Source organism: Bacillus sp. 7884-1 (genome assembly GCF_002272245.1).
Lineage (GTDB): Bacteria > Bacillota > Bacilli > Bacillales > Cytobacillaceae > Neobacillus.
The window spans coordinates 1-57,026 of record NZ_NPDD01000193.1 but is presented as its reverse complement, the minus strand read 5'-3'; the positions used below and the strand labels follow the sequence as shown (position 1 = coordinate 57,026).

Sequence of the window (57,026 nt, the reverse complement as noted above, 5' to 3'; positions counted from 1 at the left end):
CGCCAACTTATAATTTTGCGGTAACGGTTGATGATTACTTAATGAAAATTTCGCATGTCCTTCGCGGAGATGACCATATATCCAATACGCCTAAGCAGTTAATGGTATATCAAGCCTTAGGCTGGGAGCCGCCGATTTTTGGTCACATGACACTAATCGTGAATGAAAGCAGAAAGAAGTTAAGCAAACGGGATGAATCTATTATTCAATTTATCGAACAATATGAAGAATTAGGCTATCTGCCAGAGGCTTTGTTTAACTTTATTACATTACTAGGCTGGTCACCAACAGGTGAAGAGGAGCTATACTCTAAAGAGGAATTTATTGAAATTTTCGATGCCAATCGCTTATCAAAATCCCCGGCTTTATTTGATACAAATAAGCTGACATGGATGAACAATCAATATATGAAGAAGATAGAGGTTGATCGAGTATTGGAGCTATCCATGCCACATCTAGTAAAAGCTGGAGTGTTAAGTGAGAGCTTGACGGATGAAGATCATGAGTGGGCAAGAGGTTTAGTTAGTTTGTTACAGGAAAAAATGAGCTTCGGTGCAGAGATTGTTGAGCTTTCGGATATGTTTTTTAAAGAAGAGGCAGAATACGAAGAGGATGCTAAGGAAGTATTAACAGGAGAAACAGTTCCTGAAGTACTTAAGGCTTTTGCTGAGGAGCTAGAGAAACTAGACAACTTTAAAGCCGGTGAAATTAAAGCGGCGATGAAGGCAGTTCAAAAATCCACCGGTCAAAAGGGAAAAAATTTGTTTATGCCGATTCGTGCAGCTGTTTCTGGTCAAACACATGGTCCAGATTTACCTCAGGCTATTGAACTTTTAGGAAAAGGAAAAGTTCTAAATAGAATTCAAAAAATTATTGGTTAACATTTGAACAAATATGTAATATAGTAATGGATATATACTCTTGATAAGAAAAAGTGTTGAAGAGGAAAAGTAGAATATGACGCTTTAAAGAGAAAACCATCATCGGCTGAAAGTGGTTTAAGCCTCTCATGTTTGAAAATGCACCTCTGAGTCCCATTTCGAAAGATGTTACATCTGTGTAGATATGGGCGGAACCTTTCCGTTAACAGGTAGAGTGAGACCAATGTAAGCTGTATGTAAAGCAGCTTAGGTCTAATCAGAGTGGAACCGCGCCAAAGCGTCTCTGTCGTTATGACAGGGGCGTTTTTTATTTTTCAAAAAAGACAAAGGGGAACAACGTAGAGGAGACTATCTTGGGCTAAAGCTAATGTTTTATAAACAATAAGGGGGAAATGAAAAAATGTTCAAAAGGATGAGGGAGGATATTGAGGTTGTTTTTGAACAAGATCCTGCAGCGAGAACCTACCTAGAGGTTATCCTAACGTACTCAGGCTTACACGCGATTTGGGCACACCGTATTGCCCATGCATTTTTTAAACGGAAATTATATTTTCTTGCAAGGGTAATTTCTCAGATTAGTCGCTTTTTCACAGGTATTGAAATCCATCCGGGTGCAAAAATAGGCAGGAGATTTTTTATAGATCACGGAATGGGCGTTGTTATCGGAGAAACTTGTGAAATTGGTGATAATGTAACAGTGTTTCAAGGTGTGACATTAGGTGGAACTGGAAAAGAAAAAGGTAAACGTCATCCAACGATAAAGGATAATGCGTTAATTGCAACAGGTGCTAAGGTGCTAGGCTCAATCACCATTGGGGAAAATTCGAAGATTGGTGCAGGCTCTGTCGTCTTAAAGGAAGTACCGCCTAATTCAACGGTTGTAGGTGTTCCAGGAAGGGTAGTAATTCAGGACGGCAAGAGAATAACGAGAGACTTAGACCATTGTAACCTTCCTGACCCAATTGCAGATCGACTAAGGGAAATGCAAATAGAATTGAGTGATTTAAGAGAAGAGTTAATTGAATTGAAAAAAGAAAGGACTAAAGTAAATGGCCATTCAGCTTTATAATACATTAACCCGAAGAAAAGAAGAGTTCATCCCCCTTGAGGAAGGGAAAGTTAAAATGTATGTTTGCGGACCGACTGTCTATAATTATATTCATATCGGTAATGCACGACCGGCTATTGTTTTTGATACGGTTCGTCGTTATTTTGAATACCGTGGCTATGATATACAATATGTTTCCAATTTTACAGATGTGGATGATAAATTAATCCGTGCTGCAAATCAACTTGGGGTGGATGTCCCTGCTATCGCGGATCGTTTCATTCAAGCGTATTTTGAAGATGTGTCAGCATTAGGCTGCAAACAAGCGGATGTTCACCCACGGGTAATGGAAAATATGGATATTATCATTGATTTTATTGCACAGCTTATTGAAAAAGGTTTTGCCTATGAATCAGAAGGTGATGTTTATTTCAGAACAAGAAGCTTTAATGACTACGGTAAACTCTCCCATCAATCTATTGATGACCTGCAAATTGGAGCAAGAATTGAAATTGGTGAGAAGAAGCAGGATGATCTGGACTTTGCATTATGGAAAGCTGCAAAAGAAGGGGAAATCTTTTGGGAAAGCCCTTGGGGAATAGGGCGTCCAGGCTGGCATATTGAGTGCTCGGCAATGGCGAAAAAATACCTGGGTGACACGATTGATATCCATGCTGGCGGTCAAGATTTAACCTTCCCGCACCATGAAAATGAAATTGCTCAATCGGAGGCACTATCTGGAAAGACCTTTTCCCGCTACTGGATGCATAACGGATATATCAATATTGACAATGAAAAGATGTCAAAATCGCTTGGGAACTTTGTTCTTGTCCATGACATAATAAAGGCACACAATCCACAAGTGTTGAGATTTTTTATGCTTTCGGTTCATTACCGCAATCCTATCAACTATAGTGAGGAGTTACTTGAAAGCACAAAGGCTGCCTTTGAACGCTTAACAACCTCTTATCAAAATTTAAAACATCGTAAGGAATCTAGTACAGATTTAACAAATAATAATCAGGAGTGGCTAGATAAAATAGCAGCCATTCAGGATGAGTTTACAAAAGCAATGGATGATGATTTCAATACGGCAAAAGCTATTTCTGTTTTGTTTGACCTTTCGAAGTTGGCTAACTACTATCTATTGGAAAAGAACACTGCGGTAGAAGTAATTGATACATTTACCAAACAATTTGATAAGTTATTTAATGTCTTAGGTCTGACACTTGAACAAACGACAGAAATGTTAGAGGAAGAAATAGATGCCTTAATAGAAAAAAGAATTCAGGCTCGCAAAGACCGTAATTTTCAATTGTCTGACCAAATTAGAGATCAACTAAAGGAAATGAATATTATTTTAGAAGATACTCCGCAGGGTACAAGATGGAAAAGAGGCTAATTCATGCTTGATTATCAAGAAAAAGTAAATGCTAATCAATTGAACAGTCTTGCACTAGCTTACTTGGGTGATGCTGTCTATGAGATTTATGTCAGACGTCACCTCCTGCAAAGCGGGAAGGTAAAGCCTAACAGTCTTCACCGTGAAGGGACAACCTATGTTTCCGCAAAGGCGCAATGCCAAGTGTTATTTCGAATGATGGATGAAAACCTCCTTACAGAGGAGGAGTTGGCGGTAGTTAAGCGCGGACGTAATGCTAAATCAGGTACGGTGCCAAAAAACACAGACGTCCAAACCTACCATTACAGCACCGCATTTGAAGCGTTATTAGGATTTTTATATTTAACAGAGAGAACGGAACGACTTGAAGAACTTATCGTAAAGTCCTTTGAACATGTGGAAGAAAAGAAAGGAGGAAAAAGCGAGTGAACGAAAACCAGGATTATATCATTGGTAAAAACCCAGTTATGGAAGCACTAAGGTCGGAAAGAGATATCAACAAAATATTGATTGCAGAATCCTCCCAGCGTGGTCAAATGCAGCAATTAATTCAATTAGCAAAAGAAGCAAATGTTATCGTTCAATTTGTCCCAAAGAAAAAAATTGACCAGATATCTGATGAAAATCATCAGGGAGTTCTTGCTTACGTTGCAGCCTACCAATATGCAGAGATGGATGATTTATTTGCAGCAGCAGAAAAGAAGAACGAGTCTCCATTCTTTTTATTATTGGATGAAATTGAGGATCCTCATAATCTAGGGTCAATCATGCGTACGGCAGACGCAGTAGGCGCACATGGAATTATTATTCCAAAAAGAAGAGCAGTTGGTTTAACGGCTACGGTCGCAAAAGCCTCAACAGGTGCAATAGAACATATCCCGGTAGTCCGTGTTACCAATATGGCGAGAACCATCGATGAATTAAAGGAGCGCGGTGTTTGGATTGCCGGTACTGATGCAAGTGGAAAACAAGATTATCGTCAATTAGATGGTACGATGCCGTTAGGTCTGGTAATTGGGAGCGAAGGAAAAGGGATGGGACGTCTTGTTAGAGATAAATGTGATTTCCTCATCAACCTGCCGATGGCTGGAAAGGTAACATCATTAAATGCTTCTGTTGCAGCAGCGTTATTAATGTATGAGGTATACCGCAGGCGGCATCCTCTTGAGGGATAGCAATGGACATTTTGCTCGTCGATGGATATAACATAATTGGGGCTTGGCCTGAGTTAAGGGCATTAAAGGACCATGACTTACCAGCAGCAAGGGACCGTTTAGTAGAACGGATGGCAGAATACCAAGCATATTCAGGTTATCGGGTCATTGTTGTTTTTGACGCCTACTATGTGCAAGGAACCGAAAAGAAGTATAGAAACCATAAAGTAGAGGTTATTTTTACAAAAGAAAACGAAACAGCGGATGAGCGAATTGAGAAATTAGCCATTGCTTTAAATAACCGGAGGACTCAAATTCATGTTGCTACCTCGGATTATACAGAGCAATGGGCTATTTTCGGCCAAGGAGCACTAAGGAAATCTGCACGGGAGTTACTTATAGAAATGTCCTCAGTCGAAAAGGGAATCGAGAAAAAGGTGAAAAAAATTCAAGAAAAAAGGCCAGTCTCAAAAATACCAATTAGCAGTGAAGTGGCAGAAATTTTTGAAAAATGGCGCAGAGGTCAAAAGTAAGCGTTGACGTTCAAAAGTTTTCGACAGTATAATAATACTATCTATGCTTGTTTGGTGGAGGGGGATCTTAATTGAGTACAGACTTCGGGGAAAAAAGCAACCTGCTATTTTTATCAATGGAAGACGAGGGAATTGTAGATCTAGTGCACCAAGGTAATAGTGAGGCTTTGGATTATTTAATCCACAAATATCGAAATTTTGTACGTGCAAAGGCAAGGTCCTACTTCCTAATCGGTGCAGATAAAGAAGATATTGTTCAAGAGGGAATGATTGGGTTATATAAGGCAATACGTGACTTTCGCGAGGACAAGCTTACCTCCTTTAAGGCGTTTGCTGAACTATGTATCACTCGGCAAATTATCACTGCAATTAAGACAGCAACAAGACAAAAGCACATACCATTAAATTCCTATGTATCATTGGATAAACCTATCTATGATGAAGAATCTGACCGCACATTAATGGATGTCCTTTCTGGTGCGAAGGTTCTTGACCCAGAGGAACTGATTATTAATCAAGAAGAATTCGATCACATAGAAGTGAAAATGACTGAATTATTGAGCGATTTAGAACGTAAGGTTTTGGCGTTATATCTAGATGGGCAATCCTATCAGGAGATTTCAGAAGAACTGAATCGTCATGTTAAATCAATTGATAATGCTTTGCAGCGTGTAAAAAGAAAATTAGAACGGTATTTAGAAATTAGGGAATTTAGTCTCTGATTTTTGAAAATGGTGACATTTGGATGAACACGCACGCGAATCCTGTTGACAATAATTAGGGGTCATGTTACATTTTTAAAGATATAAAAGATGGATATTGAAGGTGTCGAATTATGAGTAAAAAGATTATTCTGGCATGTGCTGACTGTGGGTCACGTAATTACACTACGAATGCAAATCAGTTACAATCAGAACGATTGGAATTAAAAAAATATTGCAAAACATGCGCCACCCATACAATCCACCGAGAAACAAAATAATTTTTATTCATAACAAGCAATGTTATTCCAATAGTTGGAGGGTTACAGATATGCAACGCTTAAAGAAATTCTTCAGTGATGTTTTACTTGAAATGAGAAAAGTTAGTTGGCCGAAACGCAAGGAACTAACTCGCTATACCATTACTGTTCTTACAACAGTTGCTTTTTTTGCAATATTTTTTGGAGTAGTCGATTTAGGAATTTCGGAATTGATTCGGGTTATCCTTGAATAATAAAAGGTATTTCATGGTATAATGGTGAATAATAAAGCAGTTATTTATGTAAAGCCCGTCTAACGGGTTTTTTCATTTGTCTAGAAAGTTTTATTTTTTTATAAAAGTACGGGGAGGGATGGACGTTTAGTCCTCTTGAATGGAAAAAAATTGGTATGTTTTACATACTTACTCAGGTTATGAAAATAAGGTAAAAGCGAATCTAGAAAAACGTGTTGAATCAATGGGTATGACGGATAGAATCTTCCGTGTAGTAGTGCCTGAAGAAGAAGAGACAGAAATAAAAAATGGAAAAACGAAAGTAGTGAAAAGAAAAGTATTTCCAGGCTATGTACTTGTTGAAATCGTCATGACAGATGATTCGTGGTATGTTGTACGGAATACTCCAGGTGTAACTGGATTTGTCGGTTCTGCTGGAGCAGGATCTAAACCAACTCCACTACTGCCTGAAGAAGTAGTTGTCATCCTAAAACGCATGGGCGTTGATGAGAAACGCATCGATGTAAACTATGAAATTGGCGAAACGGTTCGGGTAAAAGAAGGTCCATTCATGAACTTTACAGGAACAGTAGAAGAAATGGATAAAGACAAGGCAAAACTTAAAGTTCTCGTTAATATGTTTGGCCGGGATACCCCGGTAGAACTAGAATTTACACAGATTGAGAAGTTGTAAATTAAAGAATTATTAATAGTAATTTGAAAAAAACTTGAAATCATTTTTAAAAAGTGGTAATATTTCATAGGTCAGTATGTCTCTTGTGAGACTAGACTTTTGATAAGATCTTTATCTTTATATAAAGACAGATACCTGAGTGGGAGGGCAAAAACCCTATTACCACATCACGGACTTTAAGGAGGTGTGTCTCGTGGCTAAAAAAGTAATTAAAGTTGTTAAATTACAAATCCCTGCTGGGAAAGCGAATCCTGCACCACCAGTTGGACCTGCATTAGGTCAAGCCGGTGTTAATATCATGGGATTCTGTAAAGAATTTAACGCTCGTACAGCAGATCAAGCTGGATTAATCATTCCTGTTGAAATCACGGTTTTTGAAGACCGTTCATTTACATTTATTACGAAAACTCCTCCTGCTGCAGTTCTTTTGAAAGTAGCAGCTGGAATCCAGTCTGGTTCTGGTGAACCAAACCGTAATAAGGTAGCAACAGTTAAGCGTAATACAGTACGCGAGATTGCGGAACAGAAAATGCCTGACCTAAACGCTGCAAGCGTTGAAGCAGCAATGCGCATGGTTGAAGGTACTGCTCGCAGCATGGGAATCGTTATCGAAGACTAATCCATGCAAACTGTTTTTTGTAATGAAGGGGGTTGCGTTACTTACGCAACCTTTATTCGTGGCAAGCTGCGGCGCCTAGCCCCTCGGGGTCATAAGCCAATCCGTCCAGAAGGTAAATAACAACCTTCTAGCCGGCTCGTCTTATGCCTGTCGGGGCTGGACAAGGCGCCTCCGCTTTTATAAGTGGGAGTTATTAAACGTTAAAACCACAATCTAGGAGGAAATAAAAATGGCTAAAAAAGGTAAGAAGTATTTAGAAGCTGCTAAGCTTGTTGATAATACAAAAGCTTATCCAGTTGCTGAAGCAATCGAACTTGCAAAGCAAACTAATTATGCTAAATTTGATGCGACACTTGAAGTTGCATTCCGTTTAGGTGTAGACCCTAAGAAAGCTGACCAGCAAATCCGTGGTGCGGTAGTACTTCCAAACGGAACTGGTAAAACTCAACGTGTTTTAGTATTCGCGAAGGGTGAAAAAGTAAAAGAAGCAGAAGCTGCTGGTGCAGATTATGTTGGCGATGCAGAATACATCACTAAAATCCAACAAGGTTGGTTTGACTTTGATGTAATCGTAGCAACTCCTGACATGATGGGTGAAGTGGGTAAACTTGGTCGTACTTTAGGGCCAAAAGGTTTAATGCCAAACCCTAAAACAGGTACAGTAACATTTGATGTAACTAGAGCTATTAACGAAATTAAAGCAGGTAAAGTTGAGTACCGTGTAGATAAAGCTGGAAATATCCACGTGCCTATCGGTAAATCATCTTTCGAAAACGAAAAGCTTGTTGAGAACTTCAAAACTGTGTTCGAAACAATGGTTAAAGTTAAACCTGCAGCTGCAAAGGGAACATACATGAAGAACGTAACAGTTACTTCAACTATGGGACCTGGCGTGAAGGTTGATCCTTCATCTGTAACAGTTAAGTAATTTTTTACCAATTGACAAATATAGATACATTTTATATAATCTATTTTGTTGTTTAAATAAAACATTTGTACTGAAGACAGCAGGTGCGAGCATTCGCTTAATTCCCTGCCGAGGTAATGCGATAGAATTGGCTGAAATCTTCGGCTATTGTATGCACCTCCATGTCTGACTATTGATATGGAGGTTTTACTTTGCCTGGTATAAATGTAGAGAATCTACAGGAGGTGTAAAGATGAGCAGCGCAATCCAACAAAAAGTTCAAATCGTTGATGAAATTACAGCTAAGTTAAAAGCTAGTGTTTCAACAATCGTAGTTGACTACCGTGGTCTGACTGTTGCTGAAGTAACTGAACTTCGTAAGCAACTTCGTGAAGCGGGTATCGACTTCAAAGTTTACAAAAACTCTATGACTCGTCGTGCGGCTGATGCAGCTGAACTTTCAGAGTTAAATGCAGCATTAACTGGTCCGAACGCAATCGCGTTCAGCACGGAAGATGTAGTAGCACCTGCAAAAATTCTTAATGACTTTGCTAAAAAGCACGATGCACTTGAAATTAAAGCTGGTGTAATCGAAGGCAATGTAGCAACAGTTGATGAGGTTAAAGCACTTGCAGAACTACCTTCACGCGAAGGTTTGCTTTCTATGCTACTCAGCGTACTACAAGCTCCAATCCGCAACCTTGCTCTTGTTACAAAAGCAGTTGCAGAACAAAAAGAAGAACAAGGCGCGTAAGTTAACACTTATCGCTTAACAAATAACGGAATGAAAACTAAGGAGGAACATTAAAATGACTAAAGAACAAATCATTGAAGCAGTTAAATCTATGACTGTTTTAGAACTTAACGACCTAGTAAAAGCAATCGAAGAAGAATTCGGCGTAACTGCTGCTGCACCAGTAGCAATGGGCGGAGCGGCTGTAGCAGCTGTTGAAGAGCAAACTGAATTTGATGTAATCCTAGCTAGCGCTGGCGATCAAAAAATCAAGGTTATCAAAGCTGTACGTGAAATCACTGGTCTTGGTCTTAAAGAAGCAAAAGACCTTGTTGACAACACTCCAAAAGCTGTTAAAGAAGGCGTTTCTAAAGAAGAAGCTGAAGAACTTAAAGCTAAACTTGCTGAAGTTGGAGCAAACGTTGAAGTTAAGTAATAACCTTATAGAAAAGCTCGCTGTATAAGCGGGCTTTTTTTCGATACTTAAAAGCAGAAGCGCCTAGGTGGCTTCCGCTAGATATTGGTTTTTTTCCTCAGGTAACCTCATTAATGAACACTCCTCAGGAGGTGAGCTTATTGTCTGAACATTACTATTCTCGTACACAAAAGGTTGAAAGTGAACCGAAATTTTGGGACTTTACTTTAAGGAGTCAGTTATTTCGTTTTAAAACTGATAATGGAGTCTTTTCAAAGAAGGAAGTAGATTTTGGCTCTCGCTTATTAATAGAAGCTTTTGAATTGCCAAATGTGGAAGGATCTGTCCTAGATGTAGGCTGCGGATACGGTCCAATTGGCCTTTCGATTGCGAAAAATTATCCAGAGCGCATTGTACATATGATTGATGTAAATGAACGGGCGATTGAATTGTCAAAAGCTAACGCTGTGCAAAATGCCGTACACAATGTTGAAATTTATGAAAGTGACACTTTGATAAGCGTAAAGGAATTTAATTTTGCGGCTATTTTAACAAACCCGCCTATTAGAGCAGGTAAAAAGACGGTCCATGATATTTTTGAACAAAGTTATGAGCATTTAGTCACCAGTGGGGAGCTTTGGATTGTCATTCAAAAGAAGCAAGGTGCACCCTCTGCTCTCGAAAAATTAAAAGAACGATTTACTACTGTTGAAACGATTGACAAGTCTAAAGGTTATTTTATTATTAAGGCAGTAAAATAGTTGACTTGAATTTGTCAAGTGTGTTAGCATTATAAAATGCCATCATAATATTTTCCGAATTATTCCTGAAAATACTTATTTTATAAGTATAAAACATGTTTAAGTCGGAAAAGATGACAAAATAATAGTCAAAATGTGAAAATGTGGTTTTTAAGAAATAAAAACCCTTTTTCTTTTTTTGTCTAATGGAGGAACTCCTTTTGTTCCTTTCATAAGACCAAAATATATGTTTTATAAAAACGCTTGATTTGAGGGGTGAATCAGTTGACAGGTCAACTAGTTCAGTATGGACGACACCGCCAACGAAGAAGTTACGCACGAATCAGTGAAGTTTTAGAATTACCAAATCTTATTGAAATCCAAACCTCTTCCTATCAATGGTTTCTTGATGAGGGTTTGCGTGAAATGTTCCAGGATATTTCACCGATTGAAGACTTTACTGGTAACCTATCACTTGAATTTATTGATTACAGCCTTGGCGAACCGAAGTATTCTGTTGCGGAATCGAAAGAGCGAGACGTTACATATTCTGCACCATTGCGTGTTAAAGTACGTCTTGTAAACAAAGAAACAGGCGAAGTAAAAGACCAAGATGTTTTTATGGGCGATTTTCCACTTATGACTGAAACGGGAACGTTTGTCATTAATGGGGCGGAACGAGTTATCGTTTCCCAGTTAGTACGTTCACCGAGCGTATATTTTAGTGGAAAACTTGATAAAAACGGAAAAAAGGGATTTACAGCTACTGTAATTCCGAACCGCGGCGCTTGGCTTGAATATGAAACAGACGCCAAAGATGTCGTATATGTCAGAATAGATCGTACTCGGAAACTGCCCGTTACGGTTCTTTTGCGTGCACTTGGCTTCGGATCTGATCAAGAAATCATTGAACTGATCGGAGATAATGAGTACATTCGAAATACTCTAGAAAAGGACAACACTGAGGGAGTAGAAAAAGCGCTTTTAGAAATTTATGAGCGCCTGCGTCCAGGTGAACCTCCTACCGTTGAAAACGCAAAGAGTTTATTGGTTTCAAGATTCTTTGATCCAAAGAGATATGACCTTGCCAATGTAGGTCGATATAAAATAAATAAAAAGCTTCATATAAAAAATCGTTTGTTTAATCAGCGTCTTGCTGAATCACTTGTCGATCCTGAAACAGGTGAAATTATTGCAGAAAAAGGGACACTTTTAGATCGAAGAAATCTAGATCGAATTATCCCTGCTTTGGAAAAGGATATTAATTTTAAAGGCTTTAATCCAGCTGGTGGTGTAGTACAGGAAGAAATCATTCTTCAAGGAATAAAAATCTATGCGCCAAATGACGATGGTGAAAAGGTTATTAATGTGCTAGGTAATGCTTATGTTGCAGAGCCGATTAAAAACATTACACCTGCTGATATCATTTCATCTATCAGTTATTTCTTTAATTTACTACACGGTGTCGGCGATACAGATGATATTGACCATTTAGGAAACAGACGTCTTCGTTCTGTTGGCGAATTGCTTCAAAATCAATTCCGAATTGGTTTGTCACGTATGGAACGTGTGGTTCGTGAAAGAATGTCAATTCAAGATACTGCTACGATTACACCACAGCAGTTAATCAATATTCGTCCTGTAATTGCTTCAATTAAAGAGTTCTTTGGAAGCTCTCAATTATCGCAATTTATGGATCAAACAAATCCGCTTGCAGAATTGACGCATAAGCGTCGTTTATCTGCACTAGGACCTGGTGGATTAACTCGTGAACGTGCTGGATTTGAAGTGCGTGACGTTCACTATTCCCACTATGGCCGTATGTGTCCGATTGAAACGCCAGAGGGACCAAACATTGGTTTGATTAACTCACTTTCATCATTTGCAAAAGTAAACCGTTTTGGCTTTATTGAAACTCCATATCGCCGGATTGATCCAGATACTGGAAAGGTTACAAGCCGAATCGATTACTTAACTGCAGATGAAGAGGATAACTATGTTGTAGCGCAGGCGAATTCACGCCTAAGCGATGACGGTACATTTATAGATGATGATGTTGTTGCTCGTTTCCGTGGTGAAAACACGGTAGTAAAACGCGACCGTATTGACTATATGGATGTATCTCCTAAACAGGTAGTTTCTGCGGCGACAGCTTGTATTCCGTTCTTAGAAAATGATGACTCTAACCGTGCATTGATGGGAGCGAACATGCAGCGTCAAGCTGTACCACTTTTACAGCCAGAAGCACCGAGAGTTGGAACAGGAATGGAATATGTTTCTGGTAAAGACTCGGGAGCAGCGGTTATTTGTAAGCACGAAGGAATCGTTGAGCATGTTGAGGCACGTGAGGTATGGGTGCGTCGAATTAATACAGTCGATGGTCAAGAAGTTAAAGGTAACCTAGATAAATATAAAATGTTGAAATTCATTCGTTCTAATCAAGGAACCTGTTATAATCAACGCCCGATTGTTGCGGTGGGTAACCACGTAACAAAAGGGGAGATTCTAGCGGATGGTCCTTCTATGGAACTGGGTGAACTAGCTCTAGGTCGTAACGTTTTAGTTGGCTTTGTTAACTGGGATGGCTACAACTATGAAGATGCGATTATTATGAGTGAACGTCTTGTAAAAGATGATGTATATACTTCTATTCATATTGAAGAATATGAGTCGGAATCACGTGATACAAAACTTGGACCAGAAGAGATTACCCGTGATATTCCAAATGTAGGGGAAGATGCCCTTCGAAATTTGGATGAGCGTGGAATTATTCGTACTGGCGCTGAGGTAAAAGATGGCGACTTGCTTGTTGGTAAGGTAACTCCTAAGGGTGTTACAGAACTTACTGCTGAAGAACGTCTATTGCATGCAATCTTCGGAGAAAAAGCGCGTGAAGTTCGTGATACGTCACTAAGAGTTCCGCATGGCGGAGGCGGTATTGTCCTTGACGTTAAGGTCTTTAATCGTGAAGATGGCGATGAATTGCCACCAGGCGTAAATCAACTTGTTCGTGTATATATTGTACAGAAGCGTAAGATTCATGAAGGGGATAAAATGGCAGGTCGCCATGGTAATAAAGGGGTTATTTCTCGGATATTACCAGAAGAGGATATGCCGTATTTACCAGATGGTACCCCTATTGATATTATGTTAAATCCTTTGGGCGTTCCTTCACGTATGAACATCGGTCAGGTGCTTGAGCTTCATTTAGGAATGGCAGCTAGAGCTCTTGGAATCCACGTTGCATCACCGGTATTTGACGGTGCACGTGAGGAAGATGTTTGGGGAACGATTGAAGAAGCTGGAATGGCTAATGATGCAAAAACTGTACTATATGATGGACGTACGGGTGAACCGTTCGATAATCGTGTGTCTGTGGGTGTCATGTATATGATTAAACTTGCTCACATGGTTGATGATAAGCTCCATGCACGTTCAACTGGACCATACTCACTTGTAACGCAGCAGCCACTTGGTGGTAAAGCACAATTTGGCGGACAGCGTTTCGGTGAGATGGAGGTTTGGGCACTTGAAGCATACGGTGCCGCATATACACTACAAGAGATTCTGACAGTAAAATCAGATGACGTGGTGGGTCGTGTGAAAACGTATGAAGCGATTGTAAAAGGTGAAAACGTACCGGAACCAGGAGTTCCTGAATCATTTAAAGTATTAATAAAAGAACTTCAGAGTCTAGGAATGGATGTAAAAATCCTTTCTGGTGATGAAAAAGAAATTGAAATGCGAGATACGGAAGATGATGATGACTTACAGCAAGTCGATACGTTAAACATCGTTCCAGAAACACAAGCATTTGAATCTGAAAAGGTTGGTTCAAAGGAATAAGACTTAGCTGAAAGCGCCGTGATGTGCTTTCAGCTAATGATTGTCTAGATAGAAAGGGAGGTAGGCCCCTTGCTGGATGTTAATAATTTTGAGTATATGAAGATTGGTCTGGCATCACCAGATAAAATCCGTTCATGGTCTTTTGGAGAAGTAAAAAAGCCAGAAACCATTAACTATCGTACATTGAAGCCTGAAAAGGATGGTTTATTCTGTGAGAGGATTTTTGGTCCTACAAAGGACTGGGAATGTCACTGTGGAAAATATAAACGTGTCCGTTACAAAGGTGTAGTGTGTGACCGATGTGGTGTTGAAGTAACAAGAGCGAAGGTTCGTCGTGAACGTATGGGTCATATTGAGCTTGCAGCTCCTGTCTCTCATATTTGGTACTTTAAAGGAATCCCTAGCCGAATGGGACTAGTTTTAGATATGTCTCCAAGGGCATTAGAAGAAATTATTTATTTTGCTTCTTATGTTGTAACTGAATCTGGAGATACAGCTCTTGATAAGAAACAACTGTTATCAGAAAAAGAATATCGTGCATACCGTGAAAAGTACGGAAATAAATTCCAAGCTGCTATGGGTGCTGAGGCAATTAAAAAGCTTCTATCTGATATCGATTTAAATAAAGAAGTTGACGCGTTAAAAGAAGAACTAAAAACAGCCCAAGGTCAGCGTCGTACTCGTGCGATTAAACGCCTTGAAGTGTTGGAAGCATTCCGTAACTCTGGAAATGAACCATCATGGATGATTCTTGATGTTCTTCCTGTTATTCCTCCAGAACTTCGTCCAATGGTACAGTTGGATGGAGGAAGGTTCGCTACATCTGATTTAAACGATTTATACCGTCGAGTAATTAATCGGAATAATCGATTAAAGCGATTGTTGGATCTTGGTGCACCAAGCATTATCGTTCAAAACGAGAAGCGGATGCTTCAAGAGGCAGTAGATGCACTCATTGATAATGGTCGTCGCGGCCGTCCGGTAACAGGCCCAGGTAACCGTCCATTAAAGTCACTTTCCCATATGTTAAAAGGAAAGCAAGGTCGTTTCCGTCAAAACTTACTGGGTAAACGTGTTGACTACTCTGGTCGTTCCGTTATCGTTGTTGGTCCAAACTTAAAAATGTACCAATGCGGTCTACCAAAAGAAATGGCTCTTGAATTATTTAAGCCATTCGTTATGAAGGAACTAGTAGAAAAAGGTTTAGCCCATAATATTAAATCTGCTAAGCGTAAGATTGAAAGAGTTTCTCCTGAGGTTTGGGATGTCCTTGAAGATGTTATCCGTGAGCACCCAGTTTTATTAAACCGTGCCCCAACACTTCATAGATTAGGGATTCAGGCATTTGAACCAACACTAGTTGAAGGAAGAGCGATTCGCCTTCATCCTCTTGTATGTACTGCATACAACGCGGACTTTGACGGTGACCAAATGGCTGTTCACGTTCCACTTTCATCTGAAGCGCAAGCAGAAGCTAGACTTTTAATGCTCGCTGCCCAAAACATTTTGAACCCTAAAGATGGTAAGCCGGTTGTTACACCTTCACAGGATATGGTACTAGGTAACTATTATCTAACTCTTGAAAGAGAAGGTGTTGTCGGAGAGGGTATGATTTTTAAAGATACCAATGAAGCGTTAGTTGCATATCAAAATGGCTATGTTCACCTACACACTCGTGTCGCAGTCCATGCTGGTTCATTAGGAAATGAAACTTTGACAGAAGAACAAAATAATAAATTACTGATTACAACGGTTGGTAAACTTATATTTAATGAAATTCTTCCTAAATCTTTCCCGTATATCAATGAACCTACTAGACAAAACTTAGAGGTTGAAACCCCAGCAAATTACTTTGTTGAAAAAGGTGAAGATGTTAGAGCTAGAATTAAAGAAATGCCATTAGTGGATCCGTTCAAGAAGAAAATCCTTGGTAATATCATTGCCGAAGTATTTAAGCGATTCAAAATTACTGAAACGTCTAAAATGCTAGACCGTATGAAGGACTTAGGATTTAAATACTCTACAAAAGCAGGTATTACCGTCGGTGTTGCTGATATCGTCGTATTACCGGAAAAGCAAGAAATTCTTCACGAGGCACAAAGTAAAGTAGATAACGTTATGAAGCAGTTCCGTCGCGGTTTAATAACTGAAGACGAACGTTATGATCGCGTTATTGCTATATGGAGTGCTGCGAAGGACACTATTCAAGGAAAACTGATGAAGTCCTTGAATAAAACGAATCCAATTTTCATGATGAGTGATTCCGGAGCCCGTGGTAACGCATCTAACTTTACGCAGCTTGCGGGTATGCGTGGATTGATGGCCAACCCGGCTGGACGTATCATTGAGTTACCAATCAAGTCAAGTTTCCGTGAAGGTCTGACCGTTTTAGAATACTTTATTTCTACACACGGTGCTCGTAAAGGTCTTGCTGATACTGCCTTGAAAACGGCTGACTCTGGTTACTTAACACGTCGTCTCGTTGACGTAGCACAAGATGTTATTGTCCGTGAAGATGATTGTGGAACTGATCGTGGTTTATTAATCCGTTCATTGAAAGATGGTACCGAAGTTATCGAGGGATTGGATGAACGCTTAATTGGGCGTTATGCTCGTAACCCAATTAGACATCCTGAAACGAAGGAAGTGCTAGTTCCTGAAAATGGACTTATCACTGAGGACCTTTCTGAAATAATCGTGGGAGCTGGAATTGAAGAAGTTAAAATTCGCTCTGCCTTTACATGTAATACCCGTCATGGTGTATGTAAGAAGTGTTATGGCCGGAACTTGGCTACAGGTCAAGAAGTTGAAGTTGGGGAAGCAGTTGGAATCATTGCTGCCCAATCAATTGGTGAACCTGGTACACAGTTAACAATGCGTACATTCCATACTGGCGGTGTTGCAGGAGACGATATCACTCAAGGTTTACCACGTATTCAAGAAATATTTGAAGCGCGTAATCCAAAAGGGGTTGCGGTTATTTCTGAAATTGATGGTGTGGTTGTTGGAATTAATGAAGGTCGTGATCGCCAGCATGAAATTATTGTTCAAGGTGAGATTGAATCACGTACTTATAATGCTCCATATACAGCACGCTTGAAAGTAGCAGTTAATGATCCAATTGTCATAGGTCAGGAATTAACAGAAGGTTCTATTGACCCTAAAGAGTTAATCAAGGTAAAAGACGTTAATGCTGTTCAAGAATATCTGTTACGCGAAGTTCAAAAGGTTTACCGTATGCAGGGTGTTGAAATTGGCGATAAGCACGTAGAAGTAATGGTTCGTCAAATGATGCGTAAGGTTCGCGTAAGTGATGCGGGTGAAACAGATGTACTTCCAGGTACTCTTTTAGATATCCACCAATTCACAGATGCAAACGAAAAAGCATTGTTAGCCGGAAAATTACCTGCTACAGGTCGTCCAGTATTACTCGGTATTACGAAAGCGTCGCTTGAAACAGATTCATTCTTGTCTGCCGCATCCTTCCAAGAAACAACAAGAGTTCTTACTGATGCTGCAATTAAAGGCAAGCGCGATGAATTGCTAGGCTTAAAGGAAAATGTTATCATCGGTAAGCTTGTTCCAGCAGGAACAGGAATGCAGCGCTACCGTAAAGCAGAGCCTGTTTTAAGGGACACGACTTCTGAAGAAACTGTAACAATTGATTAAAAGTTAACATTATGCGGTACTCGCCAAGTGAGTGAGTACCGCGTTTTAAAGAATATCCACATTTCCACTCTGAAATAAAAATTCGTAACAACTGTTGACAACTATTTTAGAAGATGGTAATATATCAAAGGTGCTCCTATTCACCTGATACTTTGGAGGATATGATAAATGTCTTATGAAAAAGTATACCAGGCAACTAAGATTGTTATAGGAACAAAACAAACAGTAAAAGCACTGAAGGATGGAACAGCATGTGAGCTGATCATTGCGAGTGACGCTGAAGCGAAAGTAACAGCTGCGGTAGTGAAACTAGCTCAAGAAGTGAACATCCCAATTATCTATGTTGACTCGATGAAAAAACTCGGGAAAGCATGTGGAATAGAAGTTGGTGCTTCAACTGTAGTAATTATCCGTTAAAAACTGTTTTTGTAGATAGATGATCTGCAAAAACTTTGTTTTTGCACAAAAATGAACCACCTGGATGTGTGGGCTTACAAATAATGAAGGGAGGAAAATTAACATGCCAACTATTAACCAATTAGTGCGCAAGCCTCGTCAAGCAATTACTGAAAAGTCGAAGTCTCCTGCGCTAAACAAAGGTTACAATAGCTTCAAAAAATCACAAACTAATGTATCTTCACCACAAAAACGAGGAGTATGTACTCGTGTTGGTACAATGACTCCAAAGAAACCGAACTCAGCGTTACGTAAATATGCTCGTGTACGTTTGACAAACGGTATTGAGGTGACAGCATACATTCCTGGTATTGGTCACAATCTCCAAGAACACAGTGTTGTTCTTATTCGTGGAGGACGTGTAAAAGACTTACCAGGTGTACGTTATCACATCGTACGTGGTGCTCTTGATACGGCTGGTGTTAACAACCGTATGCAAGGTCGTTCTAAATATGGTACTAAGAGACCAAAAGCAGCTAAGAAGTAATATCAGTATAAATAGAAAGCCTGTTTGAAAGGAGGAAATTAAATGCCACGTAAAGGTCCTGTAGCAAAAAGAGACGTGTTACCAGATCCACTTTACAATTCAAAATTAGTTACTCGTCTAATCAACAAAATGATGGTTGACGGTAAAAGAGGTAAATCACAAGAAATTCTTTACTCTGCATTCGAAACAATCCGCGAACGTTCTGGTAAAGAACCAATGGAAATTTTCGAAGCAGCTATGAAGAATATCATGCCAGTACTTGAGGTAAAAGCACGCCGAGTAGGTGGAGCTAACTACCAAGTACCAGTAGAGGTACGCCCTGATCGACGTACAACTCTTGGTCTTCGCTGGTTAGTTAACTATGCGCGTCTTCGCGGAGAAAAAACGATGGAAGAACGTTTAGCTAACGAAATCATGGATGCAGCTAACAACACTGGAGCATCTGTTAAAAAGCGTGAAGATACACACAAAATGGCAGAAGCAAACAAAGCGTTTGCTCACTATCGTTGGTAGAATTACCTTTATCATAAAAACTTTCACACTAGAAAGGAGAAAGACCCATGGCAAGAGAGTTCTCCTTAGCAAACACTCGTAATATCGGTATCATGGCACACATTGATGCTGGTAAAACGACGACCACTGAGCGTGTCCTTTATTACACTGGTAAGATTCATAAAATCGGTGAAACACATGAGGGCGCTTCTCAGATGGACTGGATGGAGCAAGAACAAGAACGCGGAATCACAATTACTTCCGCAGCAACAACTGCAGCGTGGAAAGGCCACCGCGTAAACATCATCGACACTCCGGGACACGTAGACTTCACAGTTGAAGTTGAACGTTCCCTACGTGTACTTGATGGAGCGGTAGCTGTACTTGATGCACAGTCAGGTGTTGAACCTCAAACTGAAACAGTTTGGCGTCAAGCAACAACTTACGGTGTACCACGTGTAGTATTTGTAAACAAAATGGACAAAATTGGTGCAGATTTCTTGTATTCTGTTAGAACAATTCATGACCGTTTGCAAGCAAATGCACACCCAATTCAGTTGCCTATCGGTGCTGAAGATGAGTTCTCTGCAATCATTGATCTTGTAGAAATGAATGCAGTGTTCTACAGTAATGACTTAGGTACTGATATTGAAGTACGTGAGATTCCTGAAGAGTATCTTCCTCTAGCTGAAGAGTGGCGTGAAAAGTTAGTTGAAGCAGTAGCAGAACTAGATGAAGAGTTAACTGAAAAATACCTTGGTGGTGAAGAAATCACTAAAGAAGAGCTAAAAGCAGCTATTCGTAAAGGTACTGTTAATGTAGAATTCTACCCTGTTATTTGTGGATCTGCTTTCAAAAACAAAGGTGTTCAGTTAATGTTAGATGCTGTTATTGATTATCTTCCATCTCCATTAGATGTTCCTGCAATCAAGGGTCATGCTCCGGATGATGAAGAAGAAGTCCTTGAACGTCATTCAAGTGATGAAGAGCCGTTTTCAGCTCTTGCATTTAAAGTTATGACAGACCCTTATGTTGGTAAATTAACGTTCTTCCGTGTTTACTCTGGTACTTTAGAATCTGGATCTTATGTTCAGAACTCTACTAAAGGAAAACGTGAACGGGTTGGACGTATCCTGCAAATGCATGCAAACAGCCGTCAAGAAATCTCGAAAGTATTCGCGGGTGACATTGCTGCAGCTGTAGGTTTGAAAGATACAACTACTGGTGATACGCTTTGTGATGATAAGAACCTTGTTATTCTTGAGTCAATGAACTTCCCTGAACCAGTAATTCAACTTTCTGTTGAACCAAAATCAAAAGCTGACCAAGATAAAATGACAACAGCATTGCAAAAGCTACAAGAAGAAGATCCAACCTTCCGTGCACATACTGATCAGGAAACTGGACAGGTTATCATTGCCGGAATGGGAGAACTTCACCTTGATATCTTAGTAGATCGTATGCGTCGTGAATTCAAAGTAGAAGCTAACGTAGGTGCTCCACAAGTTGCCTACCGTGAAACATTCCGTGAATCAGCACAAGTAGAAGGTAAGTTCGCACGCCAATCTGGTGGTCGTGGACAATACGGACACGTTTGGATTGAATTCTCACCAAATGATGAAGGTAAAGGCTTCGAATTTGTTAACGGTATTGTTGGTGGTGTTGTTCCTCGTGAATACATCCCTGCAGTTCAAGCTGGTCTAGAAGATTCCTTGAATCGTGGAGTTCTTGCTGGATATCCTTTAGTTGATATTAAAGCTAGATTATTCGATGGTTCTTACCATGATGTTGACTCCTCTGAAATGGCATTTAAGATTGCCGCATCTATGGCTCTTAAAAATGCTGCTTCAAAGTGTAAGCCTGTTATCCTAGAGCCTATGATGAGGGTTGAAGTTGTAATCCCTGAAGAGTACTTAGGTGATATCATGGGACAAATCACTGCACGACGCGGACGTGTTGAAGGTATGGAAGCTCGTGGTAACGCACAAGTTGTACGTTCACAGGTTCCACTTTCAGAAATGTTCGGTTATGCAACAGCACTTCGTTCTAGTACACAAGGTCGTGGAGTATTCTCTATGCACTTTGATCACTATGAAGAAGTTCCAAAATCAGTTTCTGAAGAAATTATCAAAAAAAATAAAGGTGAATAATTGATTTTCACCATTTAATAAAGTATAACTACTTATGTAACCATGGAAACTGTAGAATTGGGACAACCCTGTTTACAGTTTCCATAAAATATACTTAACTTTTTTAATATTAAAGGAGGATTATCCTAATGGGTAAAGCTAAATTCGACCGTTCAAAGCCACACGTTAACATTGGTACAATTGGTCACGTTGACCACGGTAAAACAACTTTAACTGCTGCAATCACTTCTGTACTTGCTAAAACTGGTAAAGCAGAAGCTCGTGCATATGATCAAATTGATGGAGCTCCAGAAGAAAAAGAGCGTGGAATCACAATCTCAACTGCACACGTTGAGTATGAAACTGATGCTCGTCACTACGCACACGTAGACTGCCCAGGACACGCTGACTATGTTAAAAACATGATCACTGGTGCGGCTCAAATGGACGGCGGTATCCTAGTTGTTTCTGCAACTGATGGTCCAATGCCACAAACTCGTGAGCACATTCTTCTTTCTCGCCAAGTAGGTGTACCTTACCTTGTTGTGTTCATGAACAAGTGTGATATGGTTGATGACGAGGAACTTCTTGAATTAGTAGAAATGGAAATTCGTGATTTATTATCTGAATACGATTTCCCTGGCGATGACACTCCAGTTATCAAAGGTTCTGCTCTTAAAGCATTAGAAGGCGAAGCTGCTTGGGAAGAAAAAATCTATGAACTTATGACTGCTGTTGATGAGTGGATTCCAACACCAACTCGTGACACTGACAAACCTTTCATGATGCCTGTTGAGGATGTATTCTCAATCACTGGCCGTGGAACAGTTGCTACTGGCCGTGTAGAGCGTGGAGTAGTTAAAGTTGGGGATGTAGTTGAAATCGTAGGTTTCACTGAAGAACCAAAATCTACTACTGTAACAGGTGTAGAAATGTTCCGTAAGCTTCTTGATTTCGCTGAAGCTGGGGACAACATTGGTGCATTACTACGTGGTGTAGCTCGTGAAGATATCGAACGTGGTCAAGTATTGGCTAAGCCGAAATCAATCACTCCACACACAAAGTTTAAAGCACAAGTTTATGTATTATCAAAAGAAGAAGGTGGACGTCACACTCCATTCTTCACTAACTACCGTCCACAATTCTATTTCCGTACTTCTGATATTACTGGTATTTGTAATCTTCCAGAAGGCGTAGAAATGGTTATGCCTGGCGACCACATCGAAATGATCGTTGAACTTATTGCTCCAGTAGCAATCGAAGAAGGTACAAAGTTCTCTATCCGTGAAGGCGGACGTACTGTAGGTTCAGGTTCAATCACTACTATCACTGAATAATTAAAAAATCAGTTATATAAAAAGCAGCCGGATGACGATCCGGTTGCTTTTTTTTATGCTAAAACGTGTTTCTTCTATATAAATAGTTTTGCGAACTTTCGATTAATAAAGCGTTATTATAGGTTATTTTTGGAGAATGACTTTTTCTATTGTAATTGTATAGACTGGTCGCTATAATAATAAAAGTGTGCTAAACGTAACCAAAAAGAAATTATAAAAAATTGTTGCGTTTGCCTAATGTTTTATGTATAATAGACAATGTTGGTCTTTGACTGCGATGATGTGAAAGGTTGCTGACACACCCGGCCGCTTTGCCATGGCGAGTGTGTGGGAAATTTTCACTGAGAATGTCTATTTTGAAAATAGGCGAATAAAGGAGGGAAAATAATGGCAAAACAAAAGATTCGTATCCGTTTAAAAGCTTATGATCACAGAATTCTTGATCAGTCTGCAGAAAAAATCGTTGAAACAGCAAAGCGTTCTGGTGCAGCCGTTTCTGGTCCGATTCCACTTCCGACTGAAAAAACAATTTATACCATTCTTCGTGCGGTTCATAAGTACAAGGATTCTCGTGAGCAATTCGAACAACGGACACATAAGCGTCTAATCGATATCGTTAACCCAACACCACAAACTGTTGATGCGTTGATGCGTTTAGATTTACCATCCGGTGTTGATATTGAAATTAAACTTTAGTAAAAATAAATAAACAAATAATCTAGGAGGTGTGACTTAAATGACCAAAGGAATCTTAGGAAGAAAGATTGGTATGACTCAAGTATTTGCAGAAAACGGCAACTTAATTCCTGTTACTGTAGTAGAAGCTGCTCAAAACGTAGTTCTTCAAAAGAAATCAGTTGAAAGCGACGGTTATGTTGCTTTACAAGTTGGTTTTGAAGACAAACGTGAAAAGTTAGCTAACAAACCAGAAAAAGGACATGTTGCTAAAGCAAACACTGCTCCTAAGCGCTTCATTCGCGAATTCAGCGGAGTTGACGTAACAGGATATGAAGTTGGTCAAGAAGTCAAAGTTGATATTTTCGCTGCTGGCGATGTAGTAGATGTAACAGGAATCTCAAAGGGTAAAGGTTTCCAAGGCGTAATCAAACGTCACGGACAATCACGCGGCCCAATGGCTCACGGTTCACGTTATCACCGTCGTCCTGGTTCAATGGGACCTGTAGCTCCAAACCGTGTATTTAAAGGTAAGTTATTACCTGGTCGCATGGGTGGAGAGCAAATTACTGTTCAAAATCTTGAAATCGTTAAGGTTGATGTTGAGCGTAACTTACTATTAATTAAAGGAAACGTTCCTGGACCTAAAAAAGCATTATTAAAGATTAAAAGTGCGGTAAAAGCGTAATATCTTCATAAGAAAGGAGGAGCAAAAGAATGCCTAAAGTTTCATTATTTAACCAAAGCGGATCTCAGGTTGGTGAAATCGAACTTAATGATTCAGTATTTGGTATCGAACCTAACCAACACGTGTTATTTGAAGCGATTGTTATGCAAAGAGCTTCTTTACGTCAAGGAACTCATAAAGTAAAAGTTCGTTCTGAAGTACGAGGCGGTGGACGTAAACCATGGCGTCAAAAAGGAACAGGTCGTGCTCGTCAAGGGTCTATCCGTTCTCCACAATGGCGCGGAGGTGGTACTGTATTCGGTCCAACACCACGCAGCTACAGCTACAAATTACCTAAAAAGGTACGTCGCTTAGCAATTAAATCTGCACTTTCTTCTAAAGTGTTAGAAGAGAATGTATTAGTATTAGAAAGCCTTGCTTTCGATGCTCCAAAAACAAAAGATTTCAAAACAGTATTAGGTGGTCTTTCTGTTGAGAAGAAAGCACTTATCGTTACTGCTGACCTAGATGAAAATGTAGCACTTTCTGCTCGTAATATTCCTGGTGTAACAGTTGTAACAGCTGATGGAATCAATGTTCTTGATGTTGTAAATCATGATAAATTAATCATGACGAAAGCTGCAGTTGAAAAAGTAGAGGAGGTGCTTGCATAATGGATGCACGCGATATCATTAAGCGCCCCGTTATCACTGAACGTTCTACTGACCTTATGGCTGAAAAGAAATATACGTTTGAAGTTGATGTGAGAGCTAACAAAACTCAAGTTAAAGATGCGATTGTTGAAATCTTTGGCGTAGAAGTTGAAAAAGTTAACATCATGAACTATAAAGGTAAATTCAAGCGCATGGGTAAATTCGGTGGTTACACAAACAAACGTCGTAAAGCAATTGTAAAACTAACTGCTGATAGCAAAGAAATCGAATTCTTTGAAGCATAATAAAAACTAACAAGAAGAGGAGGGAATAAAATGGCGATTAAAAAGTACAAACCTACCTCTAATGGTCGTCGCGGTATGACAGTTTCTGATTTCGCTGAAATCACAACTAGCACACCAGAGAAATCTCTATTAGCTCCATTAAAGAGAAAAGGCGGCCGTAATAACCAAGGTAAGTTAACTGTTCGTCATCAAGGTGGCGGCCATAAGCGTTCATACCGTATCATTGATTTCAAACGTAACAAAGATGGCATTCCTGGACGCGTTGCCACAATCGAGTACGATCCTAACCGTTCCGCAAATATTGCATTAATCAATTATGTAGATGGTGAAAAGCGTTATATCATAGCTCCTAAAAACCTAGTAGTAGGTATGGAAGTTATGTCTGGCCCAGAGGCAGATATTAAAGTAGGTAATGCATTACCGTTAGTAAATATCCCTGTTGGTACTGTGGTACACAACATCGAATTAAAACCTGGTAAAGGCGGCCAATTGGTTCGTTCTGCTGGTACATCTGCACAGGTATTAGGTAAAGAAGGTAAATACGTACTTGTACGTTTAAATTCTGGTGAAGTTCGAATGATTCTTGCTGAGTGCCGTGCAACTATCGGTCAAGTAGGTAACGAACAACACGAACTTATTAACATTGGTAAAGCAGGACGCTCACGCTGGTTAGGCAAACGCCCAACAGTACGTGGATCTGTAATGAACCCTAACGATCACCCACACGGTGGTGGTGAAGGACGTTCACCAATCGGACGTAAGTCACCAATGTCTCCATGGGGTAAACCAACTCTTGGATTCAAAACTCGTAAGAAAAAGAATAAATCTGACAAGTTCATTGTACGTCGTCGTAAAAAATAACGGGGTTGAGCTACGGTTCAAAGAACGAGCCGTAGAACAATCACGAAGGGAGGTTCATCCATGGGTCGCAGCCTTAAAAAAGGACCATTTGTTGATGATCATTTAATGGTTAAGATCGAAAAGTTAAATGAAACTGAAAGTAAGCAAGTTGTAAAAACTTGGTCACGTCGTTCTACGATCTTCCCACAATTTATTGGCCACACAATCGCTGTTTATGATGGTCGTAAACATGTGCCTGTATATGTTACTGAAGACATGGTAGGACATAAGCTTGGAGAATTTGCTCCAACTCGTGCTTACAAAGGCCATGGTAATGATGATAAGAAAACCAGACGTTAAGAGAGGAGGGCATCCAAATGCAAGCTAAAGCTGTTGCAAGAACAGTTCGTATTGCTCCTCGTAAAGCACGTTTAGTCGTAGATCTAATTCGAGGAAAGCAAGTTGGTGAAGCGGTGTCGATTTTAAATCATACTCCAAAGTTTGCTTCTCCAATCGTTGAAAAAGTATTAAAATCCGCTATGGCAAATGCCGAGCACAATTATGAAATGGACATTAATAGCTTGGTTGTAACTCAAGCTTTTGTTGATGAAGGACCAACGTTGAAACGTTTCCGTCCTCGCGCAATGGGCCGTGCTAGCCAGATTAATAAACGCACTAGCCACATCACAATCGTTCTATCAGAAAAGAAGGAGGGATAATCTGTGGGTCAAAAAGTAAATCCAGTCGGTTTGCGTATCGGTATCATCAAAGATTGGGAATCTAAGTGGTACGCAGGTAAAGACTTCGCTGATCTTTTACACGAAGACCTTAAAATTCGTGAGTACATCACGAAGCGTTTGAAGGATGCTTCTGTATCTAAAGTTGAAATCGAACGTGCTGCTAATCGTGTGAATGTAACAGTTCATACTGCTAAGCCAGGAATGGTTATCGGTAAGGGCGGTACTGAAGTTGAAGCACTTCGTAAAGCTTTAAATCAATTAACTGGCAAACGTGTTCACATCAACATTCTTGAAATCAAAAGAGCTGACCTTGATGCGAAATTAGTTGCTGAAAATATTGCTCGTCAATTAGAAAATCGTGTATCCTTCCGTCGTGCACAAAAACAAGTAATTCAACGTGCTATGCGTGCAGGAGCAAAAGGTATTAAAACAATGGTGTCAGGTCGTCTTGGCGGGGCAGATATTGCTCGTTCAGAACACTATAGCGAAGGAACTGTTCCACTTCATACTCTTCGCGCTGATATCGACTATGCTCATGCTGAAGCTGATACTACTTTTGGTAAGCTTGGCGTAAAAGTATGGATCTATAAGGGAGAAGTCCTTCCTACTAAGAAGAAACCTGCGGAAGGAGGCAAATAATATGTTATTGCCAAAACGCGTTAAATATCGCCGTCAACACCGTGGAAAAATGCGTGGTAACGCAAAAGGTGGCACTGAAGTAACATTTGGTGAATTCGGCTTACAAGCAACTGAAGCTTCTTGGATCACAAACCGCCAAATCGAAGCTGCCCGTATTGCAATGACTCGTTACATGAAACGTGGCGGTAAAGTTTGGATTAAAATCTTCCCACATAAGCCTTATACTGCGAAACCTCTTGAGGTGCGGATGGGTTCTGGTAAAGGGGCACCTGAAGGTTGGGTAGCTGTCGTTAAACCAGGTAAAGTAATGTTTGAAATCGCTGGTGTTTCTGAAGAAGTAGCACGTGAGGCACTACGTCTTGCTATGCACAAACTTCCAATCAAATGTAAGTTTGTAAAACGTGAAGAAATTGGTGGTGAATCAAATGAGAGCTAATGAAATTAAAGACCTTACCACTGCCGAAATTGAACAAAAAGTTAAATCTTTAAAAGAAGAGCTTTTCAACCTTCGCTTCCAATTAGCGACTGGCCAACTTGAAAATACAGCTCGCATTCGTGAAGTACGCAAAGCGATTGCTCGTATGAAAACTGTGATTCGTGAGAGAGAAATCAGCGTTAACAAGTAAAAACCCGAGAGGAGGTTCACATAATGAGTGAACGTAACCAACGCAAAGTTTACACTGGACGCGTTGTTTCTGACAAAATGGATAAAACTATTACTGTTTTAGTCGAAACTTACAAAAAGCATCCTCTTTACGGTAAACGCGTTAAGTACTCTAAAAAGTTTAAAGCTCATGATGAGCAAAATGAAGCAAAAATCGGCGATATCGTACGTATCATGGAAACTCGTCCGCTTTCAGCTACTAAACGTTTCCGTTTAGTTGAAGTTACAGAAAAAGCAGTTATTATTTAATTGTTCGGATTAAGCATCATTCCGAAGGGAGGTTACACACATGATTCAACAAGAATCACGTTTAAAAGTTGCTGATAACTCTGGTGCTCGTGAGGTACTTACCATTAAAGTTCTTGGTGGTTCTGGCCGTAAAACTGCGGGTATCGGTGATGTTATCGTATGTACAGTGAAACAAGCAACACCTGGTGGCGTTGTTAAAAAGGGTGACGTTGTAAAAGCCGTTATCGTTCGTACGAAAAGCGGTGCTCGTCGACCTGATGGATCATACATTCGTTTCGATGAAAACGCATGTGTAATTATCAAGGATGATAAGAGCCCACGTGGAACTCGTATCTTCGGACCAGTTGCCCGCGAACTTCGCGATAACAACTTTATGAAAATCGTTTCCTTGGCTCCAGAAGTACTATAATTTAAATTCAATTGCCTTTAAGGAGGTGCTTACGAATGCATGTTAAAAAAGGTGACAAAGTAAGAGTTATCTCCGGTAAGGATAAGGGCAAAACAGGAGTAATCCTAGCAGCCTATCCTAAAGATAGCCGTGTACTAGTAGAAGGTGTAAACATTGTTAAAAAACACGCTAAACCTTCACAAGTGAATCCACAAGGCGGAATTATGAGCTTTGAGGCACCAATTCATGTATCAAACGTTATGCCTATCGACCCTAAAACTAGTAATCCAACTCGTGTAGGATATACAACGGTTGATGGCAAAAAAGTACGCGTAGCAAAATCCGGTGAAGTATTAGATAAATAGTCTAAATTTTAGAAGGGAGGTACAATAAGTGAGCCGCCTAAAAGAAAAGTTTGTAAAAGAAGTTACTCCTGCTCTTATGAGCAAGTTCAACTATAAATCAGTAATGCAAGTTCCTCAACTTGATAAAATTGTTATTAACATGGGTGTTGGTGATGCAGTAGCAAACGCTAAAGCTTTAGATAATGCTGTTGAAGAACTAGCAACAATTACAGGACAAAAGCCTGTAGTAACTCGTGCTAAGAAATCAATCGCTGGCTTCCGTCTTCGTGAAGGTATGCCAATCGGTGCAAAAGTTACACTTCGCGGTGAGCGTATGTATCAATTCTTGGATAAATTAGTTTCTGTTTCTTTACCTCGTGTTCGTGACTTCCGTGGTGTTTCTAAGAAAGCATTCGATGGTCGTGGTAATTATACGCTGGGTGTTAAAGAACAATTAATCTTCCCTGAAATTGATTACGATAAAGTTAGCAAAGTACGTGGTATGGATATCGTTATCGTAACCACTGCTAATACTGATGAAGAAGCACGTGAACTGTTAACACAATTTGGAATGCCATTCCAAAAGTAATCGCTAAATAAGGGAGGCGAAAACGTGGCTAAAAAGTCAATGATTGCGAAACAAAAACGCACGCCTAAATACCCGGTTCAAGAGTACACACGCTGTGAACGTTGCGGTCGTCCACACTCTGTATACCGTAAATTTAAGCTTTGCCGTATTTGTTTCCGTGAATTAGCATACAAAGGACAAATTCCTGGTGTCAAAAAAGCTAGCTGGTAAAACCCAAGTCTGGGAAGGAGGTAAAAATAATGGTCATGACAGATCCAATTGCTGATATGCTTACTCGCATTCGTAATGCGAACATGGTGCGTCACGAAAAGTTAGAAGTGCCTGCTTCTAATATTAAAAAAGAAATCGCTGAAATCTTAAAGCGCGAAGGTTTCGTTCGTGACGTCGAATTTATTGAAGACAATAAACAAGGTATCATCCGTATTTTCTTAAAGTACGGTTCAAATAACGAACGTGTTATCACTGGTCTTAAGCGCATAAGCAAGCCTGGACTTAGAGTTTATGCAAAATCTACTGAGGTGCCACGTGTCCTTAACGGTCTTGGTATCGCACTAGTATCAACTTCAAATGGTGTTATAACTGATAAAGAAGCTCGTGCAAAACAAGTGGGCGGAGAAGTATTAGCTTACGTTTGGTAAAAGAGTTTCTGAATGAATGGAGGTGCACTTAATGTCTCGCGTAGGAAAAAAACCTATTGAAATCCCTGCAGGAGTTACGGTTACTTTAAATAATAGTACCGTTACTGTTAAAGGACCAAAAGGCGAACTTACTCGCTCTTTTAATCCAGATATCGAAATTAAAATCGAAGAAAACCTAGTTACAATCACTCGTCCAACTGATGTGAAAGAACACCGCGCATTGCACGGTACAACTCGTGCTTTAATCGCGAACATGGTTGAAGGTGTTTCCAAGGGCTTTGAAAGAAAATTAGAACTAATCGGGGTTGGTTACCGTGCTCAAAAGCAAGGTAACAAGCTTGTATTAAACGTTGGATATTCTCACCCAGTTGAGATTGAACCTGAAAGTGGTCTTGAAGTAGAGGTACCAGCTAATACAAAGATTACGATTAAAGGTACTGACAAAGAACGTGTTGGCGCATTAGCAGCCAATATTCGTCAAGTTCGTCCTCCAGAGCCTTATAAAGGCAAAGGAATTCGTTACGAAGGCGAATTTGTTCGTCGTAAAGAAGGTAAAACAGGTAAGTAATGCCGCATAGGTAAACGAAAGGAGTGACGTAAATGATTACGAAGCTTGACAAAAATGCTAGTCGCAAGAAGAGACATGCTCGTGTTCGTGCGAAACTTAGCGGTACTGCAGCTCGTCCACGTCTAAATGTGTTTCGTTCTAACAAGCATCTATATGCTCAATTAATCGATGACATGAGTGGAGTTACATTAGCAAGTGCTTCTACTATGGAAAAGGATCTTAACCTTGAATCTACAAGCAATGTTGATGCAGCTAAGTTGGTCGGAGAATTAGTCGCTAAACGTGCGGTAGAAAAAGGTATCACTGCTGTTGTCTTTGACCGTGGAGGATACCTTTACCATGGCCGTATCCAAGCACTAGCTGATGCAGCCCGTGAAAACGGCTTACAATTTTAATAGACAAAGGAGGGACACATAAATGATACGTCGTATTGATCCAAACAAACTTGAACTAGAAGAACGCGTTGTAACGGTTAACCGTGTAGCGAAAGTTGTTAAGGGTGGTCGTCGTTTTCGCTTCACTGCTCTAGTAGTAGTTGGAGATAAAAACGGTCATGTTGGTTTCGGTACTGGTAAAGCTCAAGAAGTACCAGATGCGATTCGTAAAGCAATCGAAGATGCTAAGAAGAACTTAATCGAAGTGCCAATGGTTGGAACTACTGTTCCTCACCAAGTTATTGGACGTTTTGGTGCTGGTGAAATTCTTCTAAAGCCTGCTTCTGAAGGTACAGGAGTTATCGCTGGCGGTCCAGTTCGTGCTGTTCTAGAATTAGGCGGGGTAGGAGATATCCTTTCTAAATCTCTAGGAACTAACACTCCAATTAATATGGTACGTGCAACGATTGATGGTCTAAAACAATTAAAACGTGCTGAAGACGTAGCCAAGTTACGTGGTAAATCAGTAGAAGAACTGCTAGGATAAGGAGGGAAATCAAATGGCAAACAAACTATTAATTACCCTCAACCGCAGCGTAATTGGTCGTCCTGAAGACCAACGCGCAACAGTTACTGCTTTAGGTTTACGTAAATTAAATCAAACAGTTGAGCACCAGGATAATGCTGCAATTCGCGGTATGATTACAAAAGTTGCTCACCTTGTAACAGTAAAAGAACAATAATAGATTGTTTTCTTTCATAAGGAGGTGCCAATATGAAACTTCATGAACTAAAGCCTGCTGAGGGTTCTCGTAAAGAACGTAAACGTTTAGGACGCGGTATCGGTTCTGGTCAAGGTAAGACTGCTGGTAAAGGTCATAAAGGTCAAAATGCTCGTTCCGGCGGTGGTGTCCGTCTTGGATTCGAGGGTGGTCAAACACCTTTATTCCGTCGTTTGCCAAAACGTGGTTTTACTAATATCAGTCGTAAAGAATATGCAATTGTAAACCTTGATGTTCTTAATCAGTTTGAAGAGGGTACAGAAGTTACTCCAGAACTTCTAATTGAAACTGGTGTTGTTAAGAACGAAAAAGCAGGAATTAAGATTCTTGCAAAAGGGAACGTAGAGAAAAAACTTACTGTTAAAGCTCATAAATTCTCCTCTACCGCCAAAGAAGCAATTGAAGCTGTAGGTGGAACAACTGAGGTGATCTAATGTTCCAGTCAATCTCCAATTTTATGCGCGTGGCTGAAATTAGAAGAAAAATTGTTTTCACTCTTTTAATGTTAATCGTATTTCGACTAGGCAGTTTTATTCCTGTTCCTAATGTAAATGCTGAAATTTTGGCAGCACAAGATAAATTAAGTGTATTTGGAATCTTAAATACCTTTGGCGGTGGGGCGTTGCAAAACTTCTCCATTCTTGCTATGGGTATTATGCCTTACATCACTGCTTCCATTATTATTCAGCTTTTACAAATGGATGTAGTTCCGAAATTTACGGAATGGTCAAAGCAGGGAGATTCTGGTCGTCGTAAGTTAGCTCAGTTTACTCGATATTTCACAATTGTTCTTGGCTTTATTCAAGCTTTAGGTATGTCCTACGGCTTTAATAGTATGGCGGGTGGACAATTGATCAAAAATCCTGGAATTGGTACTTACTTATTAATTGCAGTTGTATTGACTGCTGGTACTGCATTTCTAATGTGGTTAGGTGAGCAAATTACCGAGAAGGGTGTTGGGAATGGTATTTCCATCATTATCTTTGCAGGTATCGTTGCAAGTATTCCAAATACCGTTAATCAGATCTATGTACAGCAGTTTGAAAATGCTGGTGAGCAGTTATTCCTCCGTATTATTACGGTTGTGTTAATTCTCATAGCTGTAATAGCGATTGTTGTAGGTACTATTTTCATTCAACAAGCAATTAGAAAAATTCCAATTCAGTATGCTAAACAACGGTCTATAAACGGACGTAATGCAGGTTCACAACAATCCACTCATATGCCGTTAAAAGTTAATGCTGCTGGTGTAATTCCTGTAATCTTTGCAGTATCATTTATTGTAACTCCAAGAACCATAGCTTCATTCTTTCCTACGAATGATGTAACCCTTTGGATTACAAGAGTATTTGATTATTCCCATCCGATTGGGATGACTCTTTATGCTGCACTGATTATTGCCTTTACGTACTTTTATGCTTTCATTCAGGTTAATCCTGAACAGGCTGCAGAAAACTTACAAAAACAAAGCGGTTATATCCCAGGTATTAGACCGGGCAGGAGTACACAGGAATATTTAACACGCGTCTTATATCGTTTAACTTTTGTGGGTGCGCTTTTCTTAACCGTAATTGCAATTTTGCCAATCATTTTTATTAATGTGGCGAATTTACCGCAATCAGCTCAAATTGGTGGAACTAGTCTTTTAATCGTTGTCGGTGTTGCACTTGATACGATGAAACAGCTTGAAGCGCAGCTAGTTAAACGTCATTATAAAGGCTTTATTAAATAAAAGGTTTTGGGGACTTGTGTTCCCTAAAACCCATAAATAGCACGAGGGGGAACACGTGTGAATTTAGTATTAATGGGGCTTCCAGGTGCCGGAAAAGGTACTCAAGCCGAACAAATCGTAGAACAATACGGCATCCCTCATATCTCTACAGGAGATATGTTCCGTGCAGCGATGAAAGAAGGAACAGAACTAGGTTTAGAAGCTAAGTCTTACATGGACAAAGGCGCACTTGTTCCTGATGAAGTAACAATCGGCATTGTTCGTGAACGGTTAAGTAAAGATGACTGTAAAAATGGTTTTTTACTTGATGGCTTTCCTAGAACGGTACCTCAAGCAGAAGCATTGGAAAGTCTATTATCCGATTTAGAAAAAAAGATTGATTATGTAATTAATATAAATGTTGATAGAAGTATTTTAATGGATCGTCTGACAGGTCGTCGTATTTGTAAAGAATGCGGATCAACGTATCATTTAGTATTTAATCCTCCAACAAGCGAGGGAGTTTGCGATAAATGTGGTGGAGAACTCTACCAACGTGCAGATGATAATGCTGAAACTGTTCAAAATCGATTAGACGTCAATATCAAACAACAAGAACCATTACTTACTTTCTATGAAACAAAAGGTTACCTTCGCACAATTGATGGACAGCAGGACATTAATAAAGTTTTTGCTGATATTGAGCAATTGCTTAGGGACTTACGTTAATGGCCATTAGTTTAATCGTAGGTCGACTCTCGAACATCTCTTCAATAAAGTTCAAAAGTATGTGGATGTAAATGGCTTTTCTATTGTACTGAGTATGTAGGACCGAGAGTTGGGCAAGACTTACATGTGGAAATTGTTATTCCATTTAATGTAGAATTTACTTGCGGACAGAAGAAGAACATTATGTTAATATTAAAAGGTTGCTAATGTTTTGTACGAAAGAAAAGTATTTGCTTTGCATTTTCGAATGTAATAGTTGAAATGAGAAGGGAGACGAATTAATGGCCAAAGATGATGTAATTGAAATTGAAGGTAAAGTAATTGAAACTTTGCCAAATGCAATGTTTAAGGTAGAATTAGAAAATGGTCATACCGTGCTAGCTCATGTTTCTGGTAAAATCCGAATGCACTTCATTCGCATCCTTCCGGGTGACAAAGTTACTGTCGAGCTTTCTCCATATGACTTAACACGCGGAAGAATTACTTACCGCTTTAAATAATTGCTTGCACTCCGTATTACTAAGGAGGTTAGGATAATGAAAGTAAGACCATCTGTTAAACCGATCTGCGAAAAGTGCAAAGTTATCCGTAGACGCGGTAAAGTCATGGTTATCTGTGAAAACCCTAAACATAAACAAAAACAAGGTTAATCTTGAAGGAGGTGCGCTCATTTATGGCACGTATTGCTGGTGTAGATATTCCACGTGAAAAACGTGTAGTTATCTCTTTAACTTACATTTATGGTATTGGTAAAAATACTGCACAAAAAGTATTAGCAGATGCAGGTGTTTCTGAAGATACTCGAGTGCGTGATTTAACTGAAGACGAACTAAACAAAATCCGTGATATCATCGACAAATTAAAAGTTGAAGGTGACCTTCGCCGTGAAATTTCTCTTAACATTAAGCGTTTAATGGAGATTGGCTGCTACCGCGGATTACGTCATCGTCGTGGTTTACCGGTTCGTGGACAAAACACGAAAAACAACGCTCGTACACGCAAAGGTCCTCGTAAGACTGTTGCGAACAAGAAGAAGTAATCGGCAAAGGAGGTTATTTAAATGGCACGTAAAACTAATACACGTAAACGTCGTGTTAAAAAGAATATTGAACAAGGGATTGCACATATCCGTTCAACATTTAACAATACAATCGTAACAATTACTGATGTTCATGGTAATGCTATTTCTTGGTCTAGTGCTGGTGCGCTTGGATTTAGAGGTTCTCGTAAATCTACTCCATTCGCGGCTCAAATGGCTGCTGAAACAGCTGCTAAGACATCTATCGAACACGGTATGAAAACTCTAGAAGTTACAGTTAAAGGACCAGGTGCTGGTCGTGAGGCTGCTATTCGTGCGCTGCAAGCTGCAGGTCTTGAAGTAACTGCAATTAAAGACGTTACTCCTGTTCCTCATAACGGATGCCGTCCACCAAAACGCCGTCGTGTTTAATTTTTCTGTATAGAATTTGTATCCCTGTCAATAATGGGATATGATACTAAAATTTTGTAGTCCATACAGAAGATTTATTCCAGTTGTTGTGCACAAAACGGGAACGTATACATGGGGGAATTTCGATTAGATAATTTACTAATCGAGGTTTCGACGTTTTGAAGGAGGGTTATTTGATGATCGAAATAGAAAAACCAAAAATCGAAACGGTTGAGATCAACGATGATGCCAAGTACGGGAAGTTCGTCGTAGAACCACTTGAGCGTGGATATGGTACCACTTTGGGTAACTCCTTACGTCGTATCCTATTATCTTCACTCCCAGGTGCCGCTGTTACATCGATTCAGGTCGATGGGGTACTTCATGAGTTCTCAACAATTGAAGGCGTCGTAGAGGATGTAACATCCATCATTTTAAACATTAAAAAATTAGCTTTAAAAATCTACTCTGATGAAGAGAAAACTCTTGAGATTGATGTTCAGGGTGAAGGTCCTGTTAAAGCTGGAAACATTACTCATGATAGCGATGTTGAAATCTTAAATCCTGATCTTCATATTGCTACATTGGCTTCAAGTGGTCATCTTCGCATGCGTTTAACTGCTAAGCGAGGCCGTGGTTATACACCTGCTGAGCAAAATAAGCGTGAGGATCAGCCAATTGGTGTCATTCCAATTGATTCTATTTTCACACCAGTCTCTCGTGTGTCCTATCAGATAGAAAATACTCGTGTGGGTCAAATGACAAACTATGATAAGCTAACGCTTGATGTTTGGACAGATGGAAGCACAGGGCCAAAGGAAGCTATAGCTCTTGGTTCGAAAATTTTAACCGAGCATTTAAATATTTTTGTTGGTTTAACTGACGAAGCGCAAAATGCTGAGATTATGATCGAAAAAGAAGAGGATCAGAAAGAAAAAGTCCTTGAAATGACGATCGAAGAACTAGATTTATCAGTTCGTTCATATAACTGCTTAAAGCGTGCTGGAATCAACACTGTTCAGGAATTAGCTAATAAGACTGAAGAAGATATGATGAAAGTTCGTAACTTAGGCCGCAAATCACTTGAAGAAGTGAAGGCGAAACTAGAAGAGCTTGGATTAGGCTTACGTAAGGATGACTGATTAGCTTCATTCCTGCTCAATAACTAATCCGTTTAATGACTTCAACAAAGGAGGGAACCCTTCATGGCATACAGAAAGTTAGGACGCACTAGTGCACAGCGTAAAGCTATGCTACGTGATTTAACTACAGATTTAATTATCAATGAGCGCATTGAAACAACAGAAACTCGCGCGAAGGAACTTCGTGGTACTGTTGAGAAAATGATTACTTTAGGTAAACGTGGTGACTTACATGCTCGCCGTCAAGCTGCTTCTTACGTTCGTAATGAAGTTGCTGATGCTGAAAATGGTACAGATGCACTGCAAAAACTTTTCACTGATATCGCTCCACGATATACTGAGCGTCAAGGTGGATACACTCGTATTATGAAACTTGGACCACGCCGCGGCGATGGTGCACCAATGGTAATTATCGAGTTAGTTTAATACCTGAAAGCAGACAACAAGGGCGCTGGACAGTTTAGTTACAAACTTGTTCTTGAGCCCTTTTTCTGTATAAAATCTAATAATGTACGAACCAAGCCAAAAAGAGTGTTATGATGAGCGTGACCTTATATTATTAGGGCATAGGAAGGAGAATTTACTCTCCTTTGAAAGATAAATGGAATTCTTTTTTTATCTTTTTCACGTCTCGTCTAGCTCATGCACCTCCTCCTATTTCTTTTTTAGAAATCCCGTTTACGTGGCAGATTAAATCGTCAGCTGCCCTGGGGTGAGGTGCAGGCTTTTTTTGTATTCTACGAGCCTAGCTTAGTATTTTTTGCATAGATGAGACGAGAGGAGAAGATTTATATGAGAAAGGCCGTTGTATCACTAAAGAATGTGTCTTTTCAATATGAAAATCAGAGCAGCTATGCACTTCAGAATGTAAGTTTTGACATCTTTGAAGGGGAATGGTTAGCGATTGTTGGTCATAATGGTTCAGGTAAATCTACGATGGCAAAGCTTTTAAATGGTTTACAATTTACGCAGACGGGTGAGATTACAGTTTGTGGAATTCAATTAAATGAAGATTCCATTTGGGATATAAGAAAGAAATTAGGGATGGTTTTTCAGAACCCTGATAATCAGTTTGTTGGTACGACTGTTCAGGATGATGTGGCTTTTGGTTTAGAAAACCATGGAATTCCAAGGGATGATATGATCTTTCGGGTAGAGGATTCTTTAAAAAAAGTTAAAATGGAGCAATTTCTTAATCAAGAGCCGCACCATCTTTCTGGAGGACAAAAGCAACGTGTAGCTATTGCTGGTGTTCTTGCATTGAGACCATCAATTATTATTTTAGACGAGGCAACTTCTATGCTCGACCCGAAAGGAAGAGAGGAAGTTTTAGAGACTGTCCGTACTTTAAAGAATGAAAAGTCTCTCACTGTCATCTCCATTACTCATGATTTAGAAGAAGCTGCAAAAGCCGACAGAATTATTGTGATGAATCATGGGGAAGTTTACCGCGAGGGAACTCCAGAGGACATATTCTCATTGGGTGATGAATTGGTCCATCTAGGGCTAGATATACCTTTTTCAATTAAAATGAGTAATGCATTCCGTCAAAAAGGAATTGACTTATCGAAGCACTATTTATCGGAAGAAGAGTTGGTGAATGAGTTATGGACATTTCGCTCCAAAATATAGAGTATCGTTATCAAGCAAACACGCCTTTTGAACGTTTAGCTATTGAAGATGTGTCTATTAACATCCCGACAGGAACATACATGTCTTTAATAGGTCATACTGGTTCAGGAAAGTCTACCGTGTTGCAGCATTTAAATGCCTTGCTAATACCTACAGAAGGAATAGTAATGATTGGCAGCCATGAGATCAAAGCGAAGCAGAAGAATAAGAATTTAAGACAGATTAGACAAAAAGTAGGGATTGTTTTTCAATTTCCTGAGCATCAGTTATTTGAGGAAACTGTCGAAAAGGATATTATTTTTGGACCGATGAATTTCGGTGTTTCAGAACGAGAAGCAAAAGAGAGAGCACGTCTTGCTTTAATGCAAGTTGGACTAGCTGAGGAAATACTAGAAAAGTCTCCATTTGATTTATCTGGCGGTCAAATGCGCCGTGTTGCTATTGCTGGTGTTCTGGCAATGGAACCAGACTGTCTTGTCCTTGACGAGCCAACGGCGGGTCTTGATCCGCGAGGACGTAAAGAGATCATGGATATGTTTTATTCACTTCATAAAAAGAGAAATTTGTCTACCATACTAGTTACACATAGTATGGAGGATGCAGCGAGGTATGCTGATCAAATTGTCATCATGCAGCAAGGACATGTTGTAAAGCAGGGGACACCTGTCGAAGTTTTCTCCTCGGTAACTGAGCTTGTTGAAATGGGTTTAGATGTACCAGAAGTGGTCCGTTTTCAACGAAGTCTAGAAGAAAAATTAGGGTTGAAGTTAGAGAAAACCTATCTATCAATCGAGGAACTATCAACCGCGGTTGCAGAACTGTTAAGAGGTGCACCAGTATGATGGATAAAATGATTATTGGGAGATATGTACCCGCTGATAGTTTAATTCATCGGTTGGACCCTAGGTCTAAGCTAATTATTGTTTTCTTATTTGTATGTATTATCTTCCTTGCAAATAATTTATTTACCTATGCTCTTATTGGAATTTATACCTTTTTTATGCTTGGTTTATCACGAATTCCCATTCGCTTTCTGTACGCAGGTTTAAAACCTGTTCTCTGGTTAGTACTATTTACATTGCTCTTACAGGTTTTCTTCACGAAAGAAGGAATTCTATTGTATGAGCTGGGCCCGATAAAGATTTATGAAGAAGGAGTCAGACAGGGTATTTTTATTTCAATGAGATTCCTTTTCTTAATATTAATGACCAGTCTGCTTACTTTAACCACGACACCCATTGAAATAACGGATGGTTTGGAAACACTATTACACCCTTTGAAAAAGGTCCGGTTCCCTGTCCATGAATTGGCCTTAATGATGTCCATTTCTTTACGTTTTATACCAACACTAATGCAGGAAACGGACAAGATTATGAAAGCTCAAATAGCGCGCGGGGTCGAGTTTTCAAGCGGTCCTATTAAGGAAAGAATCAAAGCAGTCATTCCATTACTTATCCCCCTTTTCGTTAGCTCCTTTAAGCGTGCTGAAGAGCTTGCTATTGCGATGGAAGCGAGAGGGTACCGTGGCGGTGAGGGCAGAACAAAATATCGACTGCTAAGCTGGAAACACTCTGACACCCTGCAACTTTTGATTCTTGTTATATTGACTATATTATTAATCCTACTACGTTCATAATGGAGCTAAATTATGATTCGCTATAAATGCATTATTTCCTACGATGGTTCTGGTTTCTCAGGATATCAGGTTCAGCCAAAGAAACGGACCGTTCAAAGTGTAATAGAAGCTGTATTAACCAAAATGCATAAGGGCAGCTCTGTGAAAATTTCAGCATCAGGAAGAACGGATGCGGGGGTCCATGCAAAGGGACAGGTGATTCATTTTGATTCGCCGTTATCGCTTCCTGTGGAAAAGTGGGAGTTAGCATTAAATTCCATGCTGCCAGAAGATATTTCTGTCCTAAGTGTTAAAGAGGCTGATGATCCTGCCTTTCATGCTCGATTTGATGCAAATGGAAAGGAATACCGTTATTATCTGAATCAATCACCGAAAAGGGATCCATTCCAAAGGAATTATGCCTTTCACTACCCTTATCCTTTAAATCTTGAAGCCATGAGAGAGGCTTCTGCTTATTTATTAGGGACACATGATTTTTCTAGTTTTTGTTCTGCAAGAACGGAAGTAGAAGATAAGGTTCGAACGATTGAAACCATTGAGATTCTGCAGGATGAAGAGAAAGTAAGCTTTCGTTTTGTCGGAAATGGTTTTTTATATAATATGGTTAGAATTTTAGTAGGAACTTTAATTGAGGTTGGTTCTGGAAAGCGCAAATCAGAGGAAATAGTAGAGATACTCGAAAAAAGGGATCGTCGCTGTGCTGGAAAAACCGCACCAGGACAAGGATTGTATCTTTGGCAGGTATTTTATTAAATAAAATTTCACTAACAACACAACCTGGTGTAACATTTCCTTGACTTTTAGCTCAAAAGAACTTATTATATTATATGGTTGTGTTTTTAATCCCACGATTAAGCCCCGGAAAGTCTTCATCGTGATTGAAAATATATGAACTTAAAAATTGACGCACAATGGCGTTAACGTTTATTCCCGGAACAGAATGAACGATAACGACTTATGATGGTGCGAAAAAATAATCTTTAATGGATTTAAATTAGGAGGGAAATTCATGCGTACAACGTTTATGGCTAACGCCAACAATATCGAGCGTAAATGGTACGTGATTGATGCTGAAGGCAAAACTCTTGGACGTCTTGCTTCTGAAGTAGCAGCAATCTTACGTGGTAAAAATAAACCAACTTTTACACCACATGTTGACACTGGTGATCATGTTATCATTCTTAACGCTTCTAAAGTAGAATTAACTGGTAAGAAATTAACTGACAAGATCTACTACCGTCACACTATGCATCCAGGTGGTTTAAAGACTAGAACTGCTCTTGAAATGCGTACGAACTATGCTGAGAAAATGATCGAGCTTGCTGTTAAAGGTATGCTTCCAAAAAATTCTCTTGGCCGTCAAACTTTCAAAAAATTACACGTATATGCTGGCGCAGAACATCCGCACCAAGCACAACAACCTGAAGTTTACGAACTTCGCGGTTAATAAAGAGGGAGGGAATTAACTTGGCACAAGTTCAATATATTGGTACTGGTCGTCGTAAGAGCTCTGTCGCACGCGTGCGCTTAGTTCCAGGTACAGGTAAAATTACAATTAACGGACGTGACATCGAAGAATATATCCCATTTGCAGCTTTACGTATGGTTGTAAACCAACCATTAGTTGCTACTGAAACAACAGGCAGCTACGATGTTCTTGTAAACGTAAGCGGCGGTGGATACACTGGTCAAGCTGGCGCAATCCGCCACGGTATTGCTCGCGCATTACTTCTAGCTGATCCTGAATATCGTCCAACATTAAAGCGTGCAGGACTATTAACACGTGACCCACGTATGAAAGAGCGTAAGAAATACGGTCTTAAAGGTGCACGTCGTGCTCCTCAGTTCTCAAAGCGTTAATTATCAAGCTTTGGAAGGCTCTCAACCATTTTGGTTGGGGGTCTTTTTTATGTTTAAAAAATGCTTTTGACCACGAAAATATTTTTGACCACATTGATCACAAAACGAAACAAAATACCACTTAGAATCTACCAATTTTTCGTTAACAATAAATACAGTATTATTTGGTTTACCCTTAATACGTGATGTAATTAACGATTGAAAGGTTTTGATTTAATGTTTATTTGTATCCGCTAAATATTTAGCATACAGAATCGTATTTTTAGCTACATCTAATTCAACATTATATATATTAGGTGGACCGGGCCTCCAATTTACTTCAAATAGCCATAGTTTTTGATTTTCATCAATTCCGACATCAATTCCTAATTCATCCAATTCGCTGTCATATAAAGAATCAAAATGATTTGAAAAACTTAACGCAAACTGTTCCAGATACCTTTTCATATCATACCAAGAGTCACCAAACTCTGTTTTTAAAAATATATCCAGGTAAGTACTATAACCGCCACTACCCATATTAGATGTTATGGTCCCCAACCGCCCGATCCTTGGATAAATAGAAGTAATAACCCATTTTCCTTCTCCATTTTTTTGTACATGCAATCGGAAATCAAAAACATGACCAGAATTTGTTTGACTTGAAATAAACTGTTGAACTAGGTAATCTTGTTCTAGTATTTTATGGGATATCAAGGTTAACAATTGTTTTTCATTAATAGATGATACTAATCCCGAATCGTTAATTTTGTAAAGATTTGATTCATAATTTTCAATAAAAACAACGCTCCCACCTTGATGTCCAGTTAATGGTTTGATAATAACTTTTTTATAACGTTTGATCATGTCATAAAAAATCTGATCATTAGTTAATTTAGAAAAAGGAATAAGGTATTGTTTAAATTCTTTTGCCTTTTCAATTTTGTTATATACACTTAATTTGTTCCCAATAGATTGACTTGTAAACGGAATCCTATCAAACAAATAATCAACGATTCGCTCGGCTTTATCACTTACTGGATAACTTGCATTATAGATGACATCAGGAAAGGGAAATTCCTTTTCAATCCACTGGCCAGTTTCATAGGCTTTCCCTAAAATTATTTGCTGTTTTATATTTACCTTCCCTGGGGTAAAGTAAAAAAAGTTTACCCCTTCTGCTTTGGCTACAGCGGCATAAGCATATGCTTTCTTTACATTATTTGGATCTGCACGATGATGAAGCATGCCAATTAGTGTCATTATCTTTTTTCCTCCGCTCCTCAAATTATTTATCAAATATAATAAGAACGGTTTTGCTTAGAATATAATAGTCATGATTTTTCACTCCGTATTTACAATTGGAGCAAGGTTGAAACGTATCTCGCTAGCTGCTTTCTTGGCAATTCTTATCGCCTCATCTTTTACATCGGAGGATGCTAAAATGTATCCGTATCGATCTCCCATTGATAAAGGCGGTTGTAATATCTGTCCCTTTCGGGATTTTATATACACCTCTTCTACACCGGGATAGTTAGAGCTGCGATTTTTCCCTGTTACCTTATTTAATACTCCTTTTGAATCCACGGTTAAATAATGTGCATATACATACTTACTGTGTTTTCTAGTAAGACAAGGCTCATTTCCTAACATTAATTGAATGGTTTCCTCTACTAAATTAATTCCATATCCGACTTCAATGATTCGATTCATCGCACCACCTGAGATCCTTGGGTTGATTTCAATTAATTTCCACGATCCATTTACTAGGCGCATTTCTAAGTGACAGGCACCATTTTTCAGTTGAAAAACCTTTAAGATGGAAGTTACTGTCTCAAGGATACTATCGTATAAACTTTTTTCGTTATCACGCAGTAAACAGTATCCTGTTACAATAAACCGTTGTAAAAACGTAATCTGTTGTTCGATAATTGCGATTATATGAACTTTTCCATCATGTACTAATACTTCAATTAAATATTGGGGGCCAGCTAGATACTCCTCCAGCAAAATCTGTTCACGATGGTTTAGTAATTTTTGTATTGCCAGCTTCAACTGGTTCTCGTCATTCGCCAACAGAACATCTTTTGAACCGGCAGATGTGGGGGCCTTTACAATAAGAGGTAAATAGCCCTTGTGTTTATCAATAAAATTCTCTAAGGAATGGTCTGGAGTATAAACGGCATAATGAGGAGAAATTGGAAGGTCTATGAGAAGGTCACGACATAATATTTTATTTTCCATTAAAAAAATTGGATCACTTGATACAACACTTGGACAAAATTCTTCTGATAAGGTTGCAGCTAAATACACGTAAGAATGTACAAAACTCAATACGCACTTTATTTGTTTATCTTGTTTTTGCAGATTTATAATGTTTTCTTTTAATTTGTCATAGTTAAATAATTCCACTAAAATCATTTGATGGACATCTGGAAATTCTGTTCTTTGATGAATGAAGTTTTTTTTATTGGTTAATAACACCGTAAAATAGCCGAGTCGTTCTGCAGCTTTAATTGCCTCTCTACTAGATCCTGATTTATTCGTTTCAATAAATACAATGGTTCGCATAAGCTTTGTTATCCTTTCTTGGATGGTTTTATGAAGGATTTAGTATTAACTCTTTTGTTGAGTAATAAAACAGACAACTTACATTTCTAATATATTTTCTTAAGACACGAATTGTTTGGACAATTGTCATAATACTTAAGATATGTAAATTAGAAATTTGGAAAATATGCAGACAAAGATTGCATGGATCCTGCAAGGCGTTTATTGTGTAATTAACGTTTTCCTAATTTTGAAAAAACAAGTCACTCTTCATCCACTTCTATCGCAATTCCGCCCGATTCCTTCAGATTCTGCTCCACTGTATACACCTTTTCGTTAACTAGCCACTACTACTTACTGCTTCGTGATTCATGACTTCCACCTTGGAGACCGCAATCATGTCGGTAAAGAAAAGGACTCTGTTTAAAAAAAACAGAGTCCTTTTTCTTGATTACGGACTTACGGGAGGTGATGACCAGAAGATTTAGGAATTATTTGTTGTGCACCAATAATCCTGAATTGTTGAACTTGTAATACTTTTACCGTAAGGTCAAAGACGATTTTTTCTCTCAACCTGCTAAAAGTTCCCTTGGGAGGTGTCATGGTTGGTGAAAAATCAAGTTCAAAGAAGTTTGCAGCTACTAACTCACCGAATGGCTGTTGATTGTATTTGACAAGATTTTGAAAGAAAGTTTTATCCAAGCGAGCATCTAACATGGTTCGATCATTAACAAAATTAGCTTCGGCGCTTTCAGAAATACCTATAATGGGGAATGAAATAAATCCGTTGGTGTTCTCACAGATGTCACCATTAAGGTCTGCAAATCCAGTAAACGGAACATCTGCAATTCGATCTTGAAGGGTTCCCTTACAATCATGCGTAGCATATTCTATATCTTTGCGAATATGCCCTGCTACAAATAATTTACCCCTTATCACGTTAAAAAAGTCAGTGTTGTCAATACGTGTAAATGCAACTGGGACAAGTTTAACCTGATCTAGAAATACATTTTTTTTCACTCTTTTAATTTCTGTTGCTGGTGGATGAAGTTTAATATCTGCCTCTAACACAATTTGAAGTGTTGGCTCTGCCAATACAACTGGAACCTTAATTGTTGGGGTTCTAGTGTGCTTAACTGTGTTAGTGGCCATAACCGTTAATGGCACTTGTTCCTTTGATTCGATTGGACATGGACCTCCGGGGACCGGTGGGTGTTCTGGCTTGGGATGATGCACGGAATGATGTTGATGCTCTGTATGATGTTCTGATTCACAACTTCCCATAAAAATACCCCATTTCTTTATTATATTTAGAATACATACTCCTTTTTATATTGTTAATGTATTCCGCGTTTGTCATAAAGAATAGGCTATTATAATAGGACATTTTCCCAAAATGGAAAAATAGGCAGATGAACGAAAGCACAAAAAGGCTCTGTTTCTTTTAAACAGAGCCTTTCTTCTTTATTATGCTGAAGAACATTCATTAGAGAGTTCTTGTTAGTGAACAATGCCCTGACCATGAAAGGCTTGGTTTTTTAGTTATTTTACTTTAATTGTCTAAAAAAATGATACCCAACTTTAAATTAGGTATCATCTTTTGACCACATTCTGACCACGAAACATATATAAAGATATATTATTTCATTTTCATTTTAGGAAGTAATAAGCAGCTAAACCTTGATTTAACAAGGGTCATTTTATTTCGTGCTTCTTCATATGATATGCACACATAAAAGAGCGTAAGAAATACGGTCTTAAAGGTGCACGTCGTGCTCCTCAGTTCTCAAATCGTTAATCTTCAACACTTCAAAGGCTCTCAACCAATATGGTTGGGGGTCTTTTTTATCCTATTTCGATCAGTTTATGCCTTTCTTCATCTTAAATTCATCTTGGAAGAACTAAATGAAGCTATTTCTCATAAGCTAAGTAATCTTACTATATAAAACTTTTAAGAGGGGATAGCTATTGACTATAATAAAACCTATGACATACGAAGTTTCTGATGATTCCACGAAGGAGCTGAGTATTTTCTTTGGCGGAGATACTTTGTTAGGTGATGCAGCACAAAAATTATTGGACAGAAATGGTTATGTCTATCCTTTTAAATACATTGATCAAATATACAGCTCAGCGGATGTACGGACACTTAATCTGGAGGCGCCTATCAGCCAAATTGCAAAAAAAATCGAGGCAGATAAAGATTATATATATAAGATGTCCCCTTTAGTGCTTGATGTATTTAAACAAAAGGCGTTCAACATATTTTTTTTGGCAAATAATCATTCCACTGATTACGGACATGATGGTTTATTAGAAACCATTATGTACTTGGAAAAAAATTCGATGATTCCGCTTGGTGCAGGAAGAAATAAAAAAGAATCAAGAAAAGCACTCGTTATAAGAAAAGGTAATATTAAAGTCGCTCTTTTAAATTACATGAGCTACAGGAAAAGATATCAGGAGAAATATCAACACTTCGCTTCTAATGTTCATAGTGGTATAGCCGCTTTGTCTAGAAATGCAGTATACAATGATATCAGGGCATTAAGAGAAATAGGGATAAACACTATTGTTGTGTCCATCCATTGGGGAAAGAATTATCAACCCGTAACAGAAGAGCAATTATTACAGGCAAAAATGATTGTTAAGGCCGGAGCTGATATTATCATCGGACATGGATCCCATCAATATCAAAAAATGAGCGTTTTGGAGGGTGTCCCCGTTTTTTTTAGTGTCGGAAACTTTATTTTCAATACTCCTGGTCGATCCCCTCTTACCTATGGGTTTCCAACAACTTTACACTTTAACGAAAATGGTTTAATAAGGGCTGAGATTTGGCCAATCCATACTAATAATAAAATAATTAAGTTCCAACCTCGGCATTTATCTGGTGAAGATGCGTTTAAGGCCATCCAGGAGTTATATACAAATTCCGATTTAAATGGACTGAAAAAAGAGATCGATGTTAATAAAGGTGTTTTATTTTTTTAGACGAAGAGGATAAATGAATTCATCTTTACATCACTTCAAAGGCTCTCAACCAATTTGGAGGGGGTCTTTTTTATGTTTTAATATTGCTATGGATGACATCCTTTATAGAATTAGCAGCATTCTGCTAAATGTTGAAATATTATTTCACTTTTTTGTCATGTATTTTAAAAAATAATGCTAATGGCGTAATCCTTTTTACCTGTAGAAACGCCTGTTATGTGACTTAAGTGGTATAGACCACTGCACAACATTACCTATATACTTTTACTATAAGTTGTAAGCGTTACCAGTATTTTGGTATACATAGGGGAGACCAGCCTACAATTCAATCAATTGTATAAAGGAGGATGTATGAAAAGTAAAACGTTTATGATTACTGCAGTTTGTACCTTGCTACTAGGCACATCACCCGTATTTGCCAACAATGAACTTCCCAATGATTCAACGATTGAAAAGCGAGGAAAACTCACATTCCCATCTAAGAAACCACACCCTGTCTTTACATGGAATTCGACAATCATTCCTGTATCGAGAGTGCTCCACTCAAGTTCAGCGCGAGGAGCTGGAATGGTGGATGCTCCACTCCAGCAAATTGATCATATTATGAACCAAGCAATTTCACAAAAATTAATGCCAGGTGCTGTCACTTTTGTAGCGAGAGCTGGAAAAATTGTAAAACATGACGCTTTTGGCTTTTCAGCTCAATACACCGATGGTAATTTTACCGAAATGAAAAATCCAATTCCTATGGAAAACAACACGATTTTTGACTTGGCGTCTATCAGTAAAATTTTCACTGCAACGGCCGTAATGATCCTTTTTGAAAAAGGATTATTCAATCTTGATGATCCGGTGGCAAAACATATTCCTGAATTTGCTGCAAACGGGAAAGAAAACGTAACGATTCGTCAGTTGTTAACCCATACTTCCGGGTTCACCGCTTGGATTCCTTTATATTCAAAAGGGAATTCAAGAGAAGATAGGCTGAAGTTGGTATTAAACCAACCGTTGAAAAATGCTTCCGGTACAACATATGAATACAGTGATTTAAACATGATTACGTTAGGAATGTTAGTTGAGCACTGGTCTGGAAAGCGTCAGGATGAATTCGTCCGGGAGCATATCACAGAACCTTTAGGGATGAAGGATACGATGTACAATCCACCAGCTTCTTTGAAGAACCGTATTGCTGCAACTGAATACCAAACAACACCAAATCGCGGTCTCGTGTGGGGAGAAGTTCATGATGAGAATGCTTGGTCATTGGATGGGGTTGCTGGTCATGCTGGTGTGTTCTCTACCGCCATTGACTTAGCTAAACTTGCCCATATTTTCATTAATGAAGGAAGTTATGGCGGACAAAAAATCTTGAAGCCGGAAACAGTACAGTTGCTGCTGCAAAATCAGAATGAGGCATTCTCTGGAAATGACCATGGCCTTGGCTGGGAGTTAGGCCAAGGCTGGTATATGGATGCTTTATCAGAAGGTACATACTCTTTTGGCCATACGGGTTATACAGGAACTTCGATTGTAGTAAGCCCGAACAATAAAACAGTAGCAATTTTATTGACCAATCGTGTCCATCCGTCAAGAACTATGGGGTCCATGAACCAAACCCGCCGCTTATTTGCAAGAAATATAGCAGATTCAATCCCTGTCTCGATTCCTGGTAAGAGAGATGCTTGGTTTGCAGGGTACGGCGACAAGCTAAACCGAGAAATGGAAACTGATATCCATTTATCTAAGGATACCAAACTCACCTTCTCCACATGGCATATGATTGAGAATATCTGGGATATCGGGTCTGTAGAGATTTTTAGAGGTGGCAGTTGGCATCAAGTTGCTCTATTAACAGGCACAAGTAATGGCTGGGAAAATAAAGAATTGGCTATACCTAGTGATGCGACAAAATTACGGTTTGTCTATCGAACTGATGAATCTACCAATTCCCGAGGTTGGTACATTCAGAATCCAAAACTGGATTCTGGATCAAATCTTTCTTTTAAAAATAATGAATGGGAACTAAGAGATTATTAAAAGTTAGAGGAGGAGAAACAACATGCGCAAATTTTTAAAGACATTTATCACCTCGTTTCTGGCATTTGCTCTAGTATTAACGGGAATCCCACTTGCAGGGGGAGCTGCCACGGGAATTGAGGATTTAGTGATTGATCTCAATGTTCCACAGGTTACAAGAGAAGTAAAGGATAGCAAGCTTGATTTAAATGCACTTCATGTTTATGAGGATGGTCACTTTAAGCTGGCATCTGAGAACCTTAAATGGCAATCTTCTAATAAAAATGTTGCCTCTGTATCTAAAGATGGTGTAATAACTTTATCCGGTCACAATGGTAAAACATTTATATCTGTCAGCGATGGCAGCCATAGCGACAGAATTTCGATTCAATTCAAAGGAAATCAAGAACAGGTCCTTATTGAAAAAGAAAAAGGTGCACGCTATGACCTCATCGGAAATGCCATCAAGCATATGAGTATGGAAGAAAAGGTCGGACAAATGCTAATGCCCGATTTTAGGAATTGGAATGGCAAAAATGTCACAGTAATGAACGACGAAATTGCCAAGCTTGTGAAGGATTATCATCTCGGCGGTGTGATTTTATTCCGAGAAAACACAGTGACTGCTGATCAAACAACTAAGCTAGTCAGTGCCTATCAGGAAGCTGCGGAAAAGTACGGACTGTTAATTTCCATTGACCAAGAAGGTGGAATTGTTACACGTCTGCAAACTGGTACCGACATGCCAGGGAATATGGCGTTAGGTGCGACTAGATCTGAAGAGCTTGCCGAAAAAATTGGACGAACAATTGGTGAAGAGCTTAATGCACTTGGTATTAACATGAACTTTGGACCAGTATTGGATATAAACAACAATCCAGATAATCCGGTGATAGGTGTTCGATCTTTTGGTGAGGATCCTGAGTTAGTAGCTAACCTAGGAAATGCCTATATTAAAGGGCTCCATGAAACGGGCACTGCAGCAACTGCAAAGCATTTTCCTGGCCATGGAGATACTGCGGTTGATTCACATGTAGGACTTCCATCTGTACCTCATGATATTGATCGTTTGAAGAATGTAGAATTGTATCCTTTCCAACAGGCAATGGATACGGGAATTGATGCGATTATGTCAGCACACGTGACATTCCCAAAAATTGATGATACGAAAGCAATCTCTAAAAAAGACGGAACAGAAGTCGCTGTACCAGGTACACTTTCCCACAAGATATTAACGGGTCTTATGCGCGAAGAAATGGGCTTTAAAGGAGTTATAGTAACGGATGCGATGAATATGGGTGCAATTGCAGATCATTTTGGTCCTGTTGATGCGGCAATCCGTGCTGTTAAAGCAGGGGCGGATATCCTGTTAATGCCAGTTGGAATCGTAGATGTAGCAAATGGACTTTATGATGCTGTGAACTCAGGCGATATTTCAGAAAGTCGACTTGAGCAGTCAGTAGAGAGGATTTTAACCTTGAAACTGAATAGAAGCATCGTTAAGGCAGAAGAAGAAAAGAGTCTTGATGAAAAGGTAGCAAAAGCACTTCAAGTCGTAGGATCACCTGAACATAAAGCAATTGAAAAAGAAGCAGCAGAGAAATCAATTACTCTTGTAAAAAATGAGGCTGTTCTCCCGCTTCAATTAGCTGTAGATGAAAAGATTGTTATTGTAGGTTCAAGTAGTTCTGAAATTGCTGCCGAGGTAAAAAAGCATCATAGTAACGTTACAGTTATTAATACTACAGCACTACTTTCAGTTGCTGATTTAGCAACAGTGAAGACTGCGAAATATGTTGTTTTAGGAACTTCGACTTCAAACGTAGCTCAAAGAGCAACCAGTACGAACTTAATGAAACTAGCCAATCAGCTCATAGAAGAAACGGATGTTCCGATAATTGGTGTCGGAATCAGAAATCCGTACGATATTATGGCCTACCCTAATGTTAATGCTTATCTAGTGCAGTATGGATTTAGACCAGCAAGCTTTGAAGCAGCAGCAAATACAATTTTCGGTAAAAACAATCCAACTGGAAAACTGCCAGTAACAATTTACAACCATGATGGCAGTGTGCTATATGGATTTGATTACGGTTTAGGTTACTAGGCAGGGAATAGATAAAGAGGAGGGATACTTTTGAAAAAGTGGTTAACTGGATTATTGATTTTCGTTTTACTACTGTCAACTGTTTCTGCGGCGATGGCTAAGAACGATAAAGAGAAAAAGAATAAAAAGTTACGATTAGGTATTGAGGTTTTGTTAGAGGATCAAATTGATTTGATTAAGGATAAACGCATCGGGTTAATCACAAATCCAACTGGGGTTGATCAGAACGTTACGAGCATTGTGGATTTACTCTTTAATAATTCCGATGTGAATCTTACTGCTCTTTACGGCCCTGAGCATGGTGTACGAGGAAGTGCCCAGGCTGGTCAATATGTTGAACAATATACCGATGAAAAAACAGGGCTTCCTGTTTACAGCTTATATGGAAAGACAAAAAAGCCGACACCTGAAATGCTTAGTAATGTCGATGTATTGTTATTCGATATCCAAGATGTAGGGACACGTTTTTACACGTACATTTACACAATGGCATTAGCAATGGAAGCAGCAAAAGAGAACAATATTCGAATCATTGTCCTTGACCGCCCAAATCCAATCAGCGGGACCAAAGTTGAAGGACCTGTGCTAGAGGATAAGTATTCTTCGTTCATCGGTGAATATCCGATTCCTGTTCGCCACGGGATGACCGTCGGGGAGTTAGCGAAGCTCTTCAATAGCGAATTTGGAATTGGAGCAGATTTAACGGTAGTGGAAATGGAAGGCTGGAAACGAAACATGTATTACGATGAGACGCCATTAGAATGGGTACTTCCATCACCAAACATGCCAACCTTGGAAACTGCTGTAGTGTACCCAGGTGCTGCCCTCATTGAAGGAACCAATGTTTCCGAAGGACGAGGAACAACAAAGCCATTTGAATTGATTGGAGCACCGTTCATTAATAGTGACAGCTTAGCTTCCAAGTTAAACTCTTACAAACTACCTGGTGTCACATTCAGAGCGGCTTCGTTTATCCCGACATTCTCGAAGCATGCGAATGTGTTAAGCCATGGTATTCAAATTCATATCACAGACCGAAATGCCTATAAGCCGTTTGAAACTGGATTATATATCGTAAAAACAATCCATGATATGTATCCAAACGATTTCCAATTTAGAGCACCGAGCGCAGCAGGAATCTCCTTCTTTGATAACCTTGTCGGCAATGGCTCCATCCGCGCAGATATTGAAGCTGGCAAAAGTGTTGAAGAAATGAAAGCAGCATGGCAGGCGGGTTTAGAGCAATTTAACGTGGTTCGTGAGAAGTATTTATTATATTAAATAGTGAGCAGGGGGCCTTCTTTCTAGGAGGTCTCTTTTTTGCAGAAAATTAATCAATGGATTGATTATTGTAGAAAAACCACTGAACAAGTCGAAGTTTGTATTTTCAGGGAAATAATAAACTATTTTTGTTGAATTATATGGAAACCGGACAGTCATGAAGCGACATAACAAAACCTGTGTCAGGGTTGATCCGGAATAAAGTAAAAAGGGCCTTAGAAGCCCCTTTAATCAATCATTCAAATATCAAATTCTTTTCGAAGTCCAATTATATAGGAACTGTCTACTCCTAGTAGTTCTGCTAAAATCTTTTCATTCGCATTTGGGTTCTCTTTTAGGAATTTTTTAAGCTTTTTCTTTTGAGCTTTGCGGTCTGTTTTCAGCATCTTATTTTCTTTTTGAGCGTTCGTATCTACTTTCAGCACCGAACTTTCTTCTTTAGCTTCCGGCTCTGCTTTCAGCACCGAATTTTCTTCTTTAGCTTCCGGCTCTGCCTGCAGCAAAGAATTTTCTTCTGTAGTGTTCGGAACTGTTTTAAGCTCCGAACTATCTTCAACTTGTGATTCATTTTGTTGGTTAGTTAGTAGTGATAATTCCCCGATTAACGAATCAAGCTTTTCTTCGTACTCTCCAATCAATGTTTTTTGATTTTCATTAGTTGCTTTCAACTCGTCTACTTGTTTATGAAGTTCTACAATTTCCTTTTTGCTGTTTTCTAGACTTACAGCAAATGACGTAATTATTTGTTCCTTGGTGCCAATTACTTCTCTTAGATTTTGTAACTGCATTTCTTGCTCAGCTACTAGACTGCTTAGCCCCCCAATCAATGATTGATTTTTTTCATTGGTAGCTCTCATCTTGGATATTTGATTTTGAACTTCTGTAATTTCTATATTGCTTTTTTCAAGGCTTGCGGTTATTGAAGCTATATCTTCTTCCTTAGTTGCCAATTCGTCTTTTAGACTAATTTCTCGTTTTAACACATTAGCCAATAACTCATTAATACGAGTTGTAAGTGCCATAAGTTCAGAAAAGTCTTGCTTATGATCACCTTCGGCTCCGTTTACATCATGAATTTCAGTATCTTCATTGAATGTACTATCTGCCATTCCTTACACTCCCCTTTTGGTTGTTCACTATCATAGGTTCAAAAGAATCTATCACGTACTTATAATAAAGTATGATGCGAATGAAAAATTGAATGGACAAGTATCTAAATTTAGGATAAATAATAAAAAATCTTTTCTTCAATCTATTTTAGGTTACAAAGGTAGCAGTGAATGATAGGACGGATGTTTTATCAAATTTGCCTCTTACATGACAAAAATGTCACTTTAGATGTTGTTATATCGATGGTTGACGGGCAGATTAGTCAGTATAGTAAGGTGGAGAAGGAGGATGAAACAATGACTAAAATAATACAAACTAAGAACTTATCGAAATCTTACGGAAAAACACAAGTCTTAAAAAATATTGATTTGACCATTGAACATGGGGAATTTACCGCAATTATGGGGCCATCGGGCTCTGGGAAAACGACATTAATGAATACCCTCTCAACGATTGACAACTTTAATACCGGGGATGTTTGGATTGAGGAAAAATCGCTATTAGACTTGAAAAAGAAAGCCTTACGAGAATTCCGCCAAAAACGAATGGGATTTATTTTTCAAGATTACAACCTGCTTGATACCTTAACGGTGAAAGAAAATATTCTGCTGCCGCTTTCGTTACAAAAAACACCTGTTGCTGAAATGGAGCAGCGATTAGCGAAATTGGTTGAAGCATTAAATATTGAATCGATCTTACATCATTATCCGTCTGAAATTTCTGGCGGTCAAAAACAGCGAACAGCTGCAGCAAGGGCAATCATTACAAATCCAGCGATTGTGTTTGCTGATGAGCCTACAGGTTCACTTGATTCAAGGTCTGCTACCCAGCTGCTGGAACAAATTCAATTTCTTAATAGAACATTTAAGACAACCGTTCTAATGATTACCCACGACCCGTATGCAGCGAGCTACTGCCAACGTGTAATTTTTCTGCGTGATGGAAAAATCGTCAATGAAATGTTTAAAGGCGAACAATCAGAAAAAGAATTCTTTGACCGAATCCTGACGATTCAAAGTGTCATTGGAAGTGACCAGCGATGAACTTAGTTGATTTATCATGGAGGAATATGAAGCGGAACTTTCGTTTATATACCATATATTTTATTTCCATGCTTGTCGGGGTTGTCATTTACTTTACCTTTTCCGGATTAATGTTTAACAAGGACGTCGTTTCAGCAATCCAAAATAAAGAAAACTATAAAACGGTTATTTTCATTGCCTCAGTAATCGTCTTTTTGTTTATTGTGTTTTTTATTTTGTACGCTAACTCATTTTTCATGAAACAGCGAAAAAAAGAATTTGGCATGTATTTACTATACGGGATGAAAGAAAGACAAGTTGCCGCAATGGTCTTTTTTGAAACGTTATTCTTGAGCTCCATTTCTGTATCCAGCGGTATATTAATCGGTGGATTACTATCGAAATTTTTCGGTAGGGTATTAATGAACCTAATGCACTACAAGGACGACATTTCTTTTGCTTTTCCACTTGAAGCAATCATCTCAACAATTCTGTTATTCGCTTTATTAATCGGTATTATTACGATCCAAAGTTATTTGAACGTCCGCCGTGTACAGTTAGTTGAATTGTTTCATGCAAAAGAAAAAATGGACAAACCGCTTAAATTTTCATTTGGATTGGCGATATTGTCAATCCTATTGATTGCAGCTTCCTACTACACGATTACCCTGGCAGGAGATACAGAAATTTGGAAAGAAAATTTTAAAGAAACATTAATTGCTGTAACAGTTGCATTGATTGTCGGAACGTATTTATTTTTCCGCCAGTTTTCCGGTTGGATTTTACAAAAAATGAGTCAAAGTAAAAATTACTTTCATGGTAACAAAATGTTATGGATTTCCTCTCTTCGTTTTTCGATTCGAGGAAATACTGTAAACTTTACGTTTAATTCACTTATTAGTGCTATTGTCATTTTTGCAGTTGGATTTATTGCTGTAGATTACGCCGTGAAAGCTGACGTGGTAAAAAAAGAATTTCCAAACCATTTTGCCTTCTCGACGCAGGATGATAAAACACAAAAACGAATTGAACAAATGATGAATGACTCACATCCCATTATTGCTCATGAAACTATTACGGGAATTCAAACAGAAAAGATTCCAAATCGAAAAACGTTTTATAGCTATCCCGAATACTACACTGAGGAGTTTTACCTTTTCCCTGAGTCACAATTAAATGCGATTGTTGATTTACGTGAAGTTGGTGAAAAAGTAGACGTAGAAGGTAAAGAAGTAATTGTTTTATCAAGAGGAATAGATGAACCTTTTGAATATAAAAGTCCTCTGCCCGAAATTACAGTTTTAGAAGACAATACCTTTCGTGTAGTCGAAAAAATCCGATACCCGTTGTTAAGTATCCCAACGAGTCCTGGTGGGGATACAGCTCCTCAACCCTCAGTACTCGTTATTTCAGACGAAGCTTTTGATGACTTAAAAGAAAAACATACTCTTTCTTCCTATGAAATTTATCAAATCGAAGATGCGAAAACATCCAATGACGTATCACGAAATGTATACGAAATGGTTATGAAAACAGAAGGGGCCTATTATTCAGCCTATGTAGATCAATATTCTCTTAATACTGAGTCTTCCTCCTTAGTATTGTTCTCCGTTGCGTTTTATGGAGTCATTGCATTGTTTGCTTTAGGAAGTGTCATTTACTTTAAACAGCTGCGCGAAGCTACAGAAGAGCGAGAGCACTACGCAATTTTACGGAAAATTGGTGTAGGCAACAAGGAAATGAAAAAGATTATTCGGAAACAATTGCTGTTCGTATTTTTACCGCCGCTAATACTTGGATTGGTACACAGTTGGTATCTTTTATATTACACAGTCATCCTTGTAATAAAAGATTTACCATCTCTAACGACCATTATTTTTTCTGTCATGGGAATGTATGTGTTAACCTATATAATCTTTTACCTATCATCAACATCTATATACTACAAAATTATCAACAAAAAAAACACACGGTGAG

At 39.0% G+C, this 57,026-nt stretch carries 67 protein-coding genes, 1 pseudogene and 2 other annotated features (1 of these 70 running past the window's edge); of the genes and pseudogenes, 64 read left to right on the top strand and 4 right to left on the bottom strand.

Translation table 11 applies throughout. The features are described from left to right. The 57 genes from gltX to rpsI (CHI06_RS21345) all read left to right on the top strand — a co-directional run. Positions 1–881 carry the 3' portion of a glutamate--tRNA ligase gene (gene gltX, locus CHI06_RS21625; RefSeq protein ID WP_095250643.1) on the top strand. The gene continues 577 nt to the left of window position 1, outside the view, so only the last 881 of its 1,458 coding nucleotides appear in the window; the start codon falls outside the window, past its left edge; it ends in the stop codon at positions 879–881. A 47-nt stretch (positions 882–928) separates the two neighbouring features. Beyond that, positions 929–1,169 (top strand) — a binding site (T-box leader). Between the two features lie 112 nt (positions 1,170–1,281). After that, complete coding sequence (gene cysE / locus CHI06_RS21620) at positions 1,282–1,950, top strand: serine O-acetyltransferase (protein WP_095250642.1); 669 nt, start codon at positions 1,282–1,284, stop codon at positions 1,948–1,950. Continuing rightward, positions 1,931–3,331 carry a cysteine--tRNA ligase gene (gene cysS, locus CHI06_RS21615; RefSeq protein WP_095250641.1) on the top strand — a complete coding sequence of 467 codons (1,401 nt, stop codon included), beginning with the start codon at positions 1,931–1,933 and terminating at the stop codon, positions 3,329–3,331. The genes cysE and cysS overlap by 20 nt, the downstream gene beginning before the upstream one ends. A 3-nt stretch (positions 3,332–3,334) precedes the next feature. Next, the gene (locus CHI06_RS21610; RefSeq protein WP_095250640.1) at positions 3,335–3,760 is read left to right on the top strand and encodes a Mini-ribonuclease 3; all 426 of its coding nucleotides are present in this window, start codon (positions 3,335–3,337) and stop codon (positions 3,758–3,760) included. Then, on the top strand, positions 3,757–4,506 hold the full coding sequence (gene rlmB, locus CHI06_RS21605) for a 23S rRNA (guanosine(2251)-2'-O)-methyltransferase RlmB (protein ID WP_095250639.1): 750 nt from the start codon (positions 3,757–3,759) through the stop codon (positions 4,504–4,506). Before CHI06_RS21610 ends, rlmB begins: the two co-directional genes overlap by 4 nt. A gap of 2 nt (positions 4,507–4,508) precedes the next feature. Continuing rightward, positions 4,509–5,018: an NYN domain-containing protein gene (locus CHI06_RS21600; protein WP_095250638.1), complete on the top strand. Its 510-nt coding sequence runs from the start codon at positions 4,509–4,511 to the stop codon at positions 5,016–5,018. A 116-nt stretch (positions 5,019–5,134) separates the two neighbouring features. Then, on the top strand, positions 5,135–5,740 hold the full coding sequence (gene sigH / locus CHI06_RS21595) for an RNA polymerase sporulation sigma factor SigH (protein ID WP_179292730.1): 606 nt from the start codon (positions 5,135–5,137) through the stop codon (positions 5,738–5,740). A gap of 113 nt (positions 5,741–5,853) precedes the next feature. After that, positions 5,854–6,000, top strand: a complete 147-nt coding sequence (rpmG, locus tag CHI06_RS21590) for a 50S ribosomal protein L33 (protein WP_095250636.1) — start codon at positions 5,854–5,856, stop codon at positions 5,998–6,000. A gap of 50 nt (positions 6,001–6,050) precedes the next feature. Continuing rightward, positions 6,051–6,233 carry a preprotein translocase subunit SecE gene (secE, locus tag CHI06_RS21585; RefSeq protein WP_095250635.1) on the top strand — a complete coding sequence of 61 codons (183 nt, stop codon included), beginning with the start codon at positions 6,051–6,053 and terminating at the stop codon, positions 6,231–6,233. A gap of 139 nt (positions 6,234–6,372) precedes the next feature. Further along, positions 6,373–6,906, top strand: a complete 534-nt coding sequence (nusG, locus tag CHI06_RS21580) for a transcription termination/antitermination protein NusG (RefSeq protein ID WP_095250634.1) — start codon at positions 6,373–6,375, stop codon at positions 6,904–6,906. Positions 6,907–7,099: 193 nt separating this feature from the next. Further along, positions 7,100–7,525, top strand: coding sequence for a 50S ribosomal protein L11 (rplK, locus tag CHI06_RS21575; RefSeq protein ID WP_026565509.1), 426 nt, complete (start codon positions 7,100–7,102; stop codon positions 7,523–7,525). Between the two features lie 229 nt (positions 7,526–7,754). After that, a complete protein-coding gene (gene rplA, locus CHI06_RS21570) occupies positions 7,755–8,453 on the top strand; it encodes a 50S ribosomal protein L1 (RefSeq protein ID WP_095250633.1) in 699 nt (232 codons plus the stop codon). Between the two features lie 52 nt (positions 8,454–8,505). Next, positions 8,506–8,652: a sequence feature (ribosomal protein L10 leader region), on the top strand. A gap of 33 nt (positions 8,653–8,685) precedes the next feature. Continuing rightward, entirely contained in the window at positions 8,686–9,186 is a 501-nt protein-coding gene (gene rplJ / locus CHI06_RS21565) for a 50S ribosomal protein L10 (protein ID WP_095250632.1), read from the top strand. 55 nt (positions 9,187–9,241) lie between these two features. Next, entirely contained in the window at positions 9,242–9,601 is a 360-nt protein-coding gene (gene rplL / locus CHI06_RS21560) for a 50S ribosomal protein L7/L12 (protein ID WP_095250631.1), read from the top strand. Between the two features lie 140 nt (positions 9,602–9,741). Next, positions 9,742–10,341 (top strand): class I SAM-dependent methyltransferase, encoded by a 600-nt coding sequence (locus tag CHI06_RS21555; protein WP_095250630.1) that lies wholly within the window; start codon positions 9,742–9,744, stop codon positions 10,339–10,341. Positions 10,342–10,605: 264 nt separating this feature from the next. Then, entirely contained in the window at positions 10,606–14,166 is a 3,561-nt protein-coding gene (gene rpoB / locus CHI06_RS21550) for a DNA-directed RNA polymerase subunit beta (RefSeq protein ID WP_095250629.1), read from the top strand. A 69-nt stretch (positions 14,167–14,235) separates the two neighbouring features. Further along, a complete protein-coding gene (rpoC, locus tag CHI06_RS21545) occupies positions 14,236–17,835 on the top strand; it encodes a DNA-directed RNA polymerase subunit beta' (RefSeq protein ID WP_095250628.1) in 3,600 nt (1,199 codons plus the stop codon). 168 nt (positions 17,836–18,003) lie between these two features. Next, positions 18,004–18,252, top strand: a complete 249-nt coding sequence (locus CHI06_RS21540) for a 50S ribosomal protein L7ae-like protein (protein WP_095250627.1) — start codon at positions 18,004–18,006, stop codon at positions 18,250–18,252. 103 nt (positions 18,253–18,355) lie between these two features. Then, positions 18,356–18,778 carry a 30S ribosomal protein S12 gene (rpsL, locus tag CHI06_RS21535; protein WP_026574083.1) on the top strand — a complete coding sequence of 141 codons (423 nt, stop codon included), beginning with the start codon at positions 18,356–18,358 and terminating at the stop codon, positions 18,776–18,778. Positions 18,779–18,820: 42 nt separating this feature from the next. Continuing rightward, positions 18,821–19,291: a 30S ribosomal protein S7 gene (gene rpsG / locus CHI06_RS21530; protein WP_095250626.1), complete on the top strand. Its 471-nt coding sequence runs from the start codon at positions 18,821–18,823 to the stop codon at positions 19,289–19,291. 47 nt (positions 19,292–19,338) lie between these two features. After that, positions 19,339–21,420, top strand: coding sequence for an elongation factor G (gene fusA, locus CHI06_RS21525; RefSeq protein ID WP_095250625.1), 2,082 nt, complete (start codon positions 19,339–19,341; stop codon positions 21,418–21,420). A gap of 128 nt (positions 21,421–21,548) precedes the next feature. Next, positions 21,549–22,736, top strand: coding sequence for an elongation factor Tu (tuf, locus tag CHI06_RS21520; RefSeq protein WP_095250624.1), 1,188 nt, complete (start codon positions 21,549–21,551; stop codon positions 22,734–22,736). Positions 22,737–23,123: 387 nt separating this feature from the next. Beyond that, positions 23,124–23,432, top strand: a complete 309-nt coding sequence (gene rpsJ / locus CHI06_RS21515) for a 30S ribosomal protein S10 (RefSeq protein ID WP_066094693.1) — start codon at positions 23,124–23,126, stop codon at positions 23,430–23,432. A 40-nt stretch (positions 23,433–23,472) separates the two neighbouring features. Further along, positions 23,473–24,099 (top strand): 50S ribosomal protein L3, encoded by a 627-nt coding sequence (gene rplC / locus CHI06_RS21510; RefSeq protein WP_095250623.1) that lies wholly within the window; start codon positions 23,473–23,475, stop codon positions 24,097–24,099. Between the two features lie 29 nt (positions 24,100–24,128). After that, a complete protein-coding gene (rplD, locus tag CHI06_RS21505; protein ID WP_095250622.1) occupies positions 24,129–24,752 on the top strand; it encodes a 50S ribosomal protein L4 in 624 nt (207 codons plus the stop codon). Continuing rightward, entirely contained in the window at positions 24,749–25,036 is a 288-nt protein-coding gene (rplW, locus tag CHI06_RS21500; RefSeq protein ID WP_174524435.1) for a 50S ribosomal protein L23, read from the top strand. The genes rplD and rplW overlap by 4 nt, the downstream gene beginning before the upstream one ends. Before the next feature lie 30 nt (positions 25,037–25,066). Next, complete coding sequence (gene rplB, locus CHI06_RS21495; RefSeq protein WP_095250621.1) at positions 25,067–25,897, top strand: 50S ribosomal protein L2; 831 nt, start codon at positions 25,067–25,069, stop codon at positions 25,895–25,897. A 60-nt stretch (positions 25,898–25,957) separates the two neighbouring features. Next, on the top strand, positions 25,958–26,236 hold the full coding sequence (gene rpsS, locus CHI06_RS21490) for a 30S ribosomal protein S19 (RefSeq protein WP_095250620.1): 279 nt from the start codon (positions 25,958–25,960) through the stop codon (positions 26,234–26,236). A gap of 17 nt (positions 26,237–26,253) precedes the next feature. Further along, entirely contained in the window at positions 26,254–26,595 is a 342-nt protein-coding gene (gene rplV / locus CHI06_RS21485) for a 50S ribosomal protein L22 (protein WP_095250619.1), read from the top strand. Between the two features lie 3 nt (positions 26,596–26,598). Further along, positions 26,599–27,255, top strand: coding sequence for a 30S ribosomal protein S3 (gene rpsC, locus CHI06_RS21480; protein ID WP_095250618.1), 657 nt, complete (start codon positions 26,599–26,601; stop codon positions 27,253–27,255). A 1-nt stretch (position 27,256) separates the two neighbouring features. Beyond that, positions 27,257–27,691, top strand: a complete 435-nt coding sequence (rplP, locus tag CHI06_RS21475; protein WP_045516533.1) for a 50S ribosomal protein L16 — start codon at positions 27,257–27,259, stop codon at positions 27,689–27,691. Next, positions 27,681–27,881, top strand: coding sequence for a 50S ribosomal protein L29 (gene rpmC / locus CHI06_RS21470; protein WP_034676094.1), 201 nt, complete (start codon positions 27,681–27,683; stop codon positions 27,879–27,881). Before rplP ends, rpmC begins: the two co-directional genes overlap by 11 nt. Before the next feature lie 23 nt (positions 27,882–27,904). After that, positions 27,905–28,168 carry a 30S ribosomal protein S17 gene (gene rpsQ, locus CHI06_RS21465; protein ID WP_034676097.1) on the top strand — a complete coding sequence of 88 codons (264 nt, stop codon included), beginning with the start codon at positions 27,905–27,907 and terminating at the stop codon, positions 28,166–28,168. Positions 28,169–28,208: 40 nt separating this feature from the next. Further along, the gene (rplN, locus tag CHI06_RS21460; RefSeq protein WP_034676100.1) at positions 28,209–28,577 is read left to right on the top strand and encodes a 50S ribosomal protein L14; all 369 of its coding nucleotides are present in this window, start codon (positions 28,209–28,211) and stop codon (positions 28,575–28,577) included. Positions 28,578–28,612: 35 nt separating this feature from the next. Beyond that, entirely contained in the window at positions 28,613–28,921 is a 309-nt protein-coding gene (gene rplX, locus CHI06_RS21455; protein ID WP_095250617.1) for a 50S ribosomal protein L24, read from the top strand. Between the two features lie 28 nt (positions 28,922–28,949). After that, positions 28,950–29,489, top strand: coding sequence for a 50S ribosomal protein L5 (gene rplE, locus CHI06_RS21450; protein ID WP_095250616.1), 540 nt, complete (start codon positions 28,950–28,952; stop codon positions 29,487–29,489). A gap of 24 nt (positions 29,490–29,513) precedes the next feature. Beyond that, complete coding sequence (locus CHI06_RS21445; RefSeq protein ID WP_009791316.1) at positions 29,514–29,699, top strand: type Z 30S ribosomal protein S14; 186 nt, start codon at positions 29,514–29,516, stop codon at positions 29,697–29,699. 29 nt (positions 29,700–29,728) lie between these two features. Then, positions 29,729–30,127: a 30S ribosomal protein S8 gene (rpsH, locus tag CHI06_RS21440; RefSeq protein WP_034676109.1), complete on the top strand. Its 399-nt coding sequence runs from the start codon at positions 29,729–29,731 to the stop codon at positions 30,125–30,127. A 31-nt stretch (positions 30,128–30,158) separates the two neighbouring features. Beyond that, entirely contained in the window at positions 30,159–30,695 is a 537-nt protein-coding gene (gene rplF / locus CHI06_RS21435) for a 50S ribosomal protein L6 (protein WP_034676111.1), read from the top strand. 32 nt (positions 30,696–30,727) lie between these two features. Next, entirely contained in the window at positions 30,728–31,090 is a 363-nt protein-coding gene (gene rplR / locus CHI06_RS21430; RefSeq protein WP_095250615.1) for a 50S ribosomal protein L18, read from the top strand. Between the two features lie 25 nt (positions 31,091–31,115). After that, positions 31,116–31,616: a 30S ribosomal protein S5 gene (gene rpsE, locus CHI06_RS21425; RefSeq protein ID WP_082799596.1), complete on the top strand. Its 501-nt coding sequence runs from the start codon at positions 31,116–31,118 to the stop codon at positions 31,614–31,616. A gap of 13 nt (positions 31,617–31,629) precedes the next feature. After that, complete coding sequence (gene rpmD / locus CHI06_RS21420; protein WP_034676120.1) at positions 31,630–31,812, top strand: 50S ribosomal protein L30; 183 nt, start codon at positions 31,630–31,632, stop codon at positions 31,810–31,812. Positions 31,813–31,844: 32 nt separating this feature from the next. Continuing rightward, a complete protein-coding gene (gene rplO, locus CHI06_RS21415; RefSeq protein ID WP_095250614.1) occupies positions 31,845–32,285 on the top strand; it encodes a 50S ribosomal protein L15 in 441 nt (146 codons plus the stop codon). Beyond that, the gene (secY, locus tag CHI06_RS21410) at positions 32,285–33,583 is read left to right on the top strand and encodes a preprotein translocase subunit SecY (RefSeq protein ID WP_095250613.1); all 1,299 of its coding nucleotides are present in this window, start codon (positions 32,285–32,287) and stop codon (positions 33,581–33,583) included. Before rplO ends, secY begins: the two co-directional genes overlap by 1 nt. A 57-nt stretch (positions 33,584–33,640) precedes the next feature. Next, positions 33,641–34,291 carry an adenylate kinase gene (locus CHI06_RS21405; RefSeq protein ID WP_095250612.1) on the top strand — a complete coding sequence of 217 codons (651 nt, stop codon included), beginning with the start codon at positions 33,641–33,643 and terminating at the stop codon, positions 34,289–34,291. Between the two features lie 281 nt (positions 34,292–34,572). Then, positions 34,573–34,791 carry a translation initiation factor IF-1 gene (gene infA, locus CHI06_RS21400; protein ID WP_007085268.1) on the top strand — a complete coding sequence of 73 codons (219 nt, stop codon included), beginning with the start codon at positions 34,573–34,575 and terminating at the stop codon, positions 34,789–34,791. 36 nt (positions 34,792–34,827) lie between these two features. Continuing rightward, positions 34,828–34,941: a 50S ribosomal protein L36 gene (gene rpmJ, locus CHI06_RS21395; RefSeq protein ID WP_000868344.1), complete on the top strand. Its 114-nt coding sequence runs from the start codon at positions 34,828–34,830 to the stop codon at positions 34,939–34,941. A gap of 23 nt (positions 34,942–34,964) precedes the next feature. Further along, positions 34,965–35,330, top strand: a complete 366-nt coding sequence (gene rpsM, locus CHI06_RS21390; RefSeq protein WP_090767670.1) for a 30S ribosomal protein S13 — start codon at positions 34,965–34,967, stop codon at positions 35,328–35,330. Between the two features lie 21 nt (positions 35,331–35,351). Beyond that, positions 35,352–35,741, top strand: coding sequence for a 30S ribosomal protein S11 (gene rpsK / locus CHI06_RS21385; protein WP_066072366.1), 390 nt, complete (start codon positions 35,352–35,354; stop codon positions 35,739–35,741). Positions 35,742–35,917: 176 nt separating this feature from the next. Then, entirely contained in the window at positions 35,918–36,862 is a 945-nt protein-coding gene (locus CHI06_RS21380; RefSeq protein ID WP_045516506.1) for a DNA-directed RNA polymerase subunit alpha, read from the top strand. A gap of 63 nt (positions 36,863–36,925) precedes the next feature. Beyond that, a complete protein-coding gene (gene rplQ / locus CHI06_RS21375; protein ID WP_095250611.1) occupies positions 36,926–37,288 on the top strand; it encodes a 50S ribosomal protein L17 in 363 nt (120 codons plus the stop codon). 366 nt (positions 37,289–37,654) lie between these two features. Further along, positions 37,655–38,494, top strand: coding sequence for an energy-coupling factor ABC transporter ATP-binding protein (locus tag CHI06_RS21370; protein ID WP_095250610.1), 840 nt, complete (start codon positions 37,655–37,657; stop codon positions 38,492–38,494). After that, positions 38,470–39,336: an energy-coupling factor ABC transporter ATP-binding protein gene (locus CHI06_RS21365; protein ID WP_095250609.1), complete on the top strand. Its 867-nt coding sequence runs from the start codon at positions 38,470–38,472 to the stop codon at positions 39,334–39,336. Before CHI06_RS21370 ends, CHI06_RS21365 begins: the two co-directional genes overlap by 25 nt. Next, on the top strand, positions 39,333–40,130 hold the full coding sequence (locus CHI06_RS21360) for an energy-coupling factor transporter transmembrane component T family protein (RefSeq protein WP_095250608.1): 798 nt from the start codon (positions 39,333–39,335) through the stop codon (positions 40,128–40,130). The genes CHI06_RS21365 and CHI06_RS21360 overlap by 4 nt, the downstream gene beginning before the upstream one ends. A 12-nt stretch (positions 40,131–40,142) precedes the next feature. Beyond that, positions 40,143–40,883, top strand: a complete 741-nt coding sequence (gene truA, locus CHI06_RS21355) for a tRNA pseudouridine(38-40) synthase TruA (protein ID WP_179292728.1) — start codon at positions 40,143–40,145, stop codon at positions 40,881–40,883. Between the two features lie 256 nt (positions 40,884–41,139). After that, positions 41,140–41,577, top strand: coding sequence for a 50S ribosomal protein L13 (gene rplM, locus CHI06_RS21350; RefSeq protein WP_090767691.1), 438 nt, complete (start codon positions 41,140–41,142; stop codon positions 41,575–41,577). A gap of 20 nt (positions 41,578–41,597) precedes the next feature. Further along, positions 41,598–41,990: a 30S ribosomal protein S9 gene (gene rpsI, locus CHI06_RS21345; RefSeq protein WP_095250606.1), complete on the top strand. Its 393-nt coding sequence runs from the start codon at positions 41,598–41,600 to the stop codon at positions 41,988–41,990. A 213-nt stretch (positions 41,991–42,203) separates the two neighbouring features. Here rpsI (CHI06_RS21345) and CHI06_RS21340 read toward each other — a convergent pair whose 3' ends face one another. The 3 genes from CHI06_RS21340 to CHI06_RS21330 form a co-directional block, all read right to left on the bottom strand. Further along, positions 42,204–43,232: a YheC/YheD family endospore coat-associated protein gene (locus CHI06_RS21340; protein WP_095250605.1), complete on the bottom strand. Its 1,029-nt coding sequence runs from the start codon at positions 43,230–43,232 to the stop codon at positions 42,204–42,206. 81 nt (positions 43,233–43,313) lie between these two features. After that, on the bottom strand, positions 43,314–44,540 hold the full coding sequence (locus CHI06_RS21335; protein ID WP_095250604.1) for an ATP-grasp domain-containing protein: 1,227 nt from the start codon (positions 44,538–44,540) through the stop codon (positions 43,314–43,316). 438 nt (positions 44,541–44,978) lie between these two features. Next, the gene (locus CHI06_RS21330) at positions 44,979–45,803 is read right to left on the bottom strand and encodes a CsxC family protein (RefSeq protein WP_257009405.1); all 825 of its coding nucleotides are present in this window, start codon (positions 45,801–45,803) and stop codon (positions 44,979–44,981) included. Between the two features lie 442 nt (positions 45,804–46,245). On the opposite strand from CHI06_RS21330, the pseudogene rpsI (CHI06_RS29445) reads away from it, so the two are divergent. From rpsI (CHI06_RS29445) to CHI06_RS21310, 5 genes and pseudogenes are all read left to right on the top strand, one after another. Then, positions 46,246–46,317 (top strand): annotated as a pseudogene (gene rpsI / locus CHI06_RS29445) (30S ribosomal protein S9); the annotation flags it as partial. 170 nt (positions 46,318–46,487) lie between these two features. After that, entirely contained in the window at positions 46,488–47,513 is a 1,026-nt protein-coding gene (locus tag CHI06_RS21325) for a CapA family protein (protein WP_095250603.1), read from the top strand. Positions 47,514–47,864: 351 nt separating this feature from the next. Further along, positions 47,865–49,550 carry a serine hydrolase domain-containing protein gene (locus CHI06_RS21320; RefSeq protein ID WP_095250602.1) on the top strand — a complete coding sequence of 562 codons (1,686 nt, stop codon included), beginning with the start codon at positions 47,865–47,867 and terminating at the stop codon, positions 49,548–49,550. 22 nt (positions 49,551–49,572) lie between these two features. After that, a complete protein-coding gene (locus tag CHI06_RS21315) occupies positions 49,573–51,636 on the top strand; it encodes a glycoside hydrolase family 3 protein (RefSeq protein ID WP_095250601.1) in 2,064 nt (687 codons plus the stop codon). Between the two features lie 30 nt (positions 51,637–51,666). After that, positions 51,667–52,917: an exo-beta-N-acetylmuramidase NamZ family protein gene (locus CHI06_RS21310; protein ID WP_095250600.1), complete on the top strand. Its 1,251-nt coding sequence runs from the start codon at positions 51,667–51,669 to the stop codon at positions 52,915–52,917. Between the two features lie 239 nt (positions 52,918–53,156). On the opposite strand, the gene CHI06_RS21305 is transcribed toward CHI06_RS21310, so the two are convergent. After that, a complete protein-coding gene (locus CHI06_RS21305) occupies positions 53,157–54,026 on the bottom strand; it encodes a hypothetical protein (protein ID WP_095250599.1) in 870 nt (289 codons plus the stop codon). Positions 54,027–54,323: 297 nt separating this feature from the next. On the opposite strand from CHI06_RS21305, the gene CHI06_RS21300 reads away from it, so the two are divergent. Together CHI06_RS21300 and CHI06_RS21295 are read left to right on the top strand one after the other, a co-directional pair. After that, the gene (locus tag CHI06_RS21300; RefSeq protein ID WP_095250598.1) at positions 54,324–55,070 is read left to right on the top strand and encodes an ABC transporter ATP-binding protein; all 747 of its coding nucleotides are present in this window, start codon (positions 54,324–54,326) and stop codon (positions 55,068–55,070) included. Beyond that, complete coding sequence (locus CHI06_RS21295; protein ID WP_095250597.1) at positions 55,067–57,025, top strand: ABC transporter permease; 1,959 nt, start codon at positions 55,067–55,069, stop codon at positions 57,023–57,025. The genes CHI06_RS21300 and CHI06_RS21295 overlap by 4 nt, the downstream gene beginning before the upstream one ends. The last annotated feature ends 1 nt before the right edge of the window (position 57,026 follow it).

What these genes read in the sequence shown, in the direction of transcription:
- cysE (WP_095250642.1), top strand. Translation starts at nt 1,282, where the DNA reads ATGTTCAAAAGGATGAGGGAGGATATTGAGGTTGTTTTTGAACAAGAT.
- cysS (WP_095250641.1), top strand. Translation starts at nt 1,931, where the DNA reads ATGGCCATTCAGCTTTATAATACATTAACCCGAAGAAAAGAAGAGTTC.
- CHI06_RS21610 (WP_095250640.1), top strand. Translation starts at nt 3,335, where the DNA reads ATGCTTGATTATCAAGAAAAAGTAAATGCTAATCAATTGAACAGTCTT.
- CHI06_RS21600 (WP_095250638.1), top strand. Translation starts at nt 4,509, where the DNA reads ATGGACATTTTGCTCGTCGATGGATATAACATAATTGGGGCTTGGCCT.
- sigH (WP_179292730.1), top strand. Translation starts at nt 5,135, where the DNA reads ATGGAAGACGAGGGAATTGTAGATCTAGTGCACCAAGGTAATAGTGAG.
- rpmG (WP_095250636.1), top strand. Translation starts at nt 5,854, where the DNA reads ATGAGTAAAAAGATTATTCTGGCATGTGCTGACTGTGGGTCACGTAAT.
- secE (WP_095250635.1), top strand. Translation starts at nt 6,051, where the DNA reads ATGCAACGCTTAAAGAAATTCTTCAGTGATGTTTTACTTGAAATGAGA.
- nusG (WP_095250634.1), top strand. Translation starts at nt 6,373, where the DNA reads ATGGAAAAAAATTGGTATGTTTTACATACTTACTCAGGTTATGAAAAT.
- rplA (WP_095250633.1), top strand. Translation starts at nt 7,755, where the DNA reads ATGGCTAAAAAAGGTAAGAAGTATTTAGAAGCTGCTAAGCTTGTTGAT.
- rplJ (WP_095250632.1), top strand. Translation starts at nt 8,686, where the DNA reads ATGAGCAGCGCAATCCAACAAAAAGTTCAAATCGTTGATGAAATTACA.
- rplL (WP_095250631.1), top strand. Translation starts at nt 9,242, where the DNA reads ATGACTAAAGAACAAATCATTGAAGCAGTTAAATCTATGACTGTTTTA.
- CHI06_RS21540 (WP_095250627.1), top strand. Translation starts at nt 18,004, where the DNA reads ATGTCTTATGAAAAAGTATACCAGGCAACTAAGATTGTTATAGGAACA.
- rpsL (WP_026574083.1), top strand. Translation starts at nt 18,356, where the DNA reads ATGCCAACTATTAACCAATTAGTGCGCAAGCCTCGTCAAGCAATTACT.
- rpsG (WP_095250626.1), top strand. Translation starts at nt 18,821, where the DNA reads ATGCCACGTAAAGGTCCTGTAGCAAAAAGAGACGTGTTACCAGATCCA.
- fusA (WP_095250625.1), top strand. Translation starts at nt 19,339, where the DNA reads ATGGCAAGAGAGTTCTCCTTAGCAAACACTCGTAATATCGGTATCATG.
- tuf (WP_095250624.1), top strand. Translation starts at nt 21,549, where the DNA reads ATGGGTAAAGCTAAATTCGACCGTTCAAAGCCACACGTTAACATTGGT.
- rpsJ (WP_066094693.1), top strand. Translation starts at nt 23,124, where the DNA reads ATGGCAAAACAAAAGATTCGTATCCGTTTAAAAGCTTATGATCACAGA.
- rplC (WP_095250623.1), top strand. Translation starts at nt 23,473, where the DNA reads ATGACCAAAGGAATCTTAGGAAGAAAGATTGGTATGACTCAAGTATTT.
- rplD (WP_095250622.1), top strand. Translation starts at nt 24,129, where the DNA reads ATGCCTAAAGTTTCATTATTTAACCAAAGCGGATCTCAGGTTGGTGAA.
- rplB (WP_095250621.1), top strand. Translation starts at nt 25,067, where the DNA reads ATGGCGATTAAAAAGTACAAACCTACCTCTAATGGTCGTCGCGGTATG.
- rpsS (WP_095250620.1), top strand. Translation starts at nt 25,958, where the DNA reads ATGGGTCGCAGCCTTAAAAAAGGACCATTTGTTGATGATCATTTAATG.
- rplV (WP_095250619.1), top strand. Translation starts at nt 26,254, where the DNA reads ATGCAAGCTAAAGCTGTTGCAAGAACAGTTCGTATTGCTCCTCGTAAA.
- rplP (WP_045516533.1), top strand. Translation starts at nt 27,257, where the DNA reads ATGTTATTGCCAAAACGCGTTAAATATCGCCGTCAACACCGTGGAAAA.
- rpmC (WP_034676094.1), top strand. Translation starts at nt 27,681, where the DNA reads ATGAGAGCTAATGAAATTAAAGACCTTACCACTGCCGAAATTGAACAA.
- rpsQ (WP_034676097.1), top strand. Translation starts at nt 27,905, where the DNA reads ATGAGTGAACGTAACCAACGCAAAGTTTACACTGGACGCGTTGTTTCT.
- rplN (WP_034676100.1), top strand. Translation starts at nt 28,209, where the DNA reads ATGATTCAACAAGAATCACGTTTAAAAGTTGCTGATAACTCTGGTGCT.
- rplX (WP_095250617.1), top strand. Translation starts at nt 28,613, where the DNA reads ATGCATGTTAAAAAAGGTGACAAAGTAAGAGTTATCTCCGGTAAGGAT.
- rpsH (WP_034676109.1), top strand. Translation starts at nt 29,729, where the DNA reads ATGGTCATGACAGATCCAATTGCTGATATGCTTACTCGCATTCGTAAT.
- rplF (WP_034676111.1), top strand. Translation starts at nt 30,159, where the DNA reads ATGTCTCGCGTAGGAAAAAAACCTATTGAAATCCCTGCAGGAGTTACG.
- rplR (WP_095250615.1), top strand. Translation starts at nt 30,728, where the DNA reads ATGATTACGAAGCTTGACAAAAATGCTAGTCGCAAGAAGAGACATGCT.
- rpmD (WP_034676120.1), top strand. Translation starts at nt 31,630, where the DNA reads ATGGCAAACAAACTATTAATTACCCTCAACCGCAGCGTAATTGGTCGT.
- rplO (WP_095250614.1), top strand. Translation starts at nt 31,845, where the DNA reads ATGAAACTTCATGAACTAAAGCCTGCTGAGGGTTCTCGTAAAGAACGT.
- secY (WP_095250613.1), top strand. Translation starts at nt 32,285, where the DNA reads ATGTTCCAGTCAATCTCCAATTTTATGCGCGTGGCTGAAATTAGAAGA.
- infA (WP_007085268.1), top strand. Translation starts at nt 34,573, where the DNA reads ATGGCCAAAGATGATGTAATTGAAATTGAAGGTAAAGTAATTGAAACT.
- rpmJ (WP_000868344.1), top strand. Translation starts at nt 34,828, where the DNA reads ATGAAAGTAAGACCATCTGTTAAACCGATCTGCGAAAAGTGCAAAGTT.
- rpsM (WP_090767670.1), top strand. Translation starts at nt 34,965, where the DNA reads ATGGCACGTATTGCTGGTGTAGATATTCCACGTGAAAAACGTGTAGTT.
- rpsK (WP_066072366.1), top strand. Translation starts at nt 35,352, where the DNA reads ATGGCACGTAAAACTAATACACGTAAACGTCGTGTTAAAAAGAATATT.
- CHI06_RS21380 (WP_045516506.1), top strand. Translation starts at nt 35,918, where the DNA reads ATGATCGAAATAGAAAAACCAAAAATCGAAACGGTTGAGATCAACGAT.
- rplQ (WP_095250611.1), top strand. Translation starts at nt 36,926, where the DNA reads ATGGCATACAGAAAGTTAGGACGCACTAGTGCACAGCGTAAAGCTATG.
- CHI06_RS21370 (WP_095250610.1), top strand. Translation starts at nt 37,655, where the DNA reads ATGAGAAAGGCCGTTGTATCACTAAAGAATGTGTCTTTTCAATATGAA.
- CHI06_RS21365 (WP_095250609.1), top strand. Translation starts at nt 38,470, where the DNA reads ATGGACATTTCGCTCCAAAATATAGAGTATCGTTATCAAGCAAACACG.
- CHI06_RS21360 (WP_095250608.1), top strand. Translation starts at nt 39,333, where the DNA reads ATGATGGATAAAATGATTATTGGGAGATATGTACCCGCTGATAGTTTA.
- truA (WP_179292728.1), top strand. Translation starts at nt 40,143, where the DNA reads ATGATTCGCTATAAATGCATTATTTCCTACGATGGTTCTGGTTTCTCA.
- rplM (WP_090767691.1), top strand. Translation starts at nt 41,140, where the DNA reads ATGCGTACAACGTTTATGGCTAACGCCAACAATATCGAGCGTAAATGG.
- CHI06_RS21340 (WP_095250605.1), bottom strand. Translation starts at nt 43,232, where the DNA reads ATGACACTAATTGGCATGCTTCATCATCGTGCAGATCCAAATAATGTA.
- CHI06_RS21335 (WP_095250604.1), bottom strand. Translation starts at nt 44,540, where the DNA reads ATGCGAACCATTGTATTTATTGAAACGAATAAATCAGGATCTAGTAGA.
- CHI06_RS21330 (WP_257009405.1), bottom strand. Translation starts at nt 45,803, where the DNA reads ATGGGAAGTTGTGAATCAGAACATCATACAGAGCATCAACATCATTCC.
- CHI06_RS21320 (WP_095250602.1), top strand. Translation starts at nt 47,865, where the DNA reads ATGAAAAGTAAAACGTTTATGATTACTGCAGTTTGTACCTTGCTACTA.
- CHI06_RS21315 (WP_095250601.1), top strand. Translation starts at nt 49,573, where the DNA reads ATGCGCAAATTTTTAAAGACATTTATCACCTCGTTTCTGGCATTTGCT.
- CHI06_RS21305 (WP_095250599.1), bottom strand. Translation starts at nt 54,026, where the DNA reads ATGGCAGATAGTACATTCAATGAAGATACTGAAATTCATGATGTAAAC.
- CHI06_RS21300 (WP_095250598.1), top strand. Translation starts at nt 54,324, where the DNA reads ATGACTAAAATAATACAAACTAAGAACTTATCGAAATCTTACGGAAAA.
- CHI06_RS21295 (WP_095250597.1), top strand. Translation starts at nt 55,067, where the DNA reads ATGAACTTAGTTGATTTATCATGGAGGAATATGAAGCGGAACTTTCGT.